This window comes from Mycobacterium sp. 852013-50091_SCH5140682, assembly GCF_001665685.1.
Lineage (GTDB): Bacteria > Actinomycetota > Actinomycetes > Mycobacteriales > Mycobacteriaceae > Mycobacterium.
The window spans coordinates 1-54,436 of record NZ_LZTB01000039.1; the positions used below are offsets into that span (position 1 = coordinate 1).

63 protein-coding genes (1 of these 63 cut by a window edge) are annotated in these 54,436 nt (G+C 66.3%); 29 read left to right on the forward strand and 34 right to left on the reverse strand.

The genetic code is table 11. From position 1 onward, the window contains the following. A partial coding sequence (locus tag A5784_RS12910) for a FadR/GntR family transcriptional regulator (protein ID WP_232006028.1) occupies nt 1–468 on the reverse strand: 468 nt, incomplete at its 3' end. Nucleotides 469–707: 239 nt separating this feature from the next. Between A5784_RS12910 and A5784_RS12915 the strand changes: the two genes are divergently transcribed. From A5784_RS12915 to A5784_RS12925, 3 genes are read left to right on the forward strand one after another with little or no spacing between them, the layout of a single operon-like run. After that, the gene (locus tag A5784_RS12915) at nt 708–1,868 is read left to right on the forward strand and encodes a thiolase family protein (RefSeq protein WP_064945308.1); all 1,161 of its coding nucleotides are present in this window, start codon (nt 708–710) and stop codon (nt 1,866–1,868) included. Continuing rightward, a complete protein-coding gene (locus A5784_RS12920) occupies nt 1,865–2,659 on the forward strand; it encodes a crotonase/enoyl-CoA hydratase family protein (RefSeq protein ID WP_064945309.1) in 795 nt (264 codons plus the stop codon). Before A5784_RS12915 ends, A5784_RS12920 begins: the two co-directional genes overlap by 4 nt. A 3-nt stretch (nt 2,660–2,662) precedes the next feature. Then, nucleotides 2,663–3,805 carry an acyl-CoA dehydrogenase family protein gene (locus A5784_RS12925; protein ID WP_064945310.1) on the forward strand — a complete coding sequence of 381 codons (1,143 nt, stop codon included), beginning with the start codon at nt 2,663–2,665 and terminating at the stop codon, nt 3,803–3,805. Between the two features lie 90 nt (nt 3,806–3,895). On the opposite strand, the gene A5784_RS12930 is transcribed toward A5784_RS12925, so the two are convergent. Together A5784_RS12930 and A5784_RS12935 are read right to left on the reverse strand one after the other, a co-directional pair. Beyond that, entirely contained in the window at nt 3,896–4,630 is a 735-nt protein-coding gene (locus A5784_RS12930) for a fasciclin domain-containing protein (RefSeq protein WP_064945311.1), read from the reverse strand. 141 nt (nt 4,631–4,771) lie between these two features. Next, nucleotides 4,772–6,091, reverse strand: coding sequence for an MFS transporter (locus A5784_RS12935; RefSeq protein ID WP_064945312.1), 1,320 nt, complete (start codon nt 6,089–6,091; stop codon nt 4,772–4,774). Between the two features lie 38 nt (nt 6,092–6,129). Here A5784_RS12935 and A5784_RS12940 point away from each other — a divergent pair, with 38 nt between their 5' ends. Beyond that, on the forward strand, nt 6,130–7,089 hold the full coding sequence (locus tag A5784_RS12940) for a GlxA family transcriptional regulator (RefSeq protein WP_064945422.1): 960 nt from the start codon (nt 6,130–6,132) through the stop codon (nt 7,087–7,089). A gap of 44 nt (nt 7,090–7,133) precedes the next feature. After that, nucleotides 7,134–7,655, forward strand: a complete 522-nt coding sequence (locus A5784_RS12945) for a gamma carbonic anhydrase family protein (RefSeq protein WP_064945423.1) — start codon at nt 7,134–7,136, stop codon at nt 7,653–7,655. A gap of 1 nt (nt 7,656) precedes the next feature. Here the strand turns inward: A5784_RS12945 and tet(V) are convergent, their stop codons facing one another. Beyond that, the gene (gene tet(V), locus A5784_RS12950; protein WP_064945313.1) at nt 7,657–8,928 is read right to left on the reverse strand and encodes a tetracycline efflux MFS transporter Tet(V); all 1,272 of its coding nucleotides are present in this window, start codon (nt 8,926–8,928) and stop codon (nt 7,657–7,659) included. A 56-nt stretch (nt 8,929–8,984) separates the two neighbouring features. Then, entirely contained in the window at nt 8,985–9,812 is an 828-nt protein-coding gene (locus tag A5784_RS12955; RefSeq protein WP_064945424.1) for an enoyl-CoA hydratase, read from the reverse strand. A 110-nt stretch (nt 9,813–9,922) separates the two neighbouring features. Between A5784_RS12955 and A5784_RS12960 the strand changes: the two genes are divergently transcribed. The 3 genes from A5784_RS12960 to A5784_RS12970 are packed head-to-tail and all read left to right on the forward strand — an operon-like array spanning nt 9,923 to nt 12,840. Next, a complete protein-coding gene (locus tag A5784_RS12960) occupies nt 9,923–11,008 on the forward strand; it encodes a CaiB/BaiF CoA transferase family protein (protein ID WP_064945425.1) in 1,086 nt (361 codons plus the stop codon). Between the two features lie 52 nt (nt 11,009–11,060). Further along, nucleotides 11,061–11,816, forward strand: coding sequence for a 3-hydroxyacyl-CoA dehydrogenase (locus tag A5784_RS12965; protein WP_064945426.1), 756 nt, complete (start codon nt 11,061–11,063; stop codon nt 11,814–11,816). A 10-nt stretch (nt 11,817–11,826) separates the two neighbouring features. After that, the gene (locus A5784_RS12970; protein WP_064945314.1) at nt 11,827–12,840 is read left to right on the forward strand and encodes an NAD(P)H-dependent flavin oxidoreductase; all 1,014 of its coding nucleotides are present in this window, start codon (nt 11,827–11,829) and stop codon (nt 12,838–12,840) included. A gap of 94 nt (nt 12,841–12,934) precedes the next feature. Here the strand turns inward: A5784_RS12970 and A5784_RS39640 are convergent, their stop codons facing one another. Further along, entirely contained in the window at nt 12,935–13,066 is a 132-nt protein-coding gene (locus A5784_RS39640; RefSeq protein WP_018598896.1) for a hypothetical protein, read from the reverse strand. Between the two features lie 115 nt (nt 13,067–13,181). Then, complete coding sequence (locus tag A5784_RS12975; protein ID WP_064945315.1) at nt 13,182–13,715, reverse strand: DoxX family protein; 534 nt, start codon at nt 13,713–13,715, stop codon at nt 13,182–13,184. Between the two features lie 158 nt (nt 13,716–13,873). Here A5784_RS12975 and A5784_RS12980 point away from each other — a divergent pair, with 158 nt between their 5' ends. The 3 genes from A5784_RS12980 to A5784_RS12990 are packed head-to-tail and all read left to right on the forward strand — an operon-like array spanning nt 13,874 to nt 17,473. Next, nucleotides 13,874–16,150, forward strand: a complete 2,277-nt coding sequence (locus A5784_RS12980) for an MMPL family transporter (RefSeq protein ID WP_064945316.1) — start codon at nt 13,874–13,876, stop codon at nt 16,148–16,150. Then, on the forward strand, nt 16,140–16,838 hold the full coding sequence (locus A5784_RS12985; protein ID WP_064945317.1) for a TetR/AcrR family transcriptional regulator: 699 nt from the start codon (nt 16,140–16,142) through the stop codon (nt 16,836–16,838). The genes A5784_RS12980 and A5784_RS12985 overlap by 11 nt, the downstream gene beginning before the upstream one ends. After that, nucleotides 16,835–17,473, forward strand: coding sequence for a class I SAM-dependent methyltransferase (locus A5784_RS12990; RefSeq protein ID WP_064945318.1), 639 nt, complete (start codon nt 16,835–16,837; stop codon nt 17,471–17,473). Before A5784_RS12985 ends, A5784_RS12990 begins: the two co-directional genes overlap by 4 nt. A gap of 15 nt (nt 17,474–17,488) precedes the next feature. On the opposite strand, the gene A5784_RS12995 is transcribed toward A5784_RS12990, so the two are convergent. The 7 genes from A5784_RS12995 to A5784_RS13025 form a co-directional block, all read right to left on the reverse strand. Further along, nucleotides 17,489–18,346, reverse strand: coding sequence for a PfkB family carbohydrate kinase (locus tag A5784_RS12995; RefSeq protein ID WP_064945319.1), 858 nt, complete (start codon nt 18,344–18,346; stop codon nt 17,489–17,491). A 3-nt stretch (nt 18,347–18,349) separates the two neighbouring features. After that, nucleotides 18,350–19,237 (reverse strand): arginase family protein, encoded by an 888-nt coding sequence (locus A5784_RS13000; protein ID WP_197514730.1) that lies wholly within the window; start codon nt 19,235–19,237, stop codon nt 18,350–18,352. Then, nucleotides 19,237–20,682 carry a purine-cytosine permease family protein gene (locus tag A5784_RS13005; RefSeq protein WP_197514731.1) on the reverse strand — a complete coding sequence of 482 codons (1,446 nt, stop codon included), beginning with the start codon at nt 20,680–20,682 and terminating at the stop codon, nt 19,237–19,239. The genes A5784_RS13000 and A5784_RS13005 overlap by 1 nt, the downstream gene beginning before the upstream one ends. A 22-nt stretch (nt 20,683–20,704) precedes the next feature. Further along, nucleotides 20,705–21,469, reverse strand: coding sequence for a glutamine amidotransferase (locus A5784_RS13010; protein ID WP_064945322.1), 765 nt, complete (start codon nt 21,467–21,469; stop codon nt 20,705–20,707). Nucleotides 21,470–21,487: 18 nt separating this feature from the next. Further along, the gene (locus A5784_RS13015) at nt 21,488–22,312 is read right to left on the reverse strand and encodes an N-acyl homoserine lactonase family protein (protein ID WP_064945323.1); all 825 of its coding nucleotides are present in this window, start codon (nt 22,310–22,312) and stop codon (nt 21,488–21,490) included. 49 nt (nt 22,313–22,361) lie between these two features. Continuing rightward, entirely contained in the window at nt 22,362–23,375 is a 1,014-nt protein-coding gene (locus A5784_RS13020; protein ID WP_064945324.1) for a LacI family DNA-binding transcriptional regulator, read from the reverse strand. A gap of 92 nt (nt 23,376–23,467) precedes the next feature. Next, nucleotides 23,468–24,181: an NAD-dependent deacylase gene (locus A5784_RS13025; RefSeq protein ID WP_082944823.1), complete on the reverse strand. Its 714-nt coding sequence runs from the start codon at nt 24,179–24,181 to the stop codon at nt 23,468–23,470. Between the two features lie 37 nt (nt 24,182–24,218). Here A5784_RS13025 and A5784_RS13030 point away from each other — a divergent pair, with 37 nt between their 5' ends. Next, complete coding sequence (locus A5784_RS13030; protein WP_064945326.1) at nt 24,219–24,584, forward strand: Rv1152 family transcriptional regulator; 366 nt, start codon at nt 24,219–24,221, stop codon at nt 24,582–24,584. On the opposite strand, the gene A5784_RS13035 is transcribed toward A5784_RS13030, so the two are convergent. Further along, on the reverse strand, nt 24,560–25,774 hold the full coding sequence (locus A5784_RS13035; protein WP_064945327.1) for a PucR family transcriptional regulator: 1,215 nt from the start codon (nt 25,772–25,774) through the stop codon (nt 24,560–24,562). The genes A5784_RS13030 and A5784_RS13035 overlap by 25 nt on opposite strands. Before the next feature lie 130 nt (nt 25,775–25,904). Between A5784_RS13035 and A5784_RS13040 the strand changes: the two genes are divergently transcribed. The 3 genes from A5784_RS13040 to A5784_RS13050 all read left to right on the forward strand — a co-directional run bounded on the left by A5784_RS13040 (nt 25,905) and on the right by A5784_RS13050 (nt 31,508). Beyond that, on the forward strand, nt 25,905–27,419 hold the full coding sequence (locus A5784_RS13040; protein WP_064945328.1) for a flavin-containing monooxygenase: 1,515 nt from the start codon (nt 25,905–25,907) through the stop codon (nt 27,417–27,419). Between the two features lie 48 nt (nt 27,420–27,467). Further along, nucleotides 27,468–30,620 (forward strand): bifunctional cytochrome P450/NADPH--P450 reductase, encoded by a 3,153-nt coding sequence (locus A5784_RS13045; RefSeq protein WP_064945329.1) that lies wholly within the window; start codon nt 27,468–27,470, stop codon nt 30,618–30,620. A 126-nt stretch (nt 30,621–30,746) separates the two neighbouring features. Beyond that, nucleotides 30,747–31,508 carry an MBL fold metallo-hydrolase gene (locus A5784_RS13050; RefSeq protein WP_197514732.1) on the forward strand — a complete coding sequence of 254 codons (762 nt, stop codon included), beginning with the start codon at nt 30,747–30,749 and terminating at the stop codon, nt 31,506–31,508. A 32-nt stretch (nt 31,509–31,540) separates the two neighbouring features. On the opposite strand, the gene A5784_RS13055 is transcribed toward A5784_RS13050, so the two are convergent. From A5784_RS13055 to A5784_RS13070, 4 genes are read right to left on the reverse strand one after another with little or no spacing between them, the layout of a single operon-like run. Then, nucleotides 31,541–31,867, reverse strand: a complete 327-nt coding sequence (locus A5784_RS13055) for a hypothetical protein (RefSeq protein ID WP_064945331.1) — start codon at nt 31,865–31,867, stop codon at nt 31,541–31,543. Nucleotides 31,868–31,886: 19 nt separating this feature from the next. Further along, complete coding sequence (locus A5784_RS13060) at nt 31,887–32,402, reverse strand: DUF1697 domain-containing protein (protein ID WP_064945332.1); 516 nt, start codon at nt 32,400–32,402, stop codon at nt 31,887–31,889. 3 nt (nt 32,403–32,405) lie between these two features. Beyond that, nucleotides 32,406–33,362: an alpha/beta hydrolase family protein gene (locus A5784_RS13065; RefSeq protein WP_502687512.1), complete on the reverse strand. Its 957-nt coding sequence runs from the start codon at nt 33,360–33,362 to the stop codon at nt 32,406–32,408. Nucleotides 33,363–33,409: 47 nt separating this feature from the next. Beyond that, complete coding sequence (locus A5784_RS13070; protein WP_064945333.1) at nt 33,410–34,231, reverse strand: class I SAM-dependent methyltransferase; 822 nt, start codon at nt 34,229–34,231, stop codon at nt 33,410–33,412. Between the two features lie 31 nt (nt 34,232–34,262). On the opposite strand from A5784_RS13070, the gene A5784_RS13075 reads away from it, so the two are divergent. The 3 genes from A5784_RS13075 (at nt 34,263) to A5784_RS13080 (ending at nt 35,952) form a co-directional block, all read left to right on the forward strand. Next, nucleotides 34,263–34,706: a PPOX class F420-dependent oxidoreductase gene (locus tag A5784_RS13075; RefSeq protein WP_064945334.1), complete on the forward strand. Its 444-nt coding sequence runs from the start codon at nt 34,263–34,265 to the stop codon at nt 34,704–34,706. Between the two features lie 17 nt (nt 34,707–34,723). After that, entirely contained in the window at nt 34,724–34,894 is a 171-nt protein-coding gene (locus tag A5784_RS38260) for a DUF5302 domain-containing protein (RefSeq protein ID WP_087075055.1), read from the forward strand. Between the two features lie 122 nt (nt 34,895–35,016). Continuing rightward, nucleotides 35,017–35,952: a type IV toxin-antitoxin system AbiEi family antitoxin domain-containing protein gene (locus tag A5784_RS13080; protein ID WP_064945335.1), complete on the forward strand. Its 936-nt coding sequence runs from the start codon at nt 35,017–35,019 to the stop codon at nt 35,950–35,952. A 4-nt stretch (nt 35,953–35,956) separates the two neighbouring features. Here A5784_RS13080 and A5784_RS13085 read toward each other — a convergent pair whose 3' ends face one another. The 9 genes from A5784_RS13085 to A5784_RS13125 all read right to left on the reverse strand — a co-directional run bounded on the left by A5784_RS13085 (nt 35,957) and on the right by A5784_RS13125 (nt 45,220). Next, complete coding sequence (locus tag A5784_RS13085) at nt 35,957–37,312, reverse strand: acyltransferase family protein (protein WP_064945336.1); 1,356 nt, start codon at nt 37,310–37,312, stop codon at nt 35,957–35,959. Between the two features lie 35 nt (nt 37,313–37,347). After that, the gene (locus A5784_RS13090; protein WP_064945337.1) at nt 37,348–38,571 is read right to left on the reverse strand and encodes an MFS transporter; all 1,224 of its coding nucleotides are present in this window, start codon (nt 38,569–38,571) and stop codon (nt 37,348–37,350) included. Between the two features lie 66 nt (nt 38,572–38,637). Then, a complete protein-coding gene (locus A5784_RS13095; protein WP_064945338.1) occupies nt 38,638–40,269 on the reverse strand; it encodes a monocarboxylic acid transporter in 1,632 nt (543 codons plus the stop codon). Further along, nucleotides 40,266–40,613: a DUF485 domain-containing protein gene (locus A5784_RS13100; RefSeq protein WP_064945339.1), complete on the reverse strand. Its 348-nt coding sequence runs from the start codon at nt 40,611–40,613 to the stop codon at nt 40,266–40,268. The genes A5784_RS13095 and A5784_RS13100 overlap by 4 nt, the downstream gene beginning before the upstream one ends. Nucleotides 40,614–40,826: 213 nt before the next feature. Beyond that, nucleotides 40,827–42,557: a sodium/solute symporter gene (locus A5784_RS13105; RefSeq protein WP_064945340.1), complete on the reverse strand. Its 1,731-nt coding sequence runs from the start codon at nt 42,555–42,557 to the stop codon at nt 40,827–40,829. After that, entirely contained in the window at nt 42,554–42,922 is a 369-nt protein-coding gene (locus A5784_RS13110) for a hypothetical protein (protein ID WP_064945341.1), read from the reverse strand. Before A5784_RS13110 ends, A5784_RS13105 begins: the two co-directional genes overlap by 4 nt. Then, complete coding sequence (locus A5784_RS13115; RefSeq protein ID WP_064945342.1) at nt 42,915–43,697, reverse strand: LytR/AlgR family response regulator transcription factor; 783 nt, start codon at nt 43,695–43,697, stop codon at nt 42,915–42,917. The genes A5784_RS13110 and A5784_RS13115 overlap by 8 nt, the downstream gene beginning before the upstream one ends. After that, nucleotides 43,694–44,875 (reverse strand): sensor histidine kinase, encoded by a 1,182-nt coding sequence (locus tag A5784_RS13120; RefSeq protein ID WP_064945343.1) that lies wholly within the window; start codon nt 44,873–44,875, stop codon nt 43,694–43,696. The genes A5784_RS13115 and A5784_RS13120 overlap by 4 nt, the downstream gene beginning before the upstream one ends. 42 nt (nt 44,876–44,917) lie before the next feature. Beyond that, entirely contained in the window at nt 44,918–45,220 is a 303-nt protein-coding gene (locus A5784_RS13125) for a DUF732 domain-containing protein (protein WP_064945344.1), read from the reverse strand. Nucleotides 45,221–45,318: 98 nt separating this feature from the next. On the opposite strand from A5784_RS13125, the gene A5784_RS13130 reads away from it, so the two are divergent. Then, nucleotides 45,319–45,897: an HhH-GPD-type base excision DNA repair protein gene (locus A5784_RS13130; protein WP_064945345.1), complete on the forward strand. Its 579-nt coding sequence runs from the start codon at nt 45,319–45,321 to the stop codon at nt 45,895–45,897. 88 nt (nt 45,898–45,985) lie between these two features. On the opposite strand, the gene A5784_RS13135 is transcribed toward A5784_RS13130, so the two are convergent. Beyond that, nucleotides 45,986–46,639, reverse strand: a complete 654-nt coding sequence (locus tag A5784_RS13135; protein WP_064945346.1) for a nitroreductase family protein — start codon at nt 46,637–46,639, stop codon at nt 45,986–45,988. Between the two features lie 35 nt (nt 46,640–46,674). Between A5784_RS13135 and A5784_RS13140 the strand changes: the two genes are divergently transcribed. Beyond that, nucleotides 46,675–46,824, forward strand: coding sequence for a DUF1059 domain-containing protein (locus A5784_RS13140; RefSeq protein WP_018598918.1), 150 nt, complete (start codon nt 46,675–46,677; stop codon nt 46,822–46,824). A gap of 76 nt (nt 46,825–46,900) precedes the next feature. On the opposite strand, the gene A5784_RS13145 is transcribed toward A5784_RS13140, so the two are convergent. The 5 genes from A5784_RS13145 to A5784_RS13170 all read right to left on the reverse strand — a co-directional run bounded on the left by A5784_RS13145 (nt 46,901) and on the right by A5784_RS13170 (nt 50,582). Then, nucleotides 46,901–48,076 carry a tyrosine-type recombinase/integrase gene (locus A5784_RS13145; RefSeq protein ID WP_064945347.1) on the reverse strand — a complete coding sequence of 392 codons (1,176 nt, stop codon included), beginning with the start codon at nt 48,074–48,076 and terminating at the stop codon, nt 46,901–46,903. 78 nt (nt 48,077–48,154) lie between these two features. Then, on the reverse strand, nt 48,155–48,556 hold the full coding sequence (locus A5784_RS13150; protein ID WP_064945348.1) for a DUF2510 domain-containing protein: 402 nt from the start codon (nt 48,554–48,556) through the stop codon (nt 48,155–48,157). A 92-nt stretch (nt 48,557–48,648) separates the two neighbouring features. Beyond that, complete coding sequence (locus A5784_RS13155; protein WP_064945349.1) at nt 48,649–48,873, reverse strand: DUF3263 domain-containing protein; 225 nt, start codon at nt 48,871–48,873, stop codon at nt 48,649–48,651. Next, the gene (locus A5784_RS13160; RefSeq protein ID WP_064945350.1) at nt 48,861–49,310 is read right to left on the reverse strand and encodes a hypothetical protein; all 450 of its coding nucleotides are present in this window, start codon (nt 49,308–49,310) and stop codon (nt 48,861–48,863) included. The genes A5784_RS13155 and A5784_RS13160 overlap by 13 nt, the downstream gene beginning before the upstream one ends. Nucleotides 49,311–49,760: 450 nt before the next feature. Further along, a complete protein-coding gene (locus A5784_RS13170) occupies nt 49,761–50,582 on the reverse strand; it encodes a hypothetical protein (RefSeq protein WP_156750532.1) in 822 nt (273 codons plus the stop codon). 483 nt (nt 50,583–51,065) lie between these two features. Between A5784_RS13170 and A5784_RS13175 the strand changes: the two genes are divergently transcribed. From A5784_RS13175 to A5784_RS13210, 9 genes are all read left to right on the forward strand, one after another. Next, complete coding sequence (locus A5784_RS13175) at nt 51,066–51,353, forward strand: helix-turn-helix domain-containing protein (protein WP_082944812.1); 288 nt, start codon at nt 51,066–51,068, stop codon at nt 51,351–51,353. A 52-nt stretch (nt 51,354–51,405) separates the two neighbouring features. Beyond that, on the forward strand, nt 51,406–52,227 hold the full coding sequence (locus tag A5784_RS39140) for a phage regulatory protein/antirepressor Ant (protein ID WP_232006030.1): 822 nt from the start codon (nt 51,406–51,408) through the stop codon (nt 52,225–52,227). A gap of 115 nt (nt 52,228–52,342) precedes the next feature. Further along, nucleotides 52,343–52,537, forward strand: coding sequence for a hypothetical protein (locus A5784_RS13185; RefSeq protein WP_502687513.1), 195 nt, complete (start codon nt 52,343–52,345; stop codon nt 52,535–52,537). Between the two features lie 76 nt (nt 52,538–52,613). Beyond that, nucleotides 52,614–53,108, forward strand: a complete 495-nt coding sequence (locus A5784_RS13190; RefSeq protein WP_064945355.1) for a hypothetical protein — start codon at nt 52,614–52,616, stop codon at nt 53,106–53,108. A gap of 234 nt (nt 53,109–53,342) precedes the next feature. Then, on the forward strand, nt 53,343–53,642 hold the full coding sequence (locus A5784_RS13195; RefSeq protein WP_064945356.1) for a hypothetical protein: 300 nt from the start codon (nt 53,343–53,345) through the stop codon (nt 53,640–53,642). Continuing rightward, nucleotides 53,639–53,983, forward strand: coding sequence for a hypothetical protein (locus tag A5784_RS13200; protein WP_064945357.1), 345 nt, complete (start codon nt 53,639–53,641; stop codon nt 53,981–53,983). The genes A5784_RS13195 and A5784_RS13200 overlap by 4 nt, the downstream gene beginning before the upstream one ends. Next, nucleotides 53,980–54,117 carry a hypothetical protein gene (locus tag A5784_RS38270; protein ID WP_156750533.1) on the forward strand — a complete coding sequence of 46 codons (138 nt, stop codon included), beginning with the start codon at nt 53,980–53,982 and terminating at the stop codon, nt 54,115–54,117. The genes A5784_RS13200 and A5784_RS38270 overlap by 4 nt, the downstream gene beginning before the upstream one ends. Then, nucleotides 54,114–54,293: a hypothetical protein gene (locus A5784_RS13205; RefSeq protein ID WP_064945358.1), complete on the forward strand. Its 180-nt coding sequence runs from the start codon at nt 54,114–54,116 to the stop codon at nt 54,291–54,293. The genes A5784_RS38270 and A5784_RS13205 overlap by 4 nt, the downstream gene beginning before the upstream one ends. Next, nucleotides 54,290–54,436, forward strand: the 5' portion of a protein-coding gene (locus A5784_RS13210; protein WP_064945359.1) for a hypothetical protein. 51 nt of this gene lie beyond the right edge of the window; the window shows 147 of its 198 coding nt (coding positions 1–147); the start codon lies at nt 54,290–54,292; its stop codon lies beyond the right edge, outside the window. Before A5784_RS13205 ends, A5784_RS13210 begins: the two co-directional genes overlap by 4 nt.

Below are 54,436 nucleotides of genomic sequence, written 5' to 3' on the forward strand. Positions count from 1 at the left end.
CGCGGTGCGGCGCCCCCGCGGGCGCCCGCGACCGGCGGCGCCGCCCGCCCCCCCGCCCCCCGCCCCCCCCCCCCCCCCCCCCCCCCCCCCCCCCCCCCCCCCACGACCCACCAGCAGATCGGCGATGTCGGCGCCGGAGAGCTCGAGCAGTAGACCGGCCGGGCGCGCGACGATCTCGGGGCCGGGCACCCGCACCCGGGCACCGGTACGGGAGCCGCGCCGCACCTCGACCAGTCGTTCGGATTCCAGCACGCGCACCGCCTCGCGCAATGTCGGCCTGCTGACCCCGAAGTGCTCCATGAGCTCGGCTTCGTTGGGTAGGAAGTCACCTTCCTTGAGCTGGCCGTCGACGACCATGCGGCGCAGGGTTCCGGCCACGAGCTCGGCGGTCTTCGGGGAGCGGACCGGGGTGTGGGGCGTGATCGAGTCCGGCCCGATCATCGGCGCCAGCGGTGTACTTCCAGCCACAACGGTCTCCTGCTAACTCTCCCGGTAACACTGAACGACCCGGCCGCTGCGGCTAGGTGTACAACTCAGTAAACCATGTGGAGGACGGTAGCCGCGGCAAACAGAGCAATCACCGTACCTGAAACCGCAGGCTATGGCGGTCTACCAACTAGTAGGTTGACCTAGTAAACCTTCTGTTCTACGTTCACTTGTAATACAGAGTCTTCGTCAACGCCAACCCATCTTCGAAGGAGAAGTCCATGGCTGAAGCTGTCATCGTGGAGGCGGTGCGCTCCCCGGTCGGCAAGCGCAACGGCGCGCTGTCGGGCGTGCACCCCGCGGAGCTCTCCGCTCAGGTGCTCAACGCGCTGGTGGAGCGTGCCGGCGTCGACCCCGCCCTTGTCGATGACGTCATCTGGGGCTGTGTCATGCAGGCCGGTGAGCAGGCGCTCGACATCGCGCGTACCGCGGTGCTGACGGCCGGTTGGCCCGAGACGGTCCCCGGCGTCACCGTGGATCGCCAGTGCGGTTCCAGCCAGCAGTCGCTGCACTTCGCGGTCGCCGGCGTGATCGCCGGACACTACGACGTCGTCGTCGCCGGTGGCGTCGAGTCGATGTCGCGCACCCCGATGGGTTCCTCGCTGGCCAACGGCGGACACCCCTATCCTGAGGCCTTCCAGGCCCGCTACGACCACAAGACGCCCAACCAGGGCATCGGTGCCGAGATGATCGCCGAGCAGTGGGGCCTGTCGCGTACCCAGCTCGACGAGTTCTCGCTGCGATCGCACGAAAAGGCCGCCGCGGCGCAGGATTCCGGTGCGTTCAAAGACCAGATCGTGGCGATCGATGCAACGGACGGCGACGGCAACAAGAATGTGGTTCTCGAGGACGGCGGCATCCGCCGCGGCGGCACGGTCGAGTCCATGGCCGCCATCAAGCCCGCCTTCAAGGAGGGCGGCGTGATCCACGCGGGCAACTCCAGCCAGATCTCCGACGGATCGGCCGCGTTGCTCGTCATGTCGGCCGAGAAGGCAAAAGAACTGGGGCTCAAGCCGATTGTCAAGGTGCACACCGCGGTGCTCGCCGGTGCCGACCCGGTCATCATGTTGACCGCGCCCATCCCGGCCACCGAGAAGGCGTTGAAGAAATCCGGCCTGAGTGTCGATCAGATCGGCGCCTTCGAGGTCAACGAGGCCTTCGCCCCGGTGCCGCTGGCCTGGCTCAAGGACATCGGCGCCGACGAGAACCGCCTGAACCCCAACGGCGGGGCCATCGCACTGGGCCACCCGCTCGGCGGCTCCGGCGCCCGCATCCTCACCACGCTCGTGCACCACATGCGGGACAACAACATTCAGTACGGCCTGCAGACCATGTGCGAAGGTGGCGGCCAGGCCAACGCGACCATCTTGGAGCTGCTGTGAGTGACGATCAGCCCGGCGCGCTCGTTGAAAAGCGCGGCAACGTCCTACTCATCACGATCAACCGCCCGGAGGCGCGCAACGCGGTCAACTCCTCGGTGAGCATCGCCGTCGGCGACGCGTTGGAGCAGGCCCAGAACGACCCTGAGATCCGTGCTGTGGTGATCACCGGATCGGGCGACAAGTCGTTCTGTGCCGGCGCTGACCTGAAGGCGATCTCCCGCGGAGAGAACCTCTTCCATCCCGACCATCCCGAATACGGATTCGCCGGATACGTCAGCCATTTCATCGACAAGCCGACCATCGCCGCGGTCAACGGCACCGCCCTGGGCGGCGGCACCGAACTGGCCCTGGCCAGCGACCTCATCGTTGCCGAGGAAAGTGCGAAATTCGGTCTGCCCGAAGTGAAGCGGGGCCTCATCGCGGGCGCGGGTGGCGTGTTCCGCATCGCCGAGCAGTTGCCGCGCAAGGTGGCCAACGAGCTGCTGTTCACCGGTGAGCCGATGTCCTCGGCCGACGCGCTGCGGTGGGGCCTGATCAACCAGGTGGTGCCCGACGGCACCGTGGTGGACGCCGCACTCAAACTGGCCGAACGGATCACCGGCAACGCGCCGCTGGCCGTGCAGGCCAGCAAGCGGGTGTCCTATGGCGTCGACGACGGCGTCATCACCGGCGACAAGGACGGTTGGAAGCGCACCAACCGCGAATTCAGCACGCTGCTGCAGACCGAGGACGCCAAAGAAGGCCCGCTGGCTTTCGCGCAGAAGCGCCAACCTGTTTGGAAGGCAAAGTAAGTCATGAAGCGACAGATCTACACCCCGGAGCACGAAGCGTTCCGCGAGACCGTCAAGGAATACATCGAGCGTGAGCTGGTCCCCAACAGCGAGAAGTGGGAGACCGAGCGCATCGTCGACCGCTCCGCCTACACGGCCGCGGGCAAGTACGGCGTCATCGGATTCAACATGCCCGAAGAGTTCGGCGGCGGCGGTTCGGATGACTTCCGGTTCAACGCGATCATCGACGAGGAGATCGCCAAGGCCGGCGTGCACGGCCCGGCGCTGAGCCTGCACAACGACGTCGTCGGGCCGTACTTCAAGGAGCTGGCCAACGACGAGCAGAAGCAGCGCTGGATGCCCGGTATCGCCAGCGGCGAGCTGATCATCGCCATCGCGATGACCGAGCCCGGCGCGGGCAGCGACCTGGCCGGTATCCGGACCTCCGCTGTGCGCGACGGTGACGACTGGATCATCAACGGCTCCAAGACTTTCATCTCGTCGGGCATCAACAGCGACCTCGTCGTCGTGGTCGCCCGCACCGATCCCGAGGCCGGCCACAAGGGCTTCACGCTGTTCGTGGTGGAGCGGGGCATGGAGGGCTTCACGCGCGGCCGCAAGCTCGACAAGATGGGCCTGCACAGCCAGGACACCTCCGAGCTGCACTTCGAAAACGTGCGGGTGCCGAACGCCAACCTGCTCGGCAAGGAAGGGCGCGGCTTCTACCACCTGATGACCAACCTGCCCTCGGAGCGGCTCGGGATCGCCATCTCCGCGATCTACGGTGCGCGCGCGGTCTTTCAGGAGACGCTGCAATACGCCAAGGACCGCAAGGCCTTTGGCCAGCCGATCGGCAGCTTCCAGCACAACCGGTTCCTGCTCGCCGAGATGGAGACCGAGCTGGAGGTCACCGAGAACTACCTCGACCGCTGCCTGCAGGGTGTCGTCGACGGTGAGCTGACCGCCGTCGAGGCGGCCAAGGCCAAGTGGTGGGCGACCGAGGTCGCCAAGAAGGTTGTCGACCAATGCGTGCAACTGCACGGAGGCTACGGCTACATGATGGAATACCGGGTCGCACGGGCCTACGTTGACGGGCGGATCCAGACGATTTTCGGTGGTACCACCGAGATCATGAAGGAGATCATCGGCCGCGATCTGGGCGTCTAGTCCCACGGTCAGCAGACACAGAATCGCCCCAAATCAGGTGATTTGGGGCGATTCTGTGTCTTGTCGCGCTGAGGGAGTCCTCGCTGGGTCTCAGCCGATCGGCGCGTCGGCGGCGGGCGTCGCGGAGGGCGACGGCTTGGGGGCCTCGCTCGACAGCGTCGTCGGGGTCGTGGACGTGGTGCTGACGCCGGTCGGGGTGAACGGCTCCGGCGGCGAGTTGGGATCGAGCACCGCGTCGATGATGTAGATCCGGGCGTTCTGGGCCTCGATGCCACCGCAGACGATCTTGGCGGTGTCGTTGACCTTGATATCGCCGCCCTTGCCGGTCACCTTGATCTCAGCGCCCTGCTGGGTGGGCCGCTGGCCCTTGACGTCGTCCGGGCCGAGCAGGCCCAGGAACGCGTGGTAGTAGTCCAGGCTGGTGAGCGCGGCGACGTTGCCCTTGAGCGCATCGAGCTTGCCCGGTTCCATGGCGGCGAACGCGTCGTTGGTCGGGGCGAACACCACGTAGGGGCCGTTGTCCAGGACGGCGGTGATGTTGACCGCCGGGTTCATCCCGCCGGCCACCGCGGAGTTGAAGGTGCTGATCTCGGGGATGCTCGCCAGGACCTTGCTGACGGGCTGCTTGGACAGCGCCTTCCAGTCCGGCATTTCCTTCTTGAAGTTGTCGCAGCCGGGGCCCTGCGGGTCCGGGATCTCGACGGTGATGGTCTCTGTCGTCGTCGGTGCTGCCGGATCGGCGTTGGCGGTGATCGACAACGGCAGCGACGCCGCGATGGCGGCAACCGCCGCGGCTGCGCCAAGAGTCTTGGTGCGAGTCTTCATAGGTGGGTTTTCCTCCCGCTCATGCCTGGCCTGTGGTTCGTCGGCAGCCGGTGGCGCGCGTACCCCAGGAGGGCACACGAAGATACGACGGCCTCGGCGTTCCCCGCGGCGCCGCATCGGATGGTAAAGGTAACCGTGCGGTTACGGCAAAGCAGAAGTGTCTACTGCCTCCGGCTCGACTGTACCGACCGGCACTTTTCTGATGCTTGCCGAGAACGCCGCCGCGACGAAGCACAGCCCCGCAGCCAGGTAGAACGCCACGTCGTAGCTGCCGTTCAGATCGCGTAGCCAGCCCGCGCCTGCCGCGGCGACGGCTGCACCGAGTTGATGCGAGGCGAACACCCATCCGAATACGACGGGGGAGCGGTCGCCGAAGTACTCGCGGCACAGCACGATGGTCGGCGGCACAGTGGCCACCCAGTCCAGGCCGTAGAACAAGATGAACACCCAGGTGCTCGGTTCCGCGTGCGGCGAGAGCAGTGACGGCAACAGCAGCAGTGAGACGCCCCGGCCCGCGTAGTACACGAGAAGCAGCAGCCGGGGATCGACGCGGTCGGTGAGCCAGCCGGAGAACACCGTGCCTGCCACGTCGAGGACGCCGATGGTGGCCAGCAAGCCGGCGGCCACCGTGGTCGGCATGCCGTGGTCGTTGGCGGCGGGGATGAAGTGGGTGCCGATCAGACCGTTGGTGGTCATCCCACAGATCGCGAAGCTGCCTGCCAACAGCCAGAACGCGGGCACCCGCGAGCCGATGCGCAGTCCGTCGATGGCCGCGTTGAAGCTGCCGGTGGCCAGTGGCGTGGGCGGTGCGATGGCGTGGGCGCCGTAGGGCGCGAGGCCTTTGTCGCTGGGGTGATTGCGCATGAACAGCGCCACCAGTGGGACGACGGCCAGCGCGGCAGCGGCGACGATGAGCGAGGCCCAGCGCCAGCCGTGGGCAGTGGTGACCGCGGCGACGATCGGCAGGAAGATCAATTGGCCGGTCGCGCTGGCGGCCGTGAGCGCACCGGTGACGAGGCCGCGACGCGCGTCGAACCAGCGGGTGGCGACGGTGGCGACGAAACCCATCGAGATCGAGCCGGTCCCGATGCCCACGAGCACGCCCCACAGCAGGACCAGTTGCCAGCTGGCGGTCATCAGGGTGCTGACCGCTGAACCGGTCGCGATCAGCAGCAGGGACACCGTCAGTACCGGCCGCACACCGAAGCGGTCCATCAGCGCTGCGGCGAACGGCGCCGTGAGGCCGTACAACGTCATGTTGACCGACATCGCCAGGCCCACGGTGCCGTGCGACCAGCCGAACTCGTGGTGCAGCGGATTCATCATGACGCCGGGGATCGAGCGGAAGCCTGCTGCGCCGAGGATCGCGACAAAGCTGACCGCCGCCACCACCCAGGCCCAGTGGACGCGGATTTTCACCTGACCACTGTGTCCGACTGCCGGCGAACCGGCCAGTGGCATAAATGCCAGCATTCATCAAAAACATGCCAGAATCGGGTATGCACCGCGTGGCCGTACTGCTGCTGGCCCCCGTGGTCGGCTTTGATGCGGCCATCGCGCCGACGCTGTTCTCCAACGCCGTCGATGCCGACGACAATCCGCTCTACGACGTCGTGACGTGTGGGCTGGGCACCGGACCGGTGGCGGCCACCAACGGTTTCGCAATCGTGCCCGCGGCCGGGCCGGAGGCGCTGGATACCGCCGACACCGTGGTGATCCCGGGAACTCGTTACGCACCGGCGCGCATCGACGGCGTGCTGGATGCCGAGGTGTCCGAGGCGCTGGCCCGGATCCGGCCCGGCTCGCGCCTGGTGTCGATCTGCACCGGGGCGTTCGTGCTGGCCGCTGCGGGGCTGCTCGACGGCAGGCCTGCCACCACTCATTGGCGTTTCGCCGCGGACATGCGGCGGCTGCATCCCACGGTGCGCCTCGACGAGCACGTGCTGTTCGTCGACGACGGTGATGTGCTCACCTCCGCAGGCCTTGCTGCCGGAATCGACCTGTGCCTGCACATCATTCGCAGCGATCACGGCGCCGCGGTGGCCAACGGCGTGGCGCGTTACTGCGTGGTGCCGCCCTGGCGCGAGGGCGGCCAGGCACAGTTCATCGCTCCGGTCGCCGCACCGGATGTGCCACAGGCGTCCACCGCCGCCACGCGCCAATGGGCGCTGGCGCACCTCGACGAAGAACTCACCGTGCAGCGGCTGGCGCGGCACGCCCACATGAGCGCACGCACGTTCAGTCGCCGGTTCCTCGCCGAAACCGGTCAGGCCCCGGGCGCGTGGATCCGCAGCCGGCGCGTGGACCGAGCCAGGGAACTGCTGGAATCCCATGACCTTTCGGTCGATGAGGTGGCTCGCCGGGCCGGGCTCGGCACCGCAGGCAACCTGCGTCATCACCTGCGTCGCGGGCTCGGCATGTCACCGTCGAGCTATCGCAAGGTATTCCAGGGAACGTGAGGCGCACGCGAACATCCGATGGCCGTCTGATTACCATGGCCGACATGCCTGAGCCGCTCATCGTGTCCGTCGCCGGACATACCCCCACAGTGGATCCCGACGCTTGGATCGCGCCCAATGCCAATGTGATCGGCCAGGTTTCGCTCGCAGCCGGTGCCAGCGTGTGGTACGGAGCCACGCTGCGCGCCGAGTTCGAACCCATCGAGGTGGGTGCGGGCAGCAATATTCAGGACGGCGTGACCGTGCACGTCGACCCCGGCTTCCCCTGCCGCATCGCCGACGGGGTGACGGTCGGCCACAACGTGGTGCTGCACGGATGCACGGTCGAGGAGAACAGCCTGATCGGTATGGGCGCCGTGGTGCTCAACGGTGCGGTGATCGGCGCAGGGTCCCTGGTGGCCGCAGGCGCGGTGGTACCGCAAGGCATGGTGGTACCACCGCGGTCGCTGGTCGCGGGGGTGCCGGCCAAGGTGCGCCGCGAACTCAGCGATGACGAGGTGGGCCACAACCAGCTCAATGCCCAGGCGTACACGCATCTCACGAGCCTGCACCGCCAGGCGGACTGACTCAGTCCAGCGGGTGGGCCAGCTCGTCGCGGGGCATGCGTGCCGCGACGAGCGCCACGGTGGCCAGCAGCACCGGCGCCACACCCGCCACCAGGAAGATGGTGTGCATCGGCACCACCTTCGACAGCGGCCCGACGATCGCGAACGACAGTGGCATGAAGGCCAGCGACACGAAGAAGTCCAGGCTCGACACCCGGCCCAGCATCGCCGTCGGCACCCGACGCTGCAGCAGCGTCCCCCAGATCACCACCGCGGCTCCGTCGGTGACGCCGATGACGAACGTCGCGGCGGCCATCAACGGGAATGACGTTGTCATGCCGACGATCACGAGCGGGATCGCGCCGAGTCCCCACATCATCATGAGCATGCTCAGGTAGCGGCGTGGCATCCGTCGTGACGACACCGCCAAAGCGCCCAGCGCACTACCGAACCCGAAGAACGCCAGAATGAAACCGTACATGCGGGCGCCGTCGGTGAACCGGTCCTTGGCGATGAACGGCAGCAACACCTCGATGGGGCCGACCACCACCAGCACATAGATGCTGGCGAACAACAGTGTCCACAGCAGCCACGGGGTGCGCACCATGAACCGGAAGCCGTCACTCAGATCACGCAGGACATGTGGCCGCTGATCCGGTTGCGGCGCAGCCGAATCGGAGGCTCCTCGGGTCGCGACCAACAGCACCAGGCCCAGGCCGAACAAGCAGGCGACGGCGACCGCGCCGATCGACGGGAGCGTCGCGCCTACCACCATGCCTGCCACGGCCGGCCCCACCGAGCGCTGGAACACCGGCCGCACGACACCCTCAACACCGTTGGCGGCCAACAGTTGTTCGGCAGGAAGGACGCGTGGCAGTAGGGCGCTGTAGGCCGGGAAGAAGAAGGCCGCAGCGATGCCGAGTATGCCCGCGGCAACCGCCATATGCCAGATCCTAAGGACGCCAAGGAGTCCGAGGACAGCGACGGCGGTCACCGTGAGCAGGTTGACCGACTCGACGGCGATGATGATGGTGCGCTGGTTGATCCGGTCCGCGGCGATGCCGCCGACGAGCACGAACAGCACCAGCCCGCCACCGAGGCAGGTGGCGACCAATGACAGTGACGCCGGATCGTTGTCCAGGGCGATGACCTGTAGCGCCATCACCACCGACCACATGCCTTCGGCGAAGATGGACAGGCTCACCGCCCCGATCAGCAGCCGGTACTCCCGCACCCGGAACGGGGCGAGCACGCGCCATCGGACCGGTCGGCCGGTGTCAAGCTGCGTACTCATCCCTTGATGGTCGCGGACGGATATAGCCCGCGTCCAACGATTTTCGCCCCGGGGGGTCAGGAGTCGGTGAACTCCGCGCGCCGGTTCTGCTGGAACGCGCGGGTGCCCTCACGGAAGTCGTTGGACGCCAACAGTTGAAGCTGGCCTTCCCGCTCGAGGGCGAACGCGCTGTCGAGATCGCTCAGGGTGGCCGCGTTGATGGCGTGCTTGGTCTTGCGCAACGCCACGGCCGGGCCGGTCCGCAGCTTGGACAACACCTTGTCGACCGCGGCGTCGAGCTCGGCGGCCGGGTACACGCCGCTGATCAGGCCCCAGTCGTAGGCGTCGGAGGCGGTGAGGCGTTCGGCCAGCAGCGCGAGCCGCATCGCGCGGATGCGGCCGACGTTCGCGGCCACGAGAGCCGATGCGCCGCCGTCGGGCATGAGCCCGATCTTGGTGAACGCCAGCAGGAAGAACGCCTGATCCGCGGCGAGCACCACATCGCACGCGAGGGCGAGCGACACGCCGACCCCTGCGGCTGGGCCTTGCACCACGGCCACAACGGGTTTCGGCAGCGCCACGATGGATCCCACGGCGCGGTTGGCCGCATCGAGCACGCCTTCGGCGTCGTGGCTGTCCGCGTTCTGGTCGTCTTCGCTGATGCCCGCACCGGAGCTGAATCCCCGGCCCGCGCCGCCGAGCCGCACCACGCGTACCGCCGGATCGGTCGCCGCGAGTTCCATCGCGTCGGCGACGGCGACCAGCATGTCCTGGGTCAGCGAATTGAGGCTGTCGGGCCGGTTGAGCGTCACCGACAGCACGCCGTCCGCGAGGCTGACAGAGAGGTCGTCGATGCCCGGGTAATCGCGGGTGTCGGGCTCGGTACGGGCGTCGGTGGAAGTCATCAGATGCACCTTAAGTCGGGGCCGGTTGTAGGCGATGCCACTCGAGAAGGTTATACAAGTAAGCTATGTCGGCGGTCAACCAAGGCCGAACACGCGAAGGGCGGATGAGCATGGCAGGACCACTGCAGGGGTTGCGCGTTGTGGAGCTGGCCGGCATCGGCCCGGGCCCGCACGCGGCGATGATTCTCGGCGACTTGGGCGCGGACGTGGTGCGGATCGAGCGACCCAGCAAGGCCTCCGGCACGCCGAGCGCTGATGCCATGCTGCGTAACCGCAGATCCGTCGAAGCCGACATGAAGAGCGACGAGGGCCGGGAACTGGTGCTCGCGCTCATCTCGAAGGCCGACGTGCTGATCGAAGGCTTCCGTCCCGGGGTCACCGAGCGCCTGGGCCTCGGGCCCGAGGACTGCGCGAAAGTCAACGAGCGCCTGATCTATGCGCGGATGACGGGCTGGGGCCAGCAGGGTCCACGGGCGCTGCAGGCCGGGCACGACATCAACTACATCTCGCTCAACGGTCTGCTGCACGCCGTCGGGCGCAACGGCGAGCGGCCGGTGCCTCCGCTGAACCTGGTCGGCGACTTCGGCGGGGGCTCGATGTTCCTGTTGGTCGGCATCCTCTCGGCGCTGTTCGAGCGGCAGACCTCCGGCAAGGGCCAGGTGATCGACGCAGCGATGGTCGACGGCTCCAGCGTGCTGATGCAGATGATGTGGAGCTTCCGGGCTCAGGGCATGTGGAGTGACGAGCGCGGCGTCAACATGCTCGACACCGGTGCGCCCTACTACGACACCTATGAGACGTCGGACGGGAAGTACATCGCCGTCGGCGCGATCGAACCGCAGTTCTACGCCGAGCTGCTCAAGGGTCTCGACCTCGACGCCGCCGACCTGCCGGGGCAGAACGACGTCGCCCGCTGGCCCGAGCTGCGCGAGATCTTGACCAAAACCATTGCGGCACATGACCGCGACCACTGGGCGTCGGTGTTCGACGGCACGGATGCGTGCGTGACGCCGGTGCTGTCGTTCGCCGAGGTGCTCACCGAACCGCACATCGCGGAGCGTGACACGTTCTATGACGACCGCGGCAACCTGCAGCCGATGCCTGCGCCGCGGTTTTCCCGCAGCGCTCCGGCCCGGCCGATGCCGCCGGGAGCGCGCGGCGCTGACACCGAAGCTGTCCTGCGCGACTGGGTATAGTCCCAACCGACTAGTTGGTCGGCACGGGGCCGGCCGGAGAGGAATGCGGTACATGGAGATCAGGGATTCGGTGGCCGTTGTCACCGGCGGGGCTTCGGGTTTGGGTTTGGCCACGACGAAGCGGTTGTTGGATGCGGGGGCGTCGGTGGTGGTGATCGATCTCAAGGGTGAGGAGGTGATCGCCGAGCTCGGCGACCGCGCGCGGTTCGTGGGCACCGATGTCACCGACGAGGCCGGGGTGAGCGAGGCATTGGATGTGGCCGAGTCGCTGGGCCCTGTGCGGATCAACGTCAACTGCGCGGGCATCGGCAATGCGATCAAGACCCTCGGGAAAGACGGGCCGTTCCCGCTGGCGGGGTTCCGCAAGGTGGTCGAGGTCAACCTGATCGGCACGTTCAACGTGATCCGGCTGTCGGCCGAGCGGATCGCCAAAACCGAGCCGCTGAAGAACGAGGAGCGCGGGGTCATCATCAACACTGCGTCGGTGGCGGCGTTCGACGGTCAGATCGGGCAGGCCGCGTACTCGGCGTCCAAGGGTGGCGTGGTCGGCATGACCCTGCCGATCGCGCGCGATCTGTCGCGGGAGTTGATCCGGGTGTGCACGATCGCGCCGGGTCTGTTCAAGACCCCGCTGCTGGGCTCGCTGCCCGAGGAGGCGCAGAAGTCGCTGGGGCAGCAGGTGCCGCACCCGGCCCGCCTCGGCGATCCCGACGAGTACGGCGCGCTGGCCGTGCACATCATCGAGAACCCGATGCTCAACGGCGAGGTCATCCGCCTCGACGGCGCTATCCGTATGGCTCCCAGGTAGAGAGGTCCGCATGGCATTGAAGACGAAGTTCACCGAGACGTTCGGGGTCGAGCACCCCATCGTGCAGGGCGGTATGCAGTGGGTGGGCCGCGCCGAACTGGTTGCGGCGGTGGCCAATGCGGGTGCGCTGGGTTTCCTGACCGCACTCACCCAGCCGACGCCGGCCGATCTGGCCAACGAGATCGCCCGCACCCGCGAGCTCACCGACAAGCCGTTCGGGGTGAACCTGACGATCCTGCCGACCATCAACCCGCCGCCCTATGACGAGTACCGCCAGGTCATCGTCGACGCCGGCATCAAGATCGTGGAGACCGCGGGTTCCAACCCGGCCCCGCACCTGCCGATGTTCCACGACCACGGGATCAAGGTGCTGCACAAGTGCACCTCGGTACGTCACGCGGTCAAGGCGCAGAGCCTGGGGGTGGACGGCATCAGTATCGACGGGTTCGAATGCGCCGGGCATCCCGGTGAGGACGACATCCCGGGCTTGGTGCTGATCCCCGCGGCGTCGGCCAAGATCGACATCCCGATGATCGCCTCGGGCGGTTTCGCCGACGCGCGGGGCCTGGTCGCGGCGTTGGCGCTGGGGGCTGACGGCATCAACATGGGGTCGCGGTTCATGTGCACCGCGGAGTCCTCGATCCATCAGAACGTCAAGGAAGCCATCGTGGCCGGCTCTGAGCTGGACACCGAACTGATCTTCCGCCCGCTGCGCAACACCGCCCGCGTCGCGAGTAACGCCGTGTCACGGGAAGTGGTGGACATCCTCAACAAGGGTGGGCAATTCCCCGACGTCAAGGATCTGGTGGCCGGCGTGCGCGGTAACAAGGTCTATGAGCTGGGCGACCTGGACGCCGGTATCTGGTCGGTCGGTACGTCGATGGGCCTCATCAACGACATTCCCACGGTGGGTGAGCTGGTGTCGCGGATGGTGACCGAAGCCGAGGGTCTCATCACAGGGCGCCTGTTGGACATGATCGGCGCCGATGAGACTGACCTTGAGAAAGAAACAGTCCCCGCATAGGCGGGGACTTGGCCATCACGGCATGGGGTGCTGAGAAGCGCCCTTGACGGGCAAACTCAACATGTGAAGCGCGCGCCGCGAGGCGCGCGCTTTCTCATACCGCTGTACGGAGCGGCTGGAAGTCGTCAAACTGCTCCGACGTATCACCCTCGACGAGGACATCGCCGTGGTAGAGAGCGTCGAAGTCGACCTTGATGACATCTGCACTGGTGTCGTCGATCCACATGTACTGAACAGTAGGTGTCACCATTAAGGAATCTTTGAGTCACGATTCGGAAAATGGTGGCAATACTTACTTCGCGGTAGGTTTCCGGCGGGTTCGGCGACTCGGGGCCGGGTTTTCAGCTCCCGCTGTGCGTGAAATGGATCGGGTTGGAGCCGTTGAGGGCGATCCAGGTCACGATCGCGATGACCACGCCCGCCACCAGCATGGCGATCGCGACGGAACGCGTGCCGCGGGCCCGGCCGAAGACCCGGTGATCGATCGACAGGGTTCCGGCGCCGGTGAACAGCAGGGCCGCCGCGGCGAAGGCCACCATGAACGGAACGTTGAAGGGCTGCGACCAGAACGCGCCACCCGATGCGTTCACCGCCCAGGCGTCGACCATCGCCGAGATCACGGCGAGGGCCGCGAGCGGCGTCAACACTCCGAGTAGCAAGCCGATGCCGCCCAAGGTCTCGGCGGCGGTCACCATGAAGGCTGCCAGCGGCGACAGTCGCCAGCCCCCGCTCTGCATGAACCCGGTGACGGCGCCGAAGTCGAAGGCCTTGATCAGGCCCGCCTGCAGCATCGTGGCGCCGGTGGCGACGCGCAGGATCAGCAGACCGATGTCCGTGGTTGTGGTTTCCGTGCGGAGAGCTGTGGTGGTCGTCATGACTACTAGACCTGTCGTCGGCCGGAATTTCATCTCGTGCGCATCAAGTGTGAACGTTTCGCGGTCGTACGCCGTATGAATCAGCGAGGCCGGCGTTGACGGCCCTAAGTTATCGGAGTTAAGTTAACGTCGATAACGGGTCGTGGGAAGGAACCGACGTGCTGAACCGGATCGCTCATCTGGCCATCGCCGCGCCCAGGCGCATCCTCGTCGTCGCCGCATTGGTCATGGCCGCAGCCGCGATTTTCGGTATCCCCGTCGCCAAAAGCCTGTCCGCCGGTGGCTTCCAGGACCCGTCGTCGGAGTCCGCCCGCGCTGCCAAGCTGCTCTCGGACAAGTTCGACCGCGGTGACATGCAGCTGGTGATCAGCGTGACTGCCGACCACGGAGTACACAGTGCCGCCGCGACGGCCGCGGGCACCGACATCGTCACCGCGCTGCAGAACTCTCCGGACGTGACGCAGGTCAGCTCGGCGTGGACAGCGCCTCCTCCTGCCGCGGCCGGTCTGATCAGCAAGGACGGCCGCACCGGGCTCATCGTTGCGGGCATCGGCGGTGGTGAGAGCGGGGCGCAGAAGCATGCCAAAGAGCTGACGGACCGTCTCGTGCACGACCGCAACGGTGTCACTGTGCGCTCCGGCGGCGAGGCCATGATCTACGTCCAGATCAACGGGCAGAGCGAGAAAGACCTGCTGATGATGGAGTCCATCGCCATCCCGCTCAGCTTCGTGGTGCTGGTCTGGGTGTTCGGTGGGCTGCTGGCCGCCGCTCTGCCGCTGGCCGTCGGCGGGTTCGCGATCCTGGGATCGCTGGCGGTGCTGCGCGGCTTCACCATGATCACCGACGTGTCGATCTTCGCTCTGAACCTCACCGTGGCCATGGGGTTGGCCCTGGCCATCGACTACACGCTGCTGATCATCAGCCGGTATCGCGACGAGCTCGCCGACGGCGCCGCGCCCGAGCAGGCTCTGGTGCGGACCATGACGACCGCCGGACGCACAGTGCTGTTCTCGGCATTGACCGTAGCGCTGTCGATGGTCGCCATGGTCCTGTTCCCGATGTACTTCCTCAAGTCGTTCGCCTACGCAGGAATCGCGGTGGTGGGCTTGGCGGCGCTGGCCGCCATCGTCATCGCCCCCGCGGCGATCGTGTTGCTCGGCGACCGCCTCGACGCCTTTGACGTCCGGCGCTTCGCCCGCCGCATCCTCGGCAGGCCCGAACCTGTGCGCGGGCCGGTGGACCACACGCTCTGGTACCGCATGACGAAACGCGTTATGCGACGGTCACTTCCGATCGCGGTGACGCTGGTCGCGGTGCTGCTGTTGCTGGGTGCGCCGTTCCTCGGGATCAAGTGGGGATTCCCTGACGATCGGGTGCTGCCGCAGTCGGCGTCGGCGCGTCAGGTGGGCGACGAGCTGCGGACGGCCTTCGCGGCCGACGCGGCGACGACGGTCACCGTCGTCGTCCCCGACGCCTCCGGTCTCACACCCGCCGATCTCGACCGGTACGCCGGTGCGCTGTCGGCGGTCACCGACGTGACCTCGGTGTCCGCCCCGGGTGGCACCTTCGTCGGGGGACGGCCGGTAGGCCCGCCGTCGGCGGCGACCGGGCTCAAGGACGGCAGCGCATACCTCAGCGTCGGCAGTAGCGCACCACTGTTCAGCACCGCGTCCGAGAAACAGCTGGACGCGCTGCGGGCCGTACCTGCCCCGGCCGCGGTGCAGTTGACCGGCACCGCGCAGACCAACCGGGACAGCTCGGTGGCCATCACGTCTCGGCTCCCGCTGGTGCTCGGCGTGATCGCGGCCATCACGTTCATCCTGCTGTTCCTGCTCACCGGCAGCGTGGTGCTGCCGCTGAAAGCGTTGTTGCTCAACGTGTTATCGCTGTCCGCGGCGTTCGGCGCGCTGGTGTGGATCTTCCAGGACGGCCATCTGGGCGCGCTGGGCACCACGCCCACCGGAACGCTCGTCGCGAACTTGCCGGTGCTGCTGTTCTGCATCGCCTTCGGACTGTCGATGGACTATGAGGTGTTTCTGGTGTCGCGGATCCGCGAGTACTGGCTCGAATCCGGTGAGACCTCTCCACGCGCACGGAACGACGAGGCGGTGGCGCTCGGACTGGCCCGCACGGGCCGCGTGATCACCGCAGCGGCACTGCTGATGTCGATATCGTTCGCCGCGCTCATCGCGGCTCAGGTCGCGTTCATGCGGATGTTCGGGCTGGGGCTGACGTTGGCCATCCTCGTCGACGCCACCCTGGTCCGCGTCCTGCTGGTACCCGCGTTCATGCATATGTTGGGGAAGTGGTCCTGGTGGGCGCCCGCCCCGTTGGCCCGCCTGCATCGTCGGATCGGCATCAGCGAATCCAACACTGCGCCAACCAAACCCGTCGAACGGGAATGCGCCGCTGCCGGCGTGGCGGATGCTGGGTGACGTGATACAGCCCCTCAAGCGCAGACGTGCCCCACGCGGTTCCGGCGAGCAACTACGCGAGGAGATTCTTGACGCCGCCACCGAACTCCTGCTCGAAACCGGCCACGCCAAGGCCGTGTCGATCCGGTCGGTGGCTCAGCGGGTGGGCGTCACGCCGCCGTCGATCTATCTGCATTTCGCCGACAAGGACGCGTTGCTGGACGCCGTGTGCGCACGCTACTTCGAGAAACTCGACGAGCAGATGCAGGCGGTCGCCGACCAGCCGTCGGCGATCGAAGTGCTGCGCGCACAGGGTCTGGCCTATGTCCGATTCGCTCGGGACACCCCCGAGCTGTACCGCATCGCCACCATGGGTGAGGGCAGGCCCGGCAGCGATGTCGACCTGACACTCAACAGTTCGGCGTTCATGCACCTGCGAACCTCCGTGGAAGCACTCATCGCCGAAGGCGTCTACCCGGAAGGTGACGCCACCGCGATGGCGCTGGAACTGTGGACCGCGGCCCATGGCGTCGCGGCCATGCTGGTCGCCAAGCCGTATCTGCCGTGGGGAGACGCCGAGGAATTCGCCGACCGGGTATTGCGGGCGGTCTGTCTCGGGCAGATCGTCGGGGGCATGATCGGAACCGACGTGGCGCCGAGCGACACCGTCGCCCGGCTGAAGGAATTCGCCGAAGGGATTCACCAATGAGCACTCCGACCATCGTCGACAACCCGTTCTTCGCTCGGGTGTGGAAAACGCTGTCGAGCTACGAGCCGGATGCGCTGCGCAGGCTGCGGGCCGAGAACCTGTCCGGGCTCACCGGCCGGGTCCTCGAAGTCGGCGCAGGTACCGGCACAAACTTCGCGCTATACCCCGAGACCGTCACCGAAGTCGTCGCCATCGAACCCGAACGCCATCTCGCCGAGGTGGCGCAGCAGGCCGCGGCCGCCGCGTCGGTACCCATCACGGTGACCGGTGAAACCGCCGAACAGTTCGCGAGCTCCGAGCCGTTCGACGCGGTGGTGTGCTCGCTGGTGCTGTGTTCCATCGAGGACCCGGGTTCGGTTCTGCGGCAACTATTTTCGGTGCTGCGCCCGGGTGGGCAACTGCGTTACCTCGAGCACGTGGCGAGCTCGGGCTACAAAGACCGGTTGCAACGGATCGCCGATGCCACCGTCTGGCCGCGGCTGCTGGGTAACTGCCACACGCATCGCGACACCGAGCACACCATCGTCGAGGCCGGGTTCGTGATCGACGGGGCGCGACGCGAATGGGTGTTGCCCTCGTGGGTGCCGCTGCCGGTGTCGGAATGGGCGATCGGGCGTGCGGCGCGGCCGGCCTGACGCTCGGCGGGGTGCCTACGCCTTGCTGTCCAGGTAGCACTCGAGCTTGTTCAGGCGCGGTTGGGAGGACGGGTCTTCGACGGCGACTGCTGCGACACGGCAGGCGGTTTCGAGGGCGACCCGACGCGGAACAGCCCGGGTGAGGGCACAAGTCAGAGCCGCAAAGAAGGCATCGCCTGCGCCGACTGTGCTCACCACTCGGCTGACCGGGAAGGCCTCCAGCGCTTCGGTTTTGCATCCCCGTTCCCAGAGTTCGGCTCCCTGCGCGCCCCGCGTCACCGCCACGAGCTCGGCGTCAGCGAGTTCCGGCATGTCGCGGTACTCCTCGGCGTTCACCACAAACAGGTCGGCACGGTCGAGCAGCGTGGCCGGGATAGGTTGACTTGGAGAGGGATTGACGGCGACCAGCCCCTCGAATTGCTCTGCGGCGTGGACCACTTCGTGGATCGGGATCTCGAACTGCAACATCAGCGCGTCGGCGTCGGCAATGGCGGCAGGCGACGCTGCGGTGTGCGCGTTGGCACCGGGAACGACGACGATGCTGTTCTCACCGGCCCGGTCGACGCCGATCAGCGCCATACCGGAAGGAAGTACGTCATCGAACTCGACGGTGCTCACGTCGACGCCGAAGCTCTCCAACTGCTCGCGCAGCCAGACTCCGTCGGCATCGTTACCGACCGCGCCGATCATTCTGCTGCGGCCGAGCAGCTGCGCGGCGGCGGCGGCCTGATTGGCGCCTTTGCCTCCGAGCCCGCGGACGACGCGATGTGCCAGCACCGTCTGTCCAGGCCGTGGCAGGGTATCGACTTCGACAGTCAGATCGAGGTTGATACTGCCCAGGACGGCGATGAGTGGTTCGGGGCCTGTCGGCATGGTCTATTCCGCCGACCTTTCGGTTCCTGCGAGAGGCAGCCCGTGCAAGATCGAGCGCAGCGCCACGGCTTCGCGGGGCACGAATTCGGCCACCGTCAGTCCGACCAGGTCGAACTCTTCCGCGATGGCCGCGATAGTGCGCAATGCGGTCGCCTTCGAGATTCCGCCCTTCTCCCATGCCATTCCGAAGGCGAGTTCATCGCTGTCGATCACATCGAGGTCGAAGTGGACCGCCACATGGCGGACTCCGCTGTCGCGGATCCAGCCAAGGACTGCGTCGACGAATGGCTCGGTGTCGGCGGGCGGCACCAGGCGCAGCCCCCATGACTCATGCGTGTGGCTGTCTTGGTCGTCCCATGCGTGCACCCCCGCGAGCAGGATCCGATTTGACGGCAGGGTGGCCGTCATGGCCTCGAGGACGTCGCTGTCGCCGCGCCCTGACAGATGGCTGACCACCATGGTGTTGAAGCCCCGGTTCGGGCCGCCGGGCAGGTTGCAGTCGGCGTGACTGTCGAGCCAGATGACGACAATGTCGTCGGCGTACCGTTCGGCGAGGTAGCCGAACGGTGTCAGGCTGACGGCGCACGTGCCACCGAGAGTGAGGACGCGGTCGGCGTTCGCATCGCGAATGAGCGACAGCGCTTCCGAGTGCTGACGAAGCATCTCGTCCTTTCCGACGATGCCGTCGATCTCGGGCAGGTCATGGCTGTAGTCGGGCACCTCGACGCGGGCCGTGGGGCCATGGTGCCGGGGAGCCAGCGCGGCGGTGAGTTGTCCACCGAGACCGTAGACAGTGCGGCTTTCGGCGACCTCGAGGCCAAGGGTGTAGTGAGCCACGGCCTGCGGCTCACCGCCCTGCCATTGCGGCCATTCGAGTCTCAATGTGGTCATCATCGGCCTCCGACCGGGCTGGACGTCGCGGTCACTCGGGTGTCGATGGTGTTGATGGGGGAGCGTGCGACCAGTTGGTATTCAGCTTGGCGATCGAAGTCGCGGGTCAAGAACAGGTACAGCCCGCCCGAAACGAAAAGTCCTACAGCGAAGGAGAAGTCGGCACCGCCGATTGCCGCGGCCGCTGGGCCGATCCAGACGCTCGTGCTGAAGAACGGGATCATCGCGATGAAACCTACTGTGTAGCTGATCATTCCCGAGCGTCCCCAGCGCCCGTAGATGCCCCCATCGGTCTTGAGGATGTCACTGATGGAGAGGATTCCCCGACGAACGATGTAGTAGTCGATGAGGTTGACGGCAGTCCATGGGATGAGGAAGTACGTCAGGATCGCCAGGAAGACGCTGAACGCGTTGAGTGCGTTCTCCGGCACGAAGAGGCTGGCGAAGATGGCGATCGAGCCGAGCGACACGATCGCTGCTGCCCTGACCTTGAAGGTTGAGGTGAAGCGGCGGAAGCCTTCGACCGCCGTGAGAAACGCGATGGAGCCGCTGTAGAAAGCCACCGCCACGGCGTTGAGACAGGTGAGCAGAGACACCACCATCATGACGCCGGCCAGCACCGGGGACATGTTCGCGGCGAGTTGGTCGAAACCCGCGACGGTGCTGGCATCGGGGTAAGCGATGGCCAGGATGGCGCCGAGGATCTCGATCCAGATCGCCGAAAGCAAAGTGCCGCCGAAGACGGTTGCCGACACCTTCCAACCGGAGATCCTTTCAGGAAGATAGCGGGTGTAATCGGAAACCACTGGTGCGACTGCGATCTGGAATGTCGCCGAGGCGGCGAACTGCAGCAGGAAGGGCGCGAGTCCGAAGTCGGCGACGCCGAGATAATCGCCGATGGGCAGATATGTGAAAGCGCATACGCTCAGCACCACCAGTGCGGCGAGCATCAGGTAGGAGACGGTCTTCTCCGCCCGCATCACCACCTGGTAGCCGATGGTGGCCACCAGCAGTGCGAGAACACCGACGCCAAGGGAGAGCACCGGTAGCGAAATCCCTGTGGTGATGACGTGAATCGATGCCGCGCCGGTCTGCACGTAGAAGATGGCGAAGCCGAACTGCACGAGCGTCGCTGCCACGAGCGGCAACACGGCGCCGCGCGTTCCGAACTGTGCCCGGGACTGAATCATCTGAGGCAGTCCCATGCGCGGGCCTTGCGCCCCGTGAAAAGCCTGGAACAGGGTGCCGAAGACGCTGCCGAGCACGATCGCCGTGATCGACCATCGCAGACCGAGACCGGCGAGCGAGCCGAGCGCACCGGTCGAGGCAGTGAGGAACGAGGCGTTGATCATGAACCACAACTGGGTCTGCGACCAGAGACTTCCGGTCCGTGCCGAAGGCGGCACATAGTCGAACGAACGGTCTTCGACGAGTTCTACGGCCATTGCTTGTCCTTGGTTGCTGTCGTTACCGGGCATCGACCGTGGTGCGATCCGCCGCCCATGCCATGAGCGCGAGCCAGAGCGCGGCATATCCCTCCCAGGCCACGAATGACGGTGGCGCCCAGTGCGGGGACATGTCGGATGTGAATGCGACCGAGCGACCGGCCTTGACTGAGCGGACCGCGACAAGGGGCGAGCCGTTGATTTCGGCCAGCACCTCGGAATCGGGATACGGGATGGTCCGGTTGAAACCCAGCAAGCAGGGCCAGGTTTCACCGGTGCCGCCGAGTGCCGGGTGGCCTGCAGCGGTCACGCTCGGTACGGCGCCCTCAGGAGTTTCGGCACGATCGTCGGTCATAAGGGGCGCAAGGGCGAGGATGTCGCCGATCGGGCTGTTCGCGTAGTTGGCCTTGGCGTCGACTCCGGAGAACGACAGGTACCCGCCGATCATGGCCAGGCCGCCGCCCGTCTCCACGTATTCACGAAGGGCGGCAAGACGATTGGGTTCTGGCTCACTCCGATTGAACACAGCCCTGGTCAGCAGGAACGTGTTGGCTCCGACATCGCTGATCACGACGACGTCGTACTCGCCGAACTCAGCCGACGAACGTGGGCAATCCGTTTCGATCTTGTGGGCTGGGATGTGCGTGACATCCCACCCGCCTGTGCGCAATGCAGCGATGAATTCGGCTCCGCCCTCGACGTATTCGGTGGTGGTGAAGGTATCGAACCCTTTTTGGTGGATCATGTGGGTGGTCCAAGACTCACCGAGCAGGAGCAAACGTGGCATGGCAAGGGTCCTATCTGATCAGGAGATGGTTCCGGAGGGGAAGTGCTGCAGGAATTTCCAGTCGTGTTCGGGGACGATGATGTCCGCCGAGTTGCGGATCCTGTCGTAGCCCGCCATGAGCTCCGGCAGATTCCAGAATGAGCCCATTGGCCAGTTGAGTTCGAGATTGACGTAGTTGTACATCACATCGCTCGTCAAACACACTACGCCCGAGCCAGTTTCGACGAGGACCACCATACATCCCGGGGTGTGGCCGCCGATCTTCAGCAACCGGATTCCGTCTGCGAGGTGGTAATCGCCGTCGATCACGTGCAGCCGGTCGCGGATCTGCTCAACCTTGTATACGTACTCCGGGTAGTAGAACATGCAAAAATGTGGTGGTGTGGTGGCTTGTGGCAACTCGTCTTTCTGCACGAAAAACGTTGCATTTGGGAAGATTTCGTTGTTTCCCACATGGTCGAAGTGCAGATGGGTCAGGACGACGATGTCGATGTCTTCAGGTTTGACGCCGTAGCGGGCGAGCCCGGCCCGGATATCCTGATCGTGGCTGCGCGACGCGACGAAGTCGACGCCGTAGCGGTGCTGCATCGATGCGACTTCGTCGACGTCACCCAGTCCGGAGTCGATGAGAATGGTTTTGTCGCCACCGAGGATGAGCCACACAGGTACCGGGACCATGACACCTTCGTGCACCGAACCGTCGAGGCGCACAATGTCATCGCGGAAGCCGTACAGAAGTGCCCTGTTGTCGGGGATGTCGGGGTGAATTCCGCTGTTGAGGATGGACACCGACAAGGAGCTTTCGAGCTCGCCGGTGACGATGTGGTGAATCTGAAGGGGCATGCTGTTCCTTTGGTTCGCTGCGGGTTGGCCCGCACAGCTACGACGCCGATCAGTAGGCGTCGGACATGCAGAGTGACGTCGTGCCGCGCACGATCAGTTCCACGGGTTGGACGTGACGTTCGGCCGGTGGCGAGCACGCGGTGTCGATTGAGGCGATGAGTGCCTCAGCGGCACGGAATCCGAGCTGCCACACATCTTGTCTGACGGTGGTCAGGCCCGGATTGGTCATGCCGGCGATGGTGATGTCGTCGAACCCGACGACTGAAATATCCTCCGGCACATGCAAACCGATCTCCATCAACCGCTTCATCGCACCGAGTGCCATCAGATCGTTCGTCGCGAAGACTGCGGAGAAATCGATGTCGTGCAGTGGGCCGACGGCATTGGTCAGCGCCGCGTATCCGCCGTCGTAGGTGAAGTCGCCCCCGATCACTGCGGGCTGCGGAAGATCGTGTGACACCCAGGCGTCCGAAAAGCCTTGCGCGCGGTCGTCGGAGCTGGCGAGCCCGGCCATCGACAGGATGACCGCTTCGGTGTGGCCGAGTCCGATGAGGTGCTCGGCGGCAAGCCGACCGCCCTCGGCGTTGTCGGAGACGAATGAGCACGTGCTAGACCCGAGCACCTCTTCGTCGACCAGCACCACCGGAATGTTGCCCAGGGAATCGGCCATTTCCCGATGTGTGGTCGGTGAGCCGGCCGCATAAACCACTCCGTCGACTGCGCGGGAGCGGATGGTCTCCAGGTAGAGCAGTTCGCGGTCGTGGTTGAAGGCCGAATTGCAGAGCACCATGTTGTATCCGGCATCGATCGCCGCCTCTTCGACGCCCTTGGCCAACTCGGCGAAGAAGCTGTTCGAGATGTCCGGGACGATCAGGCCCAGCAGTCGGGTGCCTCCCGTCGCCAGGTTCTGGGCGGCCCGGCGAGGGCTGTAGCCGAGCTCGTCCATGACCTCCTGCACGCGGCGTCTGGTCTCCTCCGACACCGCGCGCCGACCGCTGAGCGCATGCGACACCGTCGTCGGGCTGACGCCCGCCAGCCGCGCGACTTCAGCGATCGTGGCCATCTTCAACTCCTATGCAAAGCGCTTTGCATGCTGCGAAACGCAATCTAGCGTGGACAAACCGCCGAGTGCAATACCTGTGGAGCGGCGCGGCCCTAGCCGAGCAGCGTCGGCAGGCGCTGCAGCAAACCGGGCAGCGCGCTCACCGCGGTTTCCCGCAACGAGACCGTCGCGCTGTCCGAGAGCGGTGTGCGCTGCGGATTGATCTCGATGACGGGGATGCCGTTGGCCAGCGCTGCTTCGGGCAAACCGGCCGCCGGGTAGACGATGGAGCTGGTCCCCACCACGACGACGAGGTCGGAGTTGCCCACCGCGGCGACTGACTGCTGCCAGGCCTGCTCGGGCAACGGTTCGCCGAACCAGACCACATTCGGCCGGATCAGCCCGCCGCAGAAGCACAGGGGCGGCTCGACCTCCTCGACGGGCTCCGGCATCTGCGGCAGGACGCCTTCGAACTGTGATTCGCAAGCATCACAGCGGAATTCGAAGAGACTGCCGTGCAGGTGGTGCACGTTGGTACTGCCTGCCCGCTCATGCAGATTGTCGACGTTCTGGGTCACCACGTGCACTTCTGCGTAGTCCTGCCAGGCTGCCACGGCGCGGTGACCGTTGTTCGGTTCGACCGCGTCCATCATGTAGTGCCGCCACAGATACCAGGCCCACACGCGCTCCGGGTGCCGCTGCCACCCTTCCGCGCTGGAGATTTCGTAGGGGTCGACCTTGGCCCACAGACCCGTCTCGACGTCGCGGAAGGTCGGCACGCCACTTTCCGCCGATATCCCCGCACCGCTGAGCACTGTCAATTGCACGTTCACCAACGTAGCGGCTTTGGGTGATACTGAGCACGTGACCGAGTTGGGGGATTGGGTCCGGGTCGATCCGGATGCTGACAAGCCGTTGTTCGACCAGTTGAGAATCCAGATCATCGACGGCATCAGAGACGGACGCCTCTCGCCGGGCACCCGGTTGCCGACGGTCCGGGAGCTGGCGGGTCAGATCAAGCTGGCCGTCAACACCGTGGCCAGGGCCTACCGCGAACTGGAGGCGGCAGGCGTGCTGGAGACCCGCGGGCGGTACGGAACGTTCGTCGCCCGGGCCGATCCGGCGGATGCCGCGATGGCCGCGGCCGCGAATTCGTTTGCCGAAGCCGCCCGGGCACTGGGTATCGGCAAGGTCGACGCGCTGCGTTACCTCGACACAGCGTTCGACTGACCCCGCCAGCGCACCACGTCGAGGGCCACCGCGACATCGATGGCGGACTCGGCCAGCGGGCGGGGCAGCAGTTCGTCGGCGCGAGCCAGCCGGCGCAGCAACGTGTTGCGGTGCGTGTAGAGCGTTGCTGCCGCGCGCGACGCGTTGCATTGCTGGGCGACGAAAATCCGCACCGTTTCCTGCAATTCGGTGCTTGCCGTCTCGAAGTCACCCAGCACGCGGCTGACGAACGCCGCGGCGCCGTCGGCATCGGCGGTGATCAGCGCGACCAGTTCGATCTCGGTGAAGGTGGCGATCTGCTGTGGTGAGTGCAGCCGGGCCATCATGTGCTGCGTGGTGAGCGCGTCGAAATGGCTGCGCCGGAAGCCGTCCACGCCGTCGGCCGGCGGCCCGATGGCGATGCGGATATCGGGATCCGCTCGGATGCTGTCGCCGAGAGCGGCCACGTCGACGGTGCCGTGTGTCCACACCCAGCGGGTGGCCACGCTTGCCAGCAGACTCAAGGGGCGCGTCACACCGAAAGCCTCGGCGGCGCGGTCCAATCGGGCCAGGTCGCTGTCCGGGCGTTCGCTCCAGATCACCGCGGCGGTGTGCGCGCCGGTCAGTGCGTAGCCGAGCCGCGTCTCGGCGCGCTGGCGCGGGATCGGGGCTCCGTCGAGAATCAGTGCGACGGTCTCGCGACGTTCGGCATGGGTGCCCCGCGTGAGTTCGTCGCGCTCGAGGTCGATCTGCGCGGCGATCCCGGACAGCGTCGCATCGATGAACGCGCTGATCGAGCGTGAGCAGACGTCGAGCAGCTCGTGCAATTGCTCGGGCTCCGATGTCAGTTCGAAGGCGATTTCCATGAGGCGCCGCAACGCGACACCCTCGCCGACCCGGTAGGCGTCGAGTGGGAACCCGGTGATACCGCGCCGCACCATTTCTCGCGCGATGCTCAGTGGTTCGGGACCGGTGTTCGGCGGCACCGGCGCCCCGGGGTCGCGGACGTTGGCCGCGCCCCAGAAGAACAGATTGGCCCGGTTGCTGCGGCTGACCGCACCGGCGAGTTCGGGATCCGCGGCGATCACCGGGCTGGCGGCCAGCACGGCTTCGTCGAGCTCCTCCAGCCATTCCGGGCGGGCGTTGACGACGATCTGCGCACACTGTCGGATCAGCTCCCGCACCTGCGGCGACGGCAGTTTCCACGTCATCCGGCCAGCCTAGGGTGGTGGTGCAGAGTGCATCATCGACTCTCGGAAATGGTTTGTTTTGACCTTGGTGGGGCTCGCCGAAACCGCGACGATTGAACACATCTCCACCACACCATCCACGGGAGCCCGAATGAGCCACACCGAGCACGTTGACGTCCTGATCGTCGGGGCCGGAATCTCCGGCATCGGCGCGGCCTACTACCTGCAGCAGGAGCACCCGGGACGCAACTTCGCGATCCTCGAGGCCCGCGGCGCGACCGGTGGCACATGGGACCTGTTCCGTTACCCGGGAATCCGCTCGGACTCCGACTTGCACACCTTCGGCTACGAGTTCAAGCCGTGGCGTGACGAGCACGCCATCGCCACCGCCGACAAGATCTTGGCGTACCTGCGCGAGACGGTGACCGAGAACGGCATCGACCGCAACATCCGGTTCCACCACAAGGTGCTCGGCGCGGCCTGGAGCTCGGCCGACGCCCGCTGGGTCGTCGACGTGGAGCGCACCGACGAGGGCGGCGAGGACGTCGAACTGGTGCAGATCTCGGCGAACTGGCTGTTCTGCGCGGGCGGCTACTACCGCTACGACCAGGGCTACACACCGTCGTTCGAAGGCGAGGAGCGGTTCACCGGCCAGATCGTGCACCCTCAGCACTGGCCCGAGGACCTCGATTACGCCGGTAAGAAGGTCGTCGTGATCGGCAGCGGCGCGACCGCGGTGACGCTGATCCCGTCGATGGCGCCGACGGCAGGCCACGTGACCATGCTGCAGCGCTCGCCCTCATACGTGCTTCCCGTCCCGGCCAAGGATTCTTTCGCCAACACAGCCAAGCGGCTGCTGGGCGATCGCCGCGGCTACGCCCTGACCCGGCGCAAGAACATCGTCAAACAGCGCGCCGTTTACACGCTGTGCCAGAAGTACCCGACCGCCGCGCGCCGGCTGATCCGTAAGGTCAACGCGAGCCAGCTACCCCAGGGATATGCCGTCGACGAGCACTTCGCACCCGAGTACAACCCGTGGGACCAGCGTCTGTGCGCCGTGCCTGACGGCGATCTGTTCAAGGCGATCAGCAACGGCACCGCCTCAGTGGTCACCGACCGCATCGCGACCTTCACCGAGCGCGGCATCCTGCTCGAGTCGGGCCGCGAGCTCGACGCCGACATCATCGTCACCGCAACGGGTCTCAACGTCCAGCTGTTCGGCGGCATGACGCTCACGGTCGACGGTCAGCCGGTGAATCTGCCCGAGGCCGTCGCCTACAAGGGCATCATGCTCTCGGGTGTGCCGAACTTCGCATTTGCCTTCGGTTACACCAATTCGTCGTGGACGCTCAAGGTCGGGCTGTTGTGCGAACACTTCTGCCGACTGCTGAAGTACATGGACGACAACGGCTTAGACTCAGTGCGCCCGGTGTTCGACGATCCGGCTATCGCGACGCTGCCGCTGCTCGACTTCGCCGCGGGTTACGTGCAGCGGGCCGCCGACCAGCTGCCACGGCAGGGCGTCAGCGGACCGTGGGTGATGTCGATGAACTACACCTACGACGCCGACATGCTGCGCAACGGCCCGGTGGTCGACCCGAGCCTGCGGTTCGGATCCCGCCGCGCTGCCAGGAATTCGGCACAGACCCCACAGCTCGTTCTCTGAGTTTCGTTCTCACGGATCAGCGGCGTCCGGTGGCTATGCTCGGCGCACATGGAGATGTTCTCGCCGGCGCTGCCACCGGACATCGACGACGTGCCCTCGGCCGTCGGCGCCGAACTGCCACCGGGACCGGTTCCCGGCCGGCCCTACGCGCTGCCCGCCGACGTACTCGCCGAGCAGTACGGACCACTGTTCTACGCGGACTTCACCGGAAGCCGACGGCTGTACGCGTGCTCGCTGGCGTTGGTCGACGAACTCTGCGACGAGAGCCGGTTCACCAAGGGCATCACCGACCGACTCGACCGCTTCCGCACCCTCGTCGAAAACGGGCTGTTCACGTCGTATCCCGGTGAAAACGGTTGGCAGCAGGCGCATGACGTCCTGATCCCCGGCTTCAGCTTCAGCGGGCTGCGCAGCTACCACCCGGCCATGCTGGACATCAACCGTCAGCTGCTGGTGCAATGGGATGCGGCCGCGGGGCAGCGCGCCGTCGACGTCGCGGGAGACCTCGCCAAGCTCGCCATGGACACCGTCGGCCTGGCCGGATTCGGCGCGCGGTTCGACTCCTATCACCACGACGGCCTCGCCGACATCCCGGCGAGCTTCGCAGCCGCGCTGGACCAGATCCTCGCGCCGGGCGGCGGCGACCGGGCCGTCTTCGCCGCCGAGCGCGACAAGCTCTACGCCTTCATCGACGACCTGATCGCGGGGCACCGCGCGGGACCGGTCGATCTGGACGATCTGCTGGCGCTCATGCTCGAACCTGGCGCCGACGGTGCGCCGCGCCTCGACCACGACGCCGTCCGCAACCAGATCCTGACCTTCCTCATCGCCGGGCAGGACACCACCTCGACGCTGATGCCGACGGCGATGTACAGCATCGTCAAGCACCCCGCGGTGCTGCACCGGGCATGTCGCGAGGTGGATGCGCTGTTCGGTCCGGACGACGACCACGTGCCGGCATTCGACGAGATCGGCAAACTCACCTACATCCGCCAGATCGTCGACGAGACCTTGCGGCTGTCCCCGCCCGTCCGCGAGATCGACCGAATGGCCTTGGCGGACACCGTTATCGGAGGTCGTTATCCGATACCCGAAGGCACCGTCGTCACGATCACCACCTCGGCGCTGCACCGCCAGCCCGAGTGGGGGGACAACGTCGACACGTTCGATCCGGACCGGTTCGGTGCCGAGCAGGCAGCCGGGCGGCCGGTGAACTTGTTCAAGCCCTTCGGCACCGGTGCCCGGTCGTGTATCGGTCGGCAGTTCGCGTTGCACGAGGCGACGATGGCGTTGGCGACCCTGCTGCACCGGTACCGTTTCCTCGACGTCGACCATTACCAGCTGCGCACCCACAGCGACCTGCAGCGCAAGCCGGTCGGATTTCGTCTTGAGTTGGCGCGCCGAACACCGGCAGATCGCCGCCACGCAGGCCCCGCCCCGCAGTCGACGCCCGCGGCACGGCCCCGCGCGGTGGCTGCGCCGGGTTCGAAAGTGACTGTGCTGCATGGCTCCAACCTCGGAAACTGTCGGGCCTTGGCGCAACAGCTGGCCGACGAGGCCACCGATCTCGGCTATCAGACGACCGTGGCCGCTCTCGACACGGCAGCGGGCGCGCTGCCCGGCGAGGGGGCGCTGGTGGTGGTCGCCGCGTCGTACAACGGCCAACCCACCGACGACGCGCGGCACTTCGTCGAGTGGCTCGACGACGCGGGCACGCCGGCACAACCGGCCATCCCGTACGCCGTTCTCGGTGTCGGAGACCGGAACTGGGCCGAGACCTATCAGTCAATCCCGAAGCGTATCGACGAGCGCCTCTCGGAACTCGTTGGTGCACCGGTGATTCCGCGTGGCGAGGCGGACACGTCGGGCGACTTTGCCGGTACCGTCGAGGACTTCTCGGCGGCGCTGTGGCAAGCGCTGGCCCCCGCGTCGGATGCCGCTGCGCTCGAGGCCGCCGACAACACCGAACTGCTCTACGAACTGCGCGCCATCGACGGGCCGGTCACGTCAGCGATCGACGCGCGCTTCGAGGTGCAGCCGGCCACCGTGCTCGACAACGTGGCGCTGGTGGACGTCGAAGACGGCGGGATGGGAAATGGCAAGCGGCTCATCCGTATTGCGTTGCCCGACGGCGTCGATTACCACACCGGTGACCACGTCACGGTGCTGCCTGACAACAGTCCGGAGGTGGTGCAGGAGGTCGCCGAACTGCTGGAATTGCGGCTCGACCGCCGGATCTCGGTCAATCCGCGGCGCAGCACCCGGCGTGCCATCGCCATCGACCGGGAAGTCAGTGTGCGCGAGTTGCTGACCCATTTCATCGAGCTCCGCAAGGCTGCCAGCCGCAGCCAACTTCTGAAGCTGGCCATGGCCAACCCGTGTCCGCCCGAGCGCACGGCGCTGGCCGAACTCGCCGAAAACCCGGAGGCCCGCGCGCTGAGCGTCACCGAATGCCTGGCCGAGTTCCCGGCCACCGAGCTGTCGCGCGCTGAACTGCTCGAGTTGTTCGAGCCGATGGGAACCCGGCATTACTCGATCGCCTCGTCAGCGCGCCGGTCGGCACGTGAGGTCGAGTTGGTGGTCAGCGTGCTGGAGGGCCCGGCGCGCTCCGGGTATGGCGTGTTCCGCGGCGTCTCGTCGAGCTACCTCGCCGATGCCATACCGGGACAACAGATTCGGATGCGCGTCGACTCCGCGCGTAAAGCGTTCCGGGCCGGTGCCGAACCGGAGAAGAACGTCATCATGGTCGGCGCCGGAACCGGGGTGGCCCCGTTCCGCGGCTTCATCGGGGACCGGCTGGCAGCGCAGGCGGCGGGCGAGCCCTTCACGTCGGCACTGTGCTTCTTCGGGGTCCGGCACCCCGACGTGGACTACCTGTTCCGCGACGAGTTCCAGGCGGCCGAACAGGCCGGCGTCGTGCGGATGCGCCCGGCGTTCTCGCGGCGGCCCGAGGACGAGATCCGGTACGTGCAGGACCGTATCGCCGCCGACGCCGAGGAAGTGTGGGCGATGCTGGGCGACCCGGGCGCGGACGCGCACGTCTACGTGTGTGGGGACGGCGCCCGGATGGCTCCCGCCGTGCGCGGCGCGTTCCGCGACATCTACCGTCGATTCACCGGGGCCGACGACGAGGCCGCGGCGCACTGGCTTGCCGATCTGGTGAACACCGATCGCTACGTCGAAGACGTGTGGGCGCAGTGACGATTCCGGAGTAGCGATGCCGAACACGGGCGGAATATGCTGCTGCCCATCAGCGTTCGGTGTGCTGTGTCTTGTGCAGCTGGCCCAACGCCTGTCCGTGTCGGTGACCTCACCGTCATCCCTCTCGTGGATGGGGTGGGGGTCGAGGTCGCCCGCGACATCCTGTCCCGGCCGGGCACGCCCGATGCGTGGTCCTGCTATGAACATCACCTCGGCGAGTCGGGGACCATCGACCTGCCCGTGGGTGGCTTCTTGATCCAGGCAGGCGATCAACTGGTCCTGGTCGACGCCGGAGTCGGCGACTTCGACAACGGCGCATATACTGGAGGGAGCTTGCCGACTGCGCTGCGCACCAACGGCTTCACCGCCGACGATGTCACCGACGTGGTCTTCACACACCTACATTTCGACCACATCGGGTGGGCCAGCCATCGGGGACACCCATTTTTCCGCAACGCCACGTACCGGGTGCATCGAGCGGATTGGGATCACTTCGTGTCGGCTTCCAACGCAGACGAGCACACGCTGCAAACGCTGACTCCGATCGAACCCCAACTGGAGTTCTTCGACGGAGACACACCGATAGCCCCAGGCGTGGACGGAATCTTCACCCCGGGACACACACCGGGCACAACGATAGTCGTGGTCTCATCACGAGGAGCACGCGCGCTCCTACTCGGCGATGTCGTCCACTCGATTGTTCAGTTCTCAGAACGAGACTGGGAAGTCGTATGGGACACCGACCCTGTGGCCGCCTCCGCTGCCCGCAACCGAATCGCGGACGAGATCGCCGACTCCGCCGACATTGTCGTCGCCGCGCATCTTCCCGGGATGAGATTTGGACGCATCGTCACGACCGGTGGGCCACGGCGGTTTGTCAGCCTGTAGCCGGCGATGGGCTGATTGCAGGGCCCTGCGGCCTAGTGCGCAACCGCGACGGCAACGATCGCCAGCAGTAGCAGCACGAGGTAAACGGCTGTCTCGCTGGCTATCCCGTATCTGATCCGGCACGCGACGGCGAGGGCGGCGCTGACAACGATCCAGCCGAGCGCGACGTATCCGAGTCCCGCGGCAACCTGCGTAACGAACGCGTCTTCGGTCGCTGCTACGTCGAGCCGGTTGTGCTCGACGAAGAGTCGGCACATCTGTGCGATCACCGAGAAGCTGATGCTGATCCCGGCGGCGACGTCCGCTATCCACCAGGCGGTTCGGCGGGCCGCCCTCAGGGCGTCGTCTCCATCGGTCACTGCTCGATCCTCTCGACTCTCACCGCAACACCTTCTCCACGGTGCGCAGGTTGCGCGTGGTGGTCGATGACTTGTACCGCTTCTTGCCCATGGTCTTGCCGATGGTGCTGTCCAGGGTGGCATTGCGGGCCACCTGCCAGTAGAGCACGCCGTCGCCGCGCTGCATCTTCTCCTCGGGCCCCGGTTCAAGGGCCGCCAGTTCGTCGAGCGCGTCGGCGTCGCTGACGAACGTGATATACGAGTGGTGGCCTTCGACTTCCCGCTCGAACGGGTAGTTGTCCGACACGGCGCGCAGCTCGTCGATGCCGTACACCAGCACCCACGCCTCGTAGCCGAAGGCGTCACGCAGCGCCCGCTCCGCGGCGGACCGTACCGCTTTGGCGCCGGACCTGCTGTCCAGCAACACATTTCCACTGGCAAGGATCGTCTTGACGTTGTCGAAGCCTGCCTCGGTGAAGGTCTTGGCGACCTCGGCCATCTTGAGGTTCACGCCGCCGACGTTGACGCCGCGCAGAAAGACCGCATATCGGGGCATGGATTACTCCTTGAGCAGGGTGGCCAGTTCCGCCTGTGACGTCGTGGTGATGACATGCAGAACGTGCTGGTAATGGGGGGAGCGCGCCGACACGATCGACGTGTGAGTGTCGCCGGGCAGCAACTCGACCGCGGCCCGCCCGCCGCGGTGCTTGACTGCGGCGACGTAACGCTCGGAGTTGGCGGGGGCGACGACCGTGTCGCGGGTGCCGTGCAGCGCGATCACCGGAACCGTCGGATCGATGTTCTGGATCGGGTCGACCGATGCGTAGCGGTCCGGAACCTCACTGGGGCGCCCGCCGAGCACGGTGACGATGTGGTCGTCACCGTGGTTGGCGGCATACACCATGTCGAGCGGCCCGGCCAGGGAGATGACCCGCGTCGGACGGAAAACCGGCCGAGAGCCCTCTTCGTTGGCCTTGAGGTTCTTGCGGGTGCTTGCCCAGACCGCGAGTTGAGCCCCCGCACTGTGCCCGACGACGAGTTCGTCGTCGATGGTCAGCTGCGGATACTTGCGGTCCACTTCGATGATGTTGTCCAGAGCGTGCGCCACGTCGCGGAAGGTGTTCGGCCACCCGCCGCCGGAGCCGATCCGGCGGTACTCGACGTTGTAGACCGCGAAACCGCGGCCGGCGAGTTCGCGGGCCAGGCCGTCGAATATGTTGGCGCCGAGGGCGCTTTGCCAGGCGCCACCGTGGATGAGCACCACCAGCGGAATGCTGTCGACCCGCTGCGGGCCTGCGGGCAGGTACAGGTCGGCCCAGTTCTGGCCGGTGTCGGCGGCGGACCCGGGTCGTTCGTCGATGGGATACCAGAACCGTTCGACCGTGATCTCGGCGAGGCTGACCAATTCGGGCGCGGGGGCCAGCACCTTCGGCGCGACCGGATTCTCCGCACACGACGGCGCTATCGCCACCGCCAACACCGCGCCGAATACGGCGGCCAGTTCCCTCCGACGCAATGCCCTCTCCCTTTGCCTGACACCATATTCGGCGCGGGCGGTCGGGGCTAGGCGAATTCCAGAAGCGTGATGCTGGGTCGCGCCCGGTGGAACGCGCCGACCCGGTCCAGCGGCGGCCACGCGGCCAGTTTGAACAAGCCGCGTCCAGGCGGTAGGGCGATGTCGTAGGCCGCGCGGACGCCGGGAATGCGCTCGGCCAGGGCCACGCCTTCGTCGGCGGTCATGGCGAACGGCATCGGTGGCGCGACATAGCGATTGGACAGTCGCAGACCTTTGATGGTGCGGCGGCTGAACCAGTGCGGGACCGAATCGAACATGAACCGGCCGCCGGGGAATCGTGCGGCGCAGTCGGTGATCAGGTCGATCACGTCGTCGGCCTGCAGGTACATCAACAGGCCTTCGGCCGTGATGAACACGCCTTCCGAAGCGTCGACCCGGTCCATCCAGCTGCGGTCCAGTGCGGACTGGGCCAGGCCCACGATGCGCTCGTGCGCGGGCAGCAGCTGGTCGCGCAACGCCATGACGGGCGGCAGATCGACCGAATACCACGTCAATTCATCGGCCAGGCCGGCCTGGGCCAGCCGCCAGAAGCTGGTTTGCAGGCCTTCGGCCAGCGCGACCACCGCGGCCCGTGGATGAGCCGCCAGGTAGTCGGCTGCCACGGCGTCGAACGCACGGGCCCGCAGCCCGTGGGACTGGTTGGGCCTGCCGAACTTGAGGTAGTCGTAGTCGATGGCGTCGAGCAGGGTGACCGCCCACGGGTCCCTGATCACGCCGTCGGAGCGCTTGGCCTCGGTGCCGCGGTAATGCAGGGTCCACAGCGTGGTGGCAGAGACGCCGTCGAGGATATTGCCGTCAATCACAGTCATCGAGTCGATAGTAAGGACGTAGGCTCGGTTTATGGGGCGCCACGTTTTCGACGACAAGCTCTTGGCACTGATCAGTGGCAACTCGCTGGGCGTGTTGGCCACCATCAAACAGGACGGTCGGCCGCAGCTGTCGAACGTGTCGTACTACTTCGACCCGCGGGCGGTGGCCCTGGAGGTGTCGATCACCGAACCGCGGGCCAAGACGCGTAACCTGCGCCGCGACCCGCGGGCGTCGATCCATGTCAGTTCCGACGACGGTTGGGCGTATGCGGTCGCCGAGGGCGAAGCGATCCTCACCCCGCCCGCGGCGTCCCCCGACGACGACACCGTCGAGGCGCTGATCGCGTTGTATCGCAATATCGCCGGGGAACACCCGGACTGGGACGACTACCGGCGGGCGATGGTCGACGACCGGCGGGTGAAGCTGACACTGCCCATCTCGCACCTGTACGGAATGCCGCCGGGCCTCCGGTGATTGGCTAGGCTGGCGCCATGGCGGAGACACCGGAAGCAGACGACACCAAGGCTAAGTTCCGGGAGGCGCTGGAACGGAAGAAGGCCCAAGCAAGCGGCGGATCGGCGCACAAGGACGGCGGCAACAAGCAGCCGCGTGCGCACGGCCCGGTCGAGAACCGCAGGGAGTTCCGCCGCAAGAGCGGTTAGCGCGTTGTAACAGCGCCGCGGATTGCAGTCACCCAGTGGCTGCGATCCTCGGCGTTGATGGTTATCCACAGAACGTCGTCGTGCTCTGGTGGCCCCCGGTCAGGTCGACGAGTATCCAAGCGGTGGACATAGACCACCTGCTTCGGCAACAGGACGGGGTGATATCGCGTGGGCAGGCGCTGGATGCGGGGCTGGTGCAGCACGATATCCGGCGGTTGCTCAGGCGCAACCAGTGGGCGCGGGTGCATGCCGGCGTGTACATCAATCACACCGGGCCATTGACGTGGTCGCAACGAGCTTGGGCCGCAGTGCTTTACGCGGCTCCGGCGGCGTTATGCCTTGAATCGGCCATGGGTGACGAAGCTTCGCCGATTCACGTCGCTGTGGCGCGAGATCGCGCGCTATTGGCTGAGCCTGTCGGAGTCCGCATTCACCACCTCGCCCACCTTGAAGAACGGGCGCTGTGGAACGTCGGCCCACCGCGGATGCGTTACGACGAAGCCGCGCTCGACGTCGCGTGCCGGGCGACATCCGAACTCGATGCCATCGCCGTTCTGGCCAATGCGTGCCAATCTCGGCGTACCACCGCGCAACGGCTACTCGAAACTCTCGATTCCCGCGGGCGCGTGCGTCGGCGCCGATGGTTGCGAGCGGTACTCGTCGACATCGCCGACGGTACCTGCTCGGTCCTTGAGCACGGCTATCTTGTTCGCGTCGAACGACCGCACGGGTTGCCCCGAGCCATCCGGCAGAAGCGTTCGGCGTCATCCGTCGGCGTCTGCTATCGCGATGCTGAGTACAGCGAACGTCTCGTGGTCGAACTCGATGGCCGGATGTTTCACGATTCGGCGACCCGGCGGGATGCGGACTTCGAGCGAGATCTGGACGCTGCGGTCGACGGCCGATCGACTGTCAGGCTGTCCTATGGGCAGGTCTTCGACCGGCCGTGCCAGACGGCGGGCAAGATTGCTCTGGTTTTACAGCGGCACGGGATCATCGCAGCGGGCCAGGCATGCGGCGCGGGGTGCGAATTCGGCCGATACGACCGCGCCGCATAGCCATCTACGCCGCGGATAACAGCCACCCAGTGGCTGCGATCCTCGGCGTTGACGCCAGCCAGCGAGCGGCGGCCAGCGCGGCCAGCATCGCTGCGACGCAGTACAGGCCCTGGTCTTTGAGTCCCCACGCCACCGAGGTGAGGGTGGCCGCACCCGCTGTGCAGAGCAGCAAACCGACTGTGGCGCTGCGTATTCCACGGTGGTCGACCGATCCGCCGTCCCACAGCGGTAGCGGGGAGTTCTCCAGCGGTCGCAGCGCGACGAAGGCCATGGCCACCACCGCGGCCATCAACGCCAGCTGCAGCACGGACAACGCCACGAAGCCGGGGGACGCCGGGTCGTAGCGGTCGAAGCCCAGGTAGTCGAACACCAGGTGCATGCCCAGCAGCAGCGGCATGTGCCACAGGTACAGCGTCATCGCGCCGGAGTTGCCGATCGCGGCCAGCCACCACACCCGCGGCCGCTGCGCCCACCGGGCGATCGCGGGCGCCGCGGCAATCGCGAACGCGCACATCATGATCGCGTGCCCGGCCAGCAGCAGCGAGGGCGGCGTCATGTTCTTCAGATGCTGGCTCTCGATGCCCACCAGGCTCAGTTCATAGGGGCCGAACACCAGCAGTGCCAGGTTCACGCCGAGCATGCCGATGCCGATCGCCAGCGCCGACCGACCGGGCAGCAGGTTGCGGCGGTAGGCGACGCCGAACATGCCGGGGATCAGCCACACCACGGTGTTGAGGTAGCCCAGCGTGGCGTAGCCGTGAATGTTGATCCGGATCGCGTCGATCAGGGCGATGAACGCATAGGTACCGATCACGGCGGTGGCCAGCTGTGTCGTCGTGGTGATCCGGGCCAGCAGCGGCACAGCGGCGAGCACCAGCACGTAGGCGCCGAGGAACCAGAGCAGCTGAATCGAGATGCCGGCGACCGGCTCGTAGACGTGCACCGGAAGCACGAACCGCAGCACCGTCAGCGCCACGCCCCAGAACGCCAGGTAGTAGAAGACCGGCCGGTACAACCGGGTGCAGCGCTTCAGCAGCCAGCCACCCCACGGCTGCCCGGGCTGCCACGATCCCACCGACGCCGCGACCCCGGCGAAGAAGAACAACGGCATGATCTGGAACACCCAGGTCAGCGCCTGAAACACGGTTGAGGCCGTGAGCAGGTTGCTCCAGATGAAGACATCGTCGCGGATGGTGCTGGTGGCCATGACGGTGTGCCCGAACACCACGCCCACCAGGGACACGATGCGGATGACGTCGATGGCCCGGTCACGCCCGGCCGGGGTGGCCGCCTCGACTTCGGCGGGGGAAGGGAACAGCGACGCGGCTTTGGCGGCCGGTGTCGCGACAGCACTGGTCATGGCAGTAACGCTAAGTGCGCCACGGCCGCGTAGATCTAGGTAATTGCACTCAATTCGGTCTTGCGGGCCTGCCGGGATTCCTGCCACAGGATGGCCGCCAGGCAGATGATGGCCAGCACGCCGATCGCGATGGCGAACGCCACGCCCGCGGACCGCAAGCCCCAGACGCGGGCTGCCAGACCCTCGCTGACGACTGGTAGGGAGATGGCCACATAGGCGACGACGAAGTAGGTGGAGCTGACCTCGGCCCGCCGTTCGGGTGGCGTCAGCTCAGCGACGGCAGCCAGCCCGCGGCTGAAGCTGATGCCCTGGCCCGCGCCCGAAACCACGGCTGCGACGATCAGCCCGAACAACGACGAAAAGTACAGCGCGACAGTCAGAATGGCCATGCCCGCAGCCAGGATCGCGCACCCGATCGCGACCGCGCGCTGCGGCGGGATGAGCGTCGCGCCGATCTGCGCGACGGCGGATGCGGCGAAGATCGAGCAGGCGATGGCACCCGCGATCGCATGGTTGTCGATGCCGACGACATTGGCGAGAAACGACGGCGCCACCGCGGTGTAGAGACCCATCACGGCGAACCCCGCGAACGCCGCCAGTGCTGCGATGACGAACACCGCGCGCACCTCGGCAGGTACGGACAGCCGCTGCACGCCGATGCTGCCGCTGCGCGCCGAGGTCTCGGGAACGACTATGACGGCGATGCCGGCGAGGACGGCCAGCACGATGTGGATCAGGAACGGCAGCTGCAGTGGATGCGGGGCGTACTGCACGAGCAGCCCCGCCAACAGCGGACCCGAGCCGAGGCCGCCGACGTTGGCGATCGTCGCCACTGTGGCGGCGCGTGAGTGCCATCGCGGCGGGGCGGCCTCGATGACGGCCGCCGTGCCGGTTCCGGTGAACAGGCCTGCCGAGAGCCCCGATAGCACCCGGCCCACGAGCAACAGCGGCACCGAATCGGCGACCAGGAACACCACCGCACTGGCCAGTGCGGCAACCACGGCGAACACCAACATCGGACGTCGGCCCACCGCGTCGGACCACCGTCCGAACACCAGCAGCGCGAACAGCACGCCGGCCGCGTAGGTGGCGTAGATGACCGTCGTCGTGAGCACTGCGAAATGCATGCGCTCGGCGTAGAGCGCATACATCGGGGTAGGCAGTGTCGTGCCGACCATGACGGCTGCGAACGCGTAGGCGAGCAGGCCCAACGCGAAGGCGGAGCGATTACGTGGCTCGGTACTGCGGGACTCGCGCATGTGCGAGTGCAACGTTGCCGAGGCGGTTCGCCATCCCCGAAACGGGCTCGGGGATGGCGAGACACCTCAGTGTGCGATGGCCTTCTCGGCGCCGACGCCGGTCAGCGACCGCACCTCCATCTCGGCGTTGAGTTCGGGATTCCCGCGGTCCGACGAGGTCAGCGTGCCGACGATGCCGAGCAGGAACGCCAGCGGGATGGACACGATGCCGGGGTTGGCCAGCGGGAACCAGGCGAAGTCCAGGTTGGGGAACATGGCTTTCGGAGTACCCGATACGGCCGGGGAGAACACGATCAGCACGATGGTCGACACCAGGCCGCCGTACATGCTCCACAGCGCGCCGCGGGTGTTGAACCGGCGCCAGTACAGCGAGTACACGATGGTCGGCAGGTTGGCGGCGGCCGCGACGGCGAAGGCCAGCGCGACCAGGAACGCGATGTTCTGCCCGTTGGCCAGGATGCCCAGCACGATCGCGAACACGCCGAGGACCACCGCCGTGATCCGGGAGACCCGCACCTGTTCCTCTTCGGTCACGTTGTGGGACTTGAGCACCGAGGCGTAGACGTCGTGGGCGAACGACGCCGACGCGGTGATGGTCAGCCCGGCGACCACGGCCAGGATGGTCGCGAAGGCCACCGCGGAGATGATGCCGAGCAGCACGACACCGCCCAGCTCCAAGGCCAGCAGCGGGGCCGCGGAGTTCTCTTTGCCCGCGGCCGACAGGATGCGGTCGGGGCCCACGATCGCCGCCGCGCCGTATCCCAGCACCAGGGTGAACAGGTAGAACGCGCCGATCAAGGAGATGGCCCAAACAACAGAGCGCCGCGCTTCCTTGGCGGTGGGAACCGTGTAGAAGCGCATCAACACGTGAGGCAGACCTGCGGTGCCCAGCACCAGCGCGAGGCCGAGCGACAGAAAGTTGATCTTGGAAGTGGTCGACCCGCCGTACTGGGCGCCGGGGGCCAGAACGTCACGGTTGGCGACACCCTTGGTGGTGGCATCGGAGATCGCGGACTGCGCCGAGCCCAGGATTTCGGAGAAGTTCAGCCCGAACCTGGCCAGCACCATGAACGTCATCAGCGCAGCGCCCGTGATCAGCAGGACGGCTTTGATGATCTGCACCCAGGTGGTGCCCTTCATGCCGCCGACCAGCACATAGATGATCATCAGGACGCCCACCACTGCGATTACCAGGGATTGCCCGGCCTTGCTGTGCACGTTGAGCAGTAGCGCGACCAGGCCACCGGCACCGGCCATCTGGGCCAGCAGATAGAACAGTGACACCGTCAGCGTCGTCGTGGCCGCGGCCAGCCGCACCGGTCGCTGCTTGAGCCGGAAGCTCAGCACGTCAGCCATCGTGAATCGGCCGGTGTTGCGGAGCAATTCGGCGACCAGCAGCAGCGCCACGAGCCAGGCCACAAGGAAGCCGATCGAGTAGAGGAAGCCGTCGTAACCGTAGACGGCGATGGCCCCGGCGATGCCGAGGAAGCTGGCCGCCGACAGGTAGTCCCCAGCGATGGCGATGCCGTTCTGTGGGCCGGAGAACGCCCGACCGCCGGTGAAGAACTGGTCGGCGGAGCGGTTGTTGCCGCTGGCCCGGATCACCACGAACATCGTTATGACGACGAAGGCGCCGAAGATGGCGATGTTGGCGATCGGGTTGCCGACCGAATCCGCTGCTGCCGTGAGCGTGTTCACTGCTGGTCGCCTTCCAGCTCGGCGCGGATCGCCGCGGCCCGGGGGTCGAGCTCGCGGTTGGCGAACCGGACGTAGATGGCGGTGATGACGAATGTCGTGACGAACTGGCCCAGGCCCAGGAGCAGGCCGACATTGACATTGCCGAACACCTTGGTCGCCATGAAGTCGTGCGCGAAGGCGCCGAGTACGACGTACAGGCCGTACCAGAGCAGGAAGAATGCCGTCATCGGGAAGACGAACCTGCGCAGCCTGCCGCGGAGTTCCTGGAACTCCGGACTGGCCTGGGTAGCGAGGAATTGCGCGCCGCTGGGTGCGACGCGTGGCGGAAGGTCGGTTTCGGGCACCAGGGCTCCTTGAGGTTGTCTGTGAGGCAGCTGGGAATCGAACCTAGATGAGATGTGAGTCACAATCGAGGCGATACGCCGAAGCCGGGTGTCGGTGCGCCGAGTGGTCGGTCAGTCACGGTGAGCGGTGCGTCCCCTGTCCCGCCGAGCAGACACCCAGGTCCGCGACACGCCGCGGTTCCGGGACCGCCATGTCTGCTCGGCCGAAAGAACTCAGCCCCGCGGCACGCGTTCGACGCCCATGCCGAGGCGCTCGGGCACATGCATGCGCGCGAAGATCTGCGCCACGTTCGGTGTGGCCCGCGTGAACCGGCTGACCGCGACCATGGTCAGGAACGCCAACGGCACGCTGACGGCGGCGGGATAGCCCACCATGACGGCCGGCCAGCCACCCAGCGCGTCCTCGTCGACGCCGCCGGCGATGGCCACCGTCACCGCGCCGCCGCACACACCGCCGCCGACCACCAGCCCGCATGCGGCGCCGGTCACCGTCAGGCCGCGCCACCAGATACCGAGTACCAGCAGTGGGCACAGTGTCGACGCTGCGACCGCGAAGGCCAGGCCGACACTGCGGGAGAGCTCCAGCCCCGACACCACCAGCGACAGTGGGATCGGGATCAACCCGCCGATCAGCGCGGCCACCCGGAAGTCCCGCACCCGCCCACGCAGCACGTCGGTGGCCAGCGCGCCGGCGATGCTGACCAGCAGTCCCGACGACGTGGCGAGGAAGGCTGCGATGGCTCCGGCCGCGACCAGGGCCGCCAGCAGCTGACCGCCGATTCCGCCGATCGCGGCGCCGGGCGCCAGCAGCACCGCCGCGTCGGCCGTCCCGGTGATGAGCAGCTGCGGAACGTACAGCCGGGCGAACACGCCGAGCAGCGTGGGGAACAGATAGAACAGCCACAGCAGCGCGATCACCGCAAGCGCGGTACGCCGGGCCGCCCGACCGTCGGGGTTGGTGTAGAAGCGCACCAGCACATGCGGCAGGCCCATGGTGCCCAGGAACGTGGCGACGATGATCGACATCACCTGGTAGAGCGGATGGCCGCCGCCGAGCCCGCCGCCGGAGGCGATCCATTCGGTACCGGTGCCCGGGGCGCCGGCCACCACCGGGGTTGCGGTGCCCGCCGCCAGGGTGAGCGTGGTGCCTGCGCCGAGGGTGTGCTCGCCTGCGTTGCCGATCGCGACGGCCTCGACGTGCCTGCCGTCGAGGGTGCCCGTCACGGTGATACCTGCCGGGTCGGCGACGTGCACGACGACGTCGGTGTCGACGGCGACGGTCGTCAGCTGATGCACGGTCGGCGGCAACGGGCCACCGAGTTCGCCACCGCCACCGACGAACAACCCCAGCAGGGCCAGCGCCGGGACAGCGATGGCGGTCAGCTTGAGCCAGTACTGGAAGGCCTGCACGAACGTGATCGAGCGCATTCCGCCTGCCACCACGTTGGCGATGACGATCGTGCCGACCAGCAATGGGCCGACCCAGACCGGAACTCCCAGTAGGGTTTTCAATGCGAGACCGGCGCCCTGGTATTGCGGGGCCAGGTAGAACACGCAGATCACCACCACCACGAGCATGGCCAGCTTGCGCAAACGTGCTGAGCCGAGGCGGAATTCGGCGAAGTCGGGAACCGTGTAGGCGCCTGAGCGACGCAGCGGAGCCGCGACGAACAGCAGCAGGCCCAGATAACCCGCGGTGAAGCCGACCGGATACCACAGGGCATCGGCGCCGTACTTGGCGATCAGCCCGGCGACCCCGAGAAACGATGCCGCCGAGAGGTATTCACCTGAGATCGCCGCGGCATTCCACTGTGGGCCGATGGTGCGCGAGGCCACCAGAAAGTCGGAGGTGGTGCGCGACAACCGCACTCCGTAGGTGCCGATGGCGACGGTGGCGACGGCCGCGGTCAGCAGCGCGGCAGCGGTCAGCGGCGAGCCGGTCATGGTTCGCTGTCGACGACGCGGACGAAATCACGTTCGGCCTGTTCGGCCAGCCGCACGTAGAGCCGCCCGATGCCGTACAGCAGGGGATAGGCCAGGCCTGCCAGAATCAGCCAGTTGAGGCGTATGCCGAACACGCTGTGCGCGGCCAACTCTGGGACCGTCGCGGTGATCACCAGCAGCGCCACCGCGATGGCCACCACCACGGCGGCCAGTCGCAGCGCCAGCCCGAGCTGGGCCCGCACCAGGCCGCGGACCAGTGCGTCGCCGACCTGCGTCTGCTCCTGGACCTCGACGCGGGTGCGCACCATGCGGGCACCGCGCCGGTGGGCGAGTACGACGCGCTCCCGCTGCGGACGGTCACTCATCGGTCGGTTTCAGGTTGCGCATCGGGTCGCGTACCACGCGGTCGCGAAGTTCGCGGGCTTGGCGGCGGCTCACCGGCAGCTCCACCGCGGGCGAGGATCCGTTGGCGCGCAGCCGGACCAGCACGGCCCCGTCGGCGGTGCGCAGCCCGGTGACCATCCGCAGCGATACCAGGTATGACCGGTGGATGCGTTGGAAACCGTGGTCGCGCCAACGGGTTTCCAATGTGCTCAAGGGAATTCGCACCAGATGTGCTCCCGTTGCGGAATGCAGCCGGGCGTAGTCGCCCTCTGCTTCCACCCAGCCAATGCTGTCGCGGGGCACCAGCTGGGTGATGCCACCGAGTTCGGCCGGGATGACGTCGGAGTCCTGGTCGTCGGTCGAGGCCTCGGTGGTTCTGGCCATCGCGACTCCGTCGGCGACGCGTCGCACCGCCTCGTCGAGCCGGTTCTGCCGGATCGGTTTGAGCAGATAGTCGACCGCGCCCACGTCGAACGCCGCCACGGCCTTGTCGTCGTGCGCGGTCACGAACACCACGGCGGGCCGGTTCGCGAAATTGGTGAGCACGCCGGCCAGTTCGATGCCCGAGAGCCCTGGCATGTTGATGTCGAGGAACAAGGCGTCGATGGGGTGGCGGTTGAGTTCCCGCAGGGCCGAGGTGGCGTCGCCTGCGGTGTACACATCGCCGACGCAGGGATGACGGCCCAACAGGTAGGCCAGCTCGTCGAGTGCGGGTGCCTCGTCGTCGACCGCCAGCACCGTCAGCGTCCGACTCACGCGCGCACTCCCGAGCGGAACTTCGGTACCCGCATCATGACCTTCGTGCCTGCCCCGATCGCCGTTTCGACCACCAGACCGTAGTCGTTGCCGAACGAGGCCCGCAGCCGATGGTCGACATTGGTCAGCCCGACGTGCGCGGACTCGTCGCCGCGGTGTGCCAACGCGTCGCCCGGCCCGGTCCGTAGCGTCTCGGGGTCCATGCCTGCGCCGTCGTCCTCGACGGTGATCACGCAGTCCGAACCTTCGTCGCGAGCGATGATCTCGATCGATCCGCCGCCCTGACCGGCGAGTCCGTGTCGCACCGCGTTCTCGACCAATGGCTGCAGTGCGAGGAACGGCACGACCACGCTGAGCACCTCGGGCGCGACCTGCAGCCGGACCGTCAGCGCCTGGCCGAACCGGGCCCGCTCCAACGTCAGATACCGGTCGATGTTGCGCAGTTCCTCGGCCAGCGTGGTGTACTGCCCGGCCGCGCGGAACGAGTAGCGGGTGAAATCGGCGAACTCCAGGATCAGTTCGCGCGCGCGGTCGGGATCGGTGCGGACAAACGAGGCGATGGTGTTGAGCGCGTTGTAGATGAAGTGCGGGCTGATCTGGGCGCGCAGCGCAAGCACCTCGGCCCGGTCCAGCCGGGCCCGCGAGGCGTCGAGCTCGGCGAGTTCGATCTGGCTGGCGGCGTACCTGGCGACCTCGCCGATGGCACCGAGCATGCCGGGACCCGGCGTGGTTCCGGTGACCACGACGAGAGCGCCGAGAACCTCACCGCCCTCGGTCAGCAGCGGCTGCGCGACGACCGTCGTGGTGCGCACGCTTCTGAGGACCCGCCGCTGGCCGGTGATCGACTCGGCGGCGGTGGCCGTGCAGCCGGCGATCACGTCGGCCGGCCAGACGGGTTCGTCGTGCGGGTCCCGCGACAGCGGCGCCCCGTCGTCGTCGTACAGCGCGAGCCCGACTGCTCCGGTGAGCTCGCGCAGGAACGGCGCGGCGGTGTGTGCGGATTCGCCGTCGAGACCGCGGCGCAGAGCCCGGGCAGCCTGCGCGGCGGTGTGCAGCGTGGCGTGCACTGCGCGCTCGGTAGGGGTCGCGACCACCCGGCGGGTACGCACGACCATGACCGCCGCCACTGCCGTCAGCATCAGCGCCAACGTCAGCGCAATCGCAACCTCGCCGGACATCTTGCGGCCAACCTTAAACCGGCGAGGCCGCCAAGCCGCTGATCACTGAACCGGGCAGGCGTACTTCCTGGCCACGTCCATCACCCGATCCTGCGCCCCTGGGCCGATCACCCCTTGCGCGGCCAGCTCCAAACCGATGTATCCGGGTATGCCGCCGATGCAGGCCTGGTGCGCAACGCGCCACGCGGTGTCCGGATTCAGGTGGTAGCCATTGCGGTCGAGCCCCTGCATGTAGTCGTCGAAAGCCGGCGTGCCCTGGTCCGGTATTGCATTGGCGGTGGCGGCCAAGCCAATAGCGGTGACCACTGCTGCGAAAAGAGCTGCAACCACACGTTTCATGTCCATCTCCTATGGGCATATCCACCCGTCAACGCGTATACGTTTACACACCTCACCGACACAGACGGCAAAATCTCGGCATCGTCTGGTCTTAAACTGGCGAGGTGGCGAAACTGCAGCTAGTTCAAGACCCGGCCGCCGATGCCCTGCTCGAGGAGAATCCGTTCGCGTTGCTGGTGGGCATGCTGTTGGATCAGCAGATCCCGATGGAGACGGCGTTCGCGGGCCCCAAGAAGATCGCGGACCGTATCGGCGGCGTCGACGCTGTCCAGATCGCCGAGTACGACCCGGAGGCGTTCGTCGCGCTGTGCTCCGAAACGCCTGCGATCCACCGGTTTCCGGGGTCGATGTCCAAGCGGGTGCAGGCTCTCGCGCAGGCCATCGTCGACGAGTACGACGGCGACGTGACCAAGCTGTGGACCGCGGGCGACCCTGACGGCAAGGAAGTGCTGCGGCGGCTCAAGGGTCTGCCCGGTTTCGGCGATCAGAAGGCCCGGATCTTTCTGGCGCTGCTCGGCAAGCAGTACGGCGTGACCCCGAAGGGCTGGCGCGCCGCGGCAGGCGATTACGGCAAGGCAGGTACCCACATGTCGGTGGCCGATGTGGTCGACGCCGGGTCGCTGCAGAAGGTGCGCACGTACAAGAAGGAAATGAAGGCGGCAGCCAAGGCCGCCAAGGCCTGATCTCCTGTTGGCTCTGCGGCTGTGGCGTGGACGTGCGAGTGGGCAGTGCCGTCACCGCAGAGTCAGTGTGGACGGCTAGCGGATAGAACTAGAACGGTTCACCGTCGAAGCGCTCGCGGGTGGCGATCTCGCTGACCGGCCTGCGGGTGAGCTTGGTGAACTGACGCACGGGCTTGCCCATCGGCACCACCGCGGCGATTGCAAACTGCTCGGGTATGCCGAGCAACGCCTTCACCCGCGGCTCCTCGGGCACCGCCATGGTCGTCATCACGCCGCCGAATCCTTCATTGCGGGCGGCCAACAGGATGTTCCACACGAACGGGTACACCGACGCGCCGGATACCACGCCGATCCGGTCGAGATTCTGGTCGAGCGCGGCCACCACGCCAAGGTCGACACAGACCACCAGCACCACCGACGCTTCCAGCAGCGGGGTGGCGGGCGGCACCTCGACTGCGGCGATCTCTTCCTCGGACACACCGGGGGAATGCAAAGGGTTCCAAGGGTTCTCGCCGTTGCGCTGTTGTGCGATGTACCGGCGCGCGCCGGTGACGCTGAGGTCGGAGAGCGCCTCGCGGGTGTGCTGGTCGCGGATCACCACCACGCGGGTGCCCTGCCGGTTGCCGCCGCTGGGGGCAAACCGGGCGTTGTCCAGTATGCGTTCGACTACCTCGTCGGGCAGTGCCTCGCCGGTGAACTGACGGGTGGCGCCGGTGGTGCGCATGACGTCGTAGATCTCCATGCCTACATCTAACTCATCTATGCGATGGTGTTGATATGGCGAAGACACATCTCAACTGCCCGTGCGGCGAGGCGATCACGGGAACCGACGAAGACGATCTGGTCGAGAAGGCCCAGGCGCACCTCGCCGAGGCGCACCCGGGCCGCGAGTACGACCGGGACATGATTTTATTTATGGCGTACTGACGCTGTACCTGCATAAACAGGGCAAATCGGGCGGGCTTGACGGACGAATACCGTATTTTCCCCGTAAATTCATCCGTCACCCGGCCTGACCAGCCCACTTATCCAGCACGTCTCGGGCGTCCGGCCCGATCGTCCTCCGCTGCGCATAGTGGTGCTCCGTCGTGGACAGCTGGCTGTGCGACAACTGGGCTTGCGCCGCCTCGATGCCCAGCCCGTCACGAACCACCGTGCCCACCGACCGCCGGAACGAGTGCGGCGTCACCCACCGCAGATCAGGGTGCGGCTTCAGAGCCGCCCGGAACTGCTTCGAGATGCTCGACAGCGACACCCAGCCGCCGGACTCACTCACCAGCACGGGCCCGTCGACACTGCCGGTCCGACCGAACAGTTCGGTCAGCACCTCCACGCCGAACTTCGGCAGCATCACCGTGTGCGGCGGGGCATCGTGCTTGCGTGAGTCCTGCCGGTGCAACGGCTTCCCCGGAATAGCACCGTGATCGAGCAGCGTCCCCGATACCGTCGCGGTCGGCGGGTCGCCGAGCAGATCGACCTCCTGCCACTGGATAGCCAGTACCTCACCCGGCCGGTCACCGGTAGCAGCCAACAGCTCGACGAACGCGCGGAGCATCGGGCCCTTCGGCCGACCGCCCCGCGGGCTCGGCAGACAGTAGACCCGGATCGCCTCACGCACCTGCTCCAACTCCGCCGCGGTAAGGGAGCGCACCGCCTTCTCCTCGGCCGCCACGGCGCGGGTCTCCCGGATCGGGTTATGCCGCACGACGTCGAACCGGGTCGCCAAGCCGTACATGCCGGACAGGACCGTCCGCAACTGACCTGACGGCCCTGACGGCAAAGCCTTGAGGTGCGCATCGGCGCGGCTGGTCAGCAACTCGCGGATCCGCAGCGCGCCGAGCTGGTCGGCGCCGTGGAGCCGCCACGCCTTCCGGTACTGACTCTCGGTCTGCGGCTTCAGCCCATCCTCGGTGACCTTGATACTGATCCACACCTCGAACAGCTGCGACAGCGTGGTTCGCTCTCCGATGACTCCGGCCGGCGCGGTGGATTCCAGCTCGGTCTTGATGCGCCGCAGCAGGGTGCGGCGCGCGTCCTCGGCCGACTTCGCCGACGATGCTTCCCGCTCCCGCAGCTTCCCAGTGTGCAGGCGCACATAGGTTGTGGCGTACCACACGCCGCCCTTGCGGGTCGTGGTGATCTTGCCGTGCTCACCTGGCTCTAACCGCTGACGGGGCATGCCTTGCCGTTCTTCATGGTTCGGTCCTTCTGTCTTTCGCGCGGATATTCACGAGCACGCTGAGAAATCAGATCGGGCCTAGTTCAGCTTGTTGCCGCTGGCATCGGGGATCGCGCCTGCGATCATCATGATGCCCTCGATCAGCACCCAGATGCCCAGCGGGACAAGGATGACCATCCCTATCCCGCACAGCATGGTGGTGATCAGTCCGACCACTCCCAGTGTGAGTTGGATTCCGCCCAGCGAGGTGTACCCGAGGTAGAAGCGGCCCAGGCCGAAGAATCCGAGGAACAGCTGCAGTAGGCCAGCGACCACACCGGATTTCGGAGGGCGCTGCGTCTGGTTGGGGAACGGGGCGAGCTGGTCGGTCCATGTGTGTCCGTCCCAATAGCGTTGCGTCTGCGCCCCGTGGGGGTCCGGGTACCAGCCCGGCCCTGCCAGTGGTGGCGTCGCGCGGGCGGGTGGTGCTGCCGCTGGCATGGGGGAGAATAGCCCGCACTTCGGGCACCGGAATGACTTGGCTTCACCACTGGTCTGGAGTCGGGCCTGGCACTTCGGGCACACAACAGTGATCACGATTCCCCCCGACTCCGAGTTGACACCCGGCGAAGCCTATTGACGGTGACGGAATCGTATTCCAGCGCTGGCCTGTGCGTGATCAGAGTCGCCAGGCGCTGGTAATAGCGAACGGGCGAGAAGCCGAGCGCCCGGATCGCATCCTCTTTCCCGCCGACCGTGGCGAACCACTGACATTCGAGATCCAGCATCGCGCGATCCCTATCGGTCAGGGAATCCATAGCCACTCATCCGCCAATGCGTGCTCCAGCTCGGCTGTCTCGATCGGATCCAGGGTGGTCATGCGGGTGTGCAGTGTGGGCACGTCCACCCAGAGGCTGTCGGCCAGCATGTACCGGTCACCGGACGGACAGGCACGGTAGGCATCGATCAAGTGCGGCAGGGTAATGAGCCGCTGGGCCGCGAGCTGGTCCACGATCTGTTCCTCGAGCGCGAAGGCCGCCGGATCATCCGGCGGGACCCCGCGCTCCAAATGGATCAATTCGTGGGTGAGCGTGCAGCGCCGCTTCACCTGGTTGAGGCGCCGGCACAGCCAGATCCGCTGGTCCCGGAAACTCGTCAGTCCCCACGTCGTGTCGGGAAGTTGATGGTCCCGGTGGATGCGCCAGTCGGGGAAGATGTCCCCGGCGTGCTTCCACGGATGCCAGCGGTTGCTCATGAACCGGGAAGGTAGTTCACAGGTCTGACAAAACAGGCTCTGACCTCGAATAACAGCGTTGTTATTCAGTCGCTGGAAGTTGGTCTGAGGTGGTCCATCGAACAAGCCACCCTGTACGACACCGCCTGAGGGCTAGCGGTTAGTTTCACCCCGTTTCCTCGCTGGCGAATCGGCCGTACTTTCGTCTGTAATCACTGTCCATAATGAACGCGATTTGGTGGAGCTTGGGCGCAATGACATCCATGACGAAGTTCGCGTGATCAGTCGCGACCTTGCTGCTCAGGAGCGCTGCGTAGGCCTGTGCGAACTGTATTGCCTGCTCGTCACTGAGTTTCGACGGATCGATAGCGCTTAGACGCTGCTCGATTGCCTTACCTTGATCGTGTACCACTGATAGACCCCCTGAGCTTTCCGAAGGTCAAGCATATGTGACCCGCTCACTCCAACTCGTTATTGGCTATCGTCTTTCGGCTCGTCCGGCACATCCCGCGCCGCGAGGGACGCATCGTTCTCCCAGTCAGGAACGGCGTCGTCGTCATCCCAGTGCGCCGGACGGACCACCTTGCTGGCCGCTCCAGCCGCAATGTGAGCAGAATTCGCATACTGCTCGGCTTCTTCGATCATGGAGTTGATGCCTGCCGCCAGTTCGGGGTTGGCGCTGCCCTGAAGCCGGCGCAGAAGAGCCAACATCGCCCTGGCGTACTCCCTGTTGCCGATCGGCGTATCCCGAATGCGCGCGTAGGTGTCTCGAAGCTGGTCCACTTCGGCGGTCATATCCAGGGCGGGATCGATTCTGGCTGCGCGAGCAAATAACTCGTCCATCTCGGCGTCAAATTGGCCGAACAACTCAGTCGACCGGAGCTGCTTGACTACACCCGGCCTGCTGCCGGGTGGATCCTCCTCGATTTCGTCGCCTTCCGACGATGCTGGCGATTGCGTCGCAGTTTCCAAGTCATCGCTGTCCTCCTCGTTGGTTTGATGTGGCAAAAAAGCTAGATCGATCTGCGGACGCGGGGGGTTGGGGCCCCACTTATCTGCTTCCGTGAATTCGGCTACGACCTTGGCGAGTTCGTCTTTGTATGTCGCGATCAGCCCCAGCACGCCCGAACCCATGAGTAACCCGAAACCGGCATGAGTGAAGTCGCGAATCTCGGAGGGATTGCAGCCCAGCTTCGCGGCCAGCGGAGCGAGCTTCCACGCCTCGCGAACGCCGTTGAGAAGTTGGACCTGGCGGTCAACCTCAGCTTTGCCGTCGCGGCCGACGCGCTCCATTGCAGCCGTTGTGGTCCGAGCAATCTCGTCTGCAGGGTCATCCTCGAGCATGTGAACCGATATCGGCCTGCGAGTGTCTATGGGTTCGCCACCGGCAAGGATTCTGTCGATACTCCCGACATCCCAGCGCAATGCCGCTTCTAGAGCAGCGCCGGTTCCGTCGCGGAACTCCGTGTGCTTTCCGCCTTCGATGAGCCGAAGCGTGGCTGTTGAAGGACCTCCCGCGTTCTGAATATCCGTCTGAGTCTGTCGGAGTTCCTTTCTCCGAGCTCGGACTAGTCGCCCCAGTCGCTGTGCGGGCGTCTCGTTTGTCATACCGGAAGCCTCCCATCCGATGTCGCGACAAGTCTAGTGAAGGTATGACAAGTCCAGCGACAGTTCAGCGCTGTTATCGATAGTTACATGGTTGTCATTCAGCAGATCAACCATCGAAAACTGCGGTCGTGCTTGCGGTACTAGCGATGGTTGTCTAAAGTTGTCACCATGCCAGCGATGAAACCGCTAGGGCCCATGGTCCGGATCAAGCAAGTGCGAATCGATCACAACCTAAGCCAGACACAGCTGGTCGAGCGGATCGCGGAGCAGGGGGTTGAGATCACCGTCGCCGGGATCTCAAACGTCGAGAACGGCAACAAGAAGGCGAGCGACCGCCTCTTGAATGCATGGGCTAAAGCGCTCGGAATCGACCCGCTGGACGTCTGGCACGGGCCACTACGTCCCCCTGTTGAGCCCGCCAATTCGCCCAGTCGACGCAAGTCGCCGGCCGCATAAGAAAGCCCCCACCCATGCAGGGGTGAGGGCCGCGACAACGAAGGAGAAGTTCGTGTCAGAGCTTGAGACTACCGGCAACGAGTTGGTTCAGGTCGGAGCCGACGGCGAACCGTTCACCACGTCGCTGGTGATCGCCGCCGAGACAAGCAACCAGCACAAGAACGTGCTTGCGCTCATCCGCAAGCACGTGGGCGACCTGAACGAGGTCGGAAGGGTCGCGTTTGAAACGCGACCCTTTGAAACGGCAGGCGGGACTCAGCGGCGCGAGGTCGCACTGCTGGACGAGCCTGCCGCCGCGTTGCTCATCACCAATCTGGGCGGAAGCAAGGTGGTGTTCGACTTCCGCAAGCGTCTTGTCGCCGGGTTCTACGCGATGCGGCAGATGCTCGCAGAGCGCGCCCCCATTGCTCCGGTCATCGCGCTGCCCGATCGCCGCCAGCTGGCGCAGATGGTCATCGAAGAGGCCGACCGTGCTGACGCCGCCGAGGCCCAGGTGCGCGAGCTCACCGCGCCGGCCCGGTCCTGGCAGTTGCTCGCTGACGCCAAGGGCGACTTCTCAGTCGCCGAGGCCGCGAAGATCCTCTCTCGCGACCCATCGATCACGACGGGGCGCGATCGCCTGTTTCAGTACATGGCAGATCAGAAGTGGGTCTTCAAGTCCCGCAACCCGCGCGGCGGCTGGGAGGCGTACCAGACGGCCGTCGACACCGGCCGCCTGGTCGAGAAGCCCGCGAAGCCGTTCCTGAATTCCAGGACTGGCGCCTACGAGCTCCCCGCGCCGACCATCCGCGTCACCGCCAAGGGGGTCGGAAAGCTGCACGAACTGATGGGCGGCACTGAGCCGATTCGATTCGTAGTCGGTGAGGCGTCGTGACCGGTCTCCTGATTGCCCTCGTCGTGCTGCAGTCCGTATCGCTGCTCGTCCAGCTGAGCCATGCGGGCGCAACTCAACGACTTCTCAACCTCGCTGCGCCCGGGCGGAGGTCGATGTGAGCAACTGGTTGAACGATTGGCGGGCGACGGCCGAGAAGCTCGGGGGGATCTCGCGGGCGAAGGTGTTCGACCTGTGGGCGTCGGGAAAGCTCGAATCGAAATTGATTGGGACACGTCGGTTTTCGACGGATGAGCAGATCGCCAAGTTCATTGATGCACTTCCGAGTGTGGTCGATAAGAGGTCCGCGTGATCGACATTCTGTTTCTGCTCGGCGGCCTGGTGCTCGCGCTCGTGACCGGTGCTCGGCTCAGCTTCCGGAGCATCCGATGAGCCCGCTCGAGGCAGTGTTCGCGTTCTTCGGTGAGGGGCTGCGCACGATCGCCGCCATCGTCGACCCCGTTTCCGCCGAACCTCTGGCGGGGAACGACGACTTCGAACCCGCTCGCCAAACGCCGCGTGCTGTGGGGTTGCAGCATGCGGACGCCCCCGGGGAGGTGAGCGACGGTTTCCTAGCTACGGCGCCCTCCCCGGGGGACCTCACGGACTCAGATCTGCTCTACGAGCTGGCTGGCGCGCTGTTCGTGTTCGCCCGTGACGCGCACGACCGCATTCCAGCGCTCATCGATGCGGCCCGAGATCGCGCCGCACAGTTCCTCGCGATCGAGTCCGAGCCGGATGCGTCGGTGTCGCACGAGGATCTGGCCGCGCACATCACCGCCATTTGGACGTCATGCATCGAGCGCACTCCGCGTATTCGGTTCCACGGAGTCTGCGACGAGATTGTGCGCGACCTGCTGGCCGAATACCGAATCACCAAGTAGGAGAGGTACTTCCAATGAACTTTGTATCGCTGGTCGAATCGCTGGTCGCCCAACAGCGCCGCTGCGGCAGGGACTTGTGCCAGGTCCGCAACTGCGCGCGATGCCGGCGGGGCCGCCAGTGGCGGGCACGTATCGGCGATCGAGACGTCACCGCCAAGTAGAAGGCGGGCCACCCCTGCCCGGGTGACCCGCCGAAACACCGGAACAAACACCAACGCAGAAAGGACGATTCCGATGCCAAACCCGAGTGTAGCCATCTGGCTGACCCGATCTTCCGAAGGCGACTTCGGCGCCCGCGAGTCGGGCAACTACGAGGCCGAAGACCTCGCGATTACGGACGACACCGAGATCGTCGTCGAGCTCGGCGGAGACACCTACATCAGGACCACTGTTGGTCGGTGGCGCCGCCTCGTTGAGGCCGTCGATGGCGCCGTCGCGGCCATCCCCGCCAAGCGTGAGGAACGTCGCGAATTCAAGCGCCGAAGTGACGAGGTCGTGGCCCGGCGCGCCGCCGCCAAGGCGGTGTCCGCATGATCGGGATCAAGACCGCCTTCGGATTCGCGGCGGCCGGTGCCCTGGCCGCGGCGATCGTCACGCACGCACCCGTGGCCCATGCTGACGGCAACCTGTCGAACCGGGAAGCCGCGTACGTCCTGGCCTATGGCGCGGGCGCGGTGTGCCCGACGATCGATGATTTCCCCAGCATCGCCGGGGTTGTCGGTGTCGTGAAGGGCATCGCTGCCGACGGGTTCACCTATGACGATGCCGTCGACATCGTCAACGCGTCGGTCGGCAGCTACTGCCCACGACACTGGTCACTGCTGCAGCAGGTGGGCGCGTACTTCCGTGGTGAAACTGGAAGGCAGGCAGCATGATCCGCGAAACTGTCACGCCGATCGCCTGGCTGATCGTGGCCATGACCATCGTTGTCGGCGCGGTGTTCTTCCTCCCCCCGACTGCGAACCCTGACCTGGCCGCCCCGATGGCGGTGAGTGGTGAGCGCCGGTGAGCTTCGCACCGCGACTGTTCTTGTGCCCAGTGTGCTGGCGGGCCGTTCAGCCGACGATCCACTCGAACATTCCGCAGCATTTCGACTCCATCCGCGAGGACATCTGCCCGGCGTCCGGTGAGCACTATCGGATCACGATCGAACGTCGGCCCGAGTTCGAAGGGGTCGCATCGTGACCGCCGGCATCGGGGACAGTCGACCAGCGCAGTGGCGGGCCATGCTCACCGAGGTCAACAACCAGGCCGCTGACCTGTCCGGTGAGCTCGGCGGAACCGACAACGTGGTGGCCGAGCGGCGAATGATCCTGACGTCTTTGCGC

Excerpts from the sequence above, each read along its gene's own strand:
- A5784_RS12965 (WP_064945426.1), top strand. The coding sequence starts at position 11,061 with ATGGAGATCAGGGATTCGGTGGCCGTTGTCACCGGCGGGGCTTCGGGT.
- A5784_RS13175 (WP_082944812.1), top strand. The coding sequence starts at position 51,066 with ATGCCAGCGATGAAACCGCTAGGGCCCATGGTCCGGATCAAGCAAGTG.
- A5784_RS13045 (WP_064945329.1), top strand. The coding sequence starts at position 27,468 with ATGGAGATGTTCTCGCCGGCGCTGCCACCGGACATCGACGACGTGCCC.
- A5784_RS12975 (WP_064945315.1), bottom strand. The coding sequence starts at position 13,715 with ATGACGACCACCACAGCTCTCCGCACGGAAACCACAACCACGGACATC.
- A5784_RS13090 (WP_064945337.1), bottom strand. The coding sequence starts at position 38,571 with ATGCGCGAGTCCCGCAGTACCGAGCCACGTAATCGCTCCGCCTTCGCG.
- A5784_RS12935 (WP_064945312.1), bottom strand. The coding sequence starts at position 6,091 with ATGCCACTGGCCGGTTCGCCGGCAGTCGGACACAGTGGTCAGGTGAAA.
- A5784_RS13140 (WP_018598918.1), top strand. The coding sequence starts at position 46,675 with ATGGCGAAGACACATCTCAACTGCCCGTGCGGCGAGGCGATCACGGGA.
- A5784_RS12990 (WP_064945318.1), top strand. The coding sequence starts at position 16,835 with ATGAGCACTCCGACCATCGTCGACAACCCGTTCTTCGCTCGGGTGTGG.
- A5784_RS13040 (WP_064945328.1), top strand. The coding sequence starts at position 25,905 with ATGAGCCACACCGAGCACGTTGACGTCCTGATCGTCGGGGCCGGAATC.
- A5784_RS13060 (WP_064945332.1), bottom strand. The coding sequence starts at position 32,402 with ATGCCCCGATATGCGGTCTTTCTGCGCGGCGTCAACGTCGGCGGCGTG.
- A5784_RS13005 (WP_197514731.1), bottom strand. The coding sequence starts at position 20,682 with ATGGCCGTAGAACTCGTCGAAGACCGTTCGTTCGACTATGTGCCGCCT.
- A5784_RS13010 (WP_064945322.1), bottom strand. The coding sequence starts at position 21,469 with ATGCCACGTTTGCTCCTGCTCGGTGAGTCTTGGACCACCCACATGATC.
- A5784_RS13015 (WP_064945323.1), bottom strand. The coding sequence starts at position 22,312 with ATGCCCCTTCAGATTCACCACATCGTCACCGGCGAGCTCGAAAGCTCC.
- A5784_RS13190 (WP_064945355.1), top strand. The coding sequence starts at position 52,614 with ATGAGCCCGCTCGAGGCAGTGTTCGCGTTCTTCGGTGAGGGGCTGCGC.
- A5784_RS38270 (WP_156750533.1), top strand. The coding sequence starts at position 53,980 with ATGATCCGCGAAACTGTCACGCCGATCGCCTGGCTGATCGTGGCCATG.
- A5784_RS13075 (WP_064945334.1), top strand. The coding sequence starts at position 34,263 with ATGGGGCGCCACGTTTTCGACGACAAGCTCTTGGCACTGATCAGTGGC.
- A5784_RS13200 (WP_064945357.1), top strand. The coding sequence starts at position 53,639 with ATGATCGGGATCAAGACCGCCTTCGGATTCGCGGCGGCCGGTGCCCTG.
- A5784_RS12930 (WP_064945311.1), bottom strand. The coding sequence starts at position 4,630 with ATGAAGACTCGCACCAAGACTCTTGGCGCAGCCGCGGCGGTTGCCGCC.
- A5784_RS13020 (WP_064945324.1), bottom strand. The coding sequence starts at position 23,375 with ATGGCCACGATCGCTGAAGTCGCGCGGCTGGCGGGCGTCAGCCCGACG.
- A5784_RS13145 (WP_064945347.1), bottom strand. The coding sequence starts at position 48,076 with ATGCCCCGTCAGCGGTTAGAGCCAGGTGAGCACGGCAAGATCACCACG.
- A5784_RS13085 (WP_064945336.1), bottom strand. The coding sequence starts at position 37,312 with ATGACCAGTGCTGTCGCGACACCGGCCGCCAAAGCCGCGTCGCTGTTC.
- A5784_RS13070 (WP_064945333.1), bottom strand. The coding sequence starts at position 34,231 with ATGACTGTGATTGACGGCAATATCCTCGACGGCGTCTCTGCCACCACG.
- A5784_RS12955 (WP_064945424.1), bottom strand. The coding sequence starts at position 9,812 with ATGACTTCCACCGACGCCCGTACCGAGCCCGACACCCGCGATTACCCG.
- A5784_RS13125 (WP_064945344.1), bottom strand. The coding sequence starts at position 45,220 with ATGGACATGAAACGTGTGGTTGCAGCTCTTTTCGCAGCAGTGGTCACC.
- A5784_RS12970 (WP_064945314.1), top strand. The coding sequence starts at position 11,827 with ATGGCATTGAAGACGAAGTTCACCGAGACGTTCGGGGTCGAGCACCCC.
- A5784_RS13135 (WP_064945346.1), bottom strand. The coding sequence starts at position 46,639 with ATGGAGATCTACGACGTCATGCGCACCACCGGCGCCACCCGTCAGTTC.
- A5784_RS13120 (WP_064945343.1), bottom strand. The coding sequence starts at position 44,875 with ATGTCCGGCGAGGTTGCGATTGCGCTGACGTTGGCGCTGATGCTGACG.
- A5784_RS12995 (WP_064945319.1), bottom strand. The coding sequence starts at position 18,346 with ATGCCGACAGGCCCCGAACCACTCATCGCCGTCCTGGGCAGTATCAAC.
- A5784_RS13110 (WP_064945341.1), bottom strand. The coding sequence starts at position 42,922 with ATGAGTGACCGTCCGCAGCGGGAGCGCGTCGTACTCGCCCACCGGCGC.
- A5784_RS13105 (WP_064945340.1), bottom strand. The coding sequence starts at position 42,557 with ATGACCGGCTCGCCGCTGACCGCTGCCGCGCTGCTGACCGCGGCCGTC.
- A5784_RS13155 (WP_064945349.1), bottom strand. The coding sequence starts at position 48,873 with ATGGATTCCCTGACCGATAGGGATCGCGCGATGCTGGATCTCGAATGT.
- A5784_RS12945 (WP_064945423.1), top strand. The coding sequence starts at position 7,134 with ATGCCTGAGCCGCTCATCGTGTCCGTCGCCGGACATACCCCCACAGTG.
- A5784_RS13195 (WP_064945356.1), top strand. The coding sequence starts at position 53,343 with ATGCCAAACCCGAGTGTAGCCATCTGGCTGACCCGATCTTCCGAAGGC.
- A5784_RS12915 (WP_064945308.1), top strand. The coding sequence starts at position 708 with ATGGCTGAAGCTGTCATCGTGGAGGCGGTGCGCTCCCCGGTCGGCAAG.
- A5784_RS13150 (WP_064945348.1), bottom strand. The coding sequence starts at position 48,556 with ATGCCAGCGGCAGCACCACCCGCCCGCGCGACGCCACCACTGGCAGGG.
- A5784_RS12940 (WP_064945422.1), top strand. The coding sequence starts at position 6,130 with ATGCACCGCGTGGCCGTACTGCTGCTGGCCCCCGTGGTCGGCTTTGAT.
- A5784_RS12960 (WP_064945425.1), top strand. The coding sequence starts at position 9,923 with ATGGCAGGACCACTGCAGGGGTTGCGCGTTGTGGAGCTGGCCGGCATC.
- A5784_RS13160 (WP_064945350.1), bottom strand. The coding sequence starts at position 49,310 with ATGAGCAACCGCTGGCATCCGTGGAAGCACGCCGGGGACATCTTCCCC.
- A5784_RS13000 (WP_197514730.1), bottom strand. The coding sequence starts at position 19,237 with ATGACCACATTGAGACTCGAATGGCCGCAATGGCAGGGCGGTGAGCCG.
- A5784_RS12925 (WP_064945310.1), top strand. The coding sequence starts at position 2,663 with ATGAAGCGACAGATCTACACCCCGGAGCACGAAGCGTTCCGCGAGACC.
- A5784_RS13170 (WP_156750532.1), bottom strand. The coding sequence starts at position 50,582 with ATGGAGCGCGTCGGCCGCGACGGCAAAGCTGAGGTTGACCGCCAGGTC.
- A5784_RS39640 (WP_018598896.1), bottom strand. The coding sequence starts at position 13,066 with ATGTGGATCGACGACACCAGTGCAGATGTCATCAAGGTCGACTTCGAC.
- A5784_RS12985 (WP_064945317.1), top strand. The coding sequence starts at position 16,140 with ATGCTGGGTGACGTGATACAGCCCCTCAAGCGCAGACGTGCCCCACGC.
- A5784_RS38260 (WP_087075055.1), top strand. The coding sequence starts at position 34,724 with ATGGCGGAGACACCGGAAGCAGACGACACCAAGGCTAAGTTCCGGGAG.
- A5784_RS13035 (WP_064945327.1), bottom strand. The coding sequence starts at position 25,774 with ATGACGTGGAAACTGCCGTCGCCGCAGGTGCGGGAGCTGATCCGACAG.